Source organism: Neorhizobium descurainiae, from assembly GCF_051400715.1.
Classification (GTDB): Bacteria; Pseudomonadota; Alphaproteobacteria; order Rhizobiales; family Rhizobiaceae; genus Neorhizobium.
This window is the reverse complement of sequence record NZ_JBLFFK010000015.1, coordinates 113,704-166,588: the sequence shown is the minus strand read 5'-3', so window position 1 is coordinate 166,588 and position 52,885 is coordinate 113,704. Positions and strand designations below refer to the sequence as shown.

The window sequence follows — 52,885 nt, the reverse complement described above, 5'->3', positions numbered from 1 at the left end:
CGGAAACTCCAAAATTCCCGCCACCGACACAATCAGCTTGCTACAATCACGATCGGCGGACTTTTGACACGGTCTGCAGAATTTTCGCGACGAAGGAGGCTATTTGAATTTGGCATACGGACTACTTGAAACTTCTAGTGCATGGGTTCCCATCAGAAGTGGGGAGTCCGGCGATTTCGTCTATCGTCGTCACGATGATCTTGCCTACGCAAAGGTTGCCTCGCGCTCACGGGTTGCTGACCTTGCAGGCGAGCGCGACCGCCTCGCTTGGCTGCATGGCCGAGGCGTGGCCTGCCCCGAGATAATCGACTGGCGGGAGACGGAGGAAGGGGCGTGCTTGACGATGACGGCAATCCCCGGAGTGCCGGCGGTCGATCTATCGGGGGCCGACCTGCTCAAAGCCTGGCCTTCAATGGCGCAGCAGCTTGGTGTCCTGCACAGCCTGCCGGTTGCTCAATGTGCATTCGAGCGCAGTTTGTCGCGAATGTTCGCGTGCGCCGTGGATGTCGTATCCCGCAACGCCGTCAATCCCGACTTCCTGCCCGATGAGGACAAGAACGAACCACAGCAGGAACTTTTGGCGCGTGTAGCACAAGAGCTGACGATTCGGCTCGACCAAGAGAGCGCCGATATGGTCGTCTGTCATGGCGACCCTTGTATGCCCAACTTCATAGTGGACCCTCATAGCCTGCGATGTGCTGGGCTGATCGACTTGGGGCGGCTCGGAACTGCAGACCGCTACGCCGATTTGGCGCTTATGGTCGCCAACGCCAGCGAGAGCTGGACAGCACCACATGACGCGGAGCGTGCTTTCTCCATCCTGTTCGACATATTGGGAATCGACGAGCCAGATCGGGAGCGCCTTGCCTTCTATCTGCGCCTCGACCCGCTGACCTGGGGCTGATATCGCTCAAATCGGGGAATTCCGCCCCAAGAGAAGGTCGTAGTAGGGTAGAGAGCCGGTGTAAACGCTCACTCTAATTGGCGACTTTCCGATCACGTATTTGGCGTGCATCCATCTGCAGAATTGGGGTGGGCAGCGGACGGTCAGCTATTGCAAGGCAAGACTGCCAAACCGGACGAGCGTGACCACGTTCTGCTTCTCGGCATGAACAGTGATCCGAAGGCAAGATGCGACGACGGGCAGCGGCGATCTTGCGGCAGACCTGAACTCGGTGGAAGCACGCGGGCTCCATTGGAGGGGGCCGCATACTCCCGGTCAATCAGGCTGCCGCAGCGCGATTGAGTTTCGGAACGACGGCGTCGATGAACGTGTCCATCGTTGCCTCACCCATATCCACGGCCTTGGCACCTTCGCCATGGATAATCCTTACGTCGGTGATGCCGAGGACGTGGAGAATGGCCTTGAGGTATCGCGGGGCAAAATTGAGGTGGTCGATGGGCGAGGCCTCGCCATAGATGCCGCCGGACGCCAGCACCACGGTGGCTTTCTTGCCGATCAGCAGTCCCTTGCCGTCGAAGCCAAGCGTTACGCCCTTGCGCACGATGTGATCGATCCAGGCTTTGAGGCTGGCCGGGATATTGTAGTTGTAGACCGGCGTGGCGACGACAAGCTCGTCAGCTGACAGCAATTCGGCAACCAGCGCGTCCGAGAGACGCAGTTGCTCGGCCATGTCCGCGGTATGGGCATGCGGTGGCGTGAAATAGGCCGATAACCACGGCATGGTCACGTGCGGCAGCGCATCCACGGCCAGGTCGCGCCGCACGACCGCGCCATCCGGGTGCACCTCGAGCCAATTGGCGACAAGGCGTTTGGTCAGTTGACGAGAAATCGAAGCCTCGCCGCGCGCGCTGGTTTCGACAACGAGAAGGTTGGGCATAGTGTCCTCAAGGTTTGGGCTAAACAGCCGGAACAGATGCGGACGATAATAGGACTTTCCATCTAGCGTCGGAAGCGATAATAAAGTGATCATCTTTATCAGCTAATGTGATGGATCATGATCGGCAGTCTCAGCCTCGACCAGTTGCGCATCCTGGTGACCATTGCTGATGCCGGGAGCTTTTCGGCGGCCGGGCGGCAATTGCGCCGTGCGCAATCGGCAATCAGCCAGTCGGTGGCGACATTGGAAGCCGCCCAGGGCGTCCAGCTTTTTGACCGCAGCACTCATCGCCCCCGCCTGACTGAAACGGGCCGGGTTCTGGTCGATCAGGCCCGGCTGGTGCTTTCGAGTGCGGCACGCTTCGAGGCCATCGCGACCGGCGCGCGAGGCGGGGTCGAGCCCGAGCTTGTCCTGGCCATAGATCCGCTGGTGCCCACCGCCCCGCTCATCGAAAGCCTGCGCGCGTTGCACCGGGCCTATCCGCATCTTCCCATCAGCTTCTCGACCGAGGGCCTGGGCGGGGCGCTGCGTCGTTTGCGCAGCGGCGACGTCGCACTGGCCTTCTGCCTGCTGCTGCCGGTGGTGCCCGAGGACGTCGTGGCTTCGCCGCTGCTGCGCGTGGCGCTGACGCCCGTGGTCAGCGCCGAACACCCATTGGCGGCGCTTGGCCGTCCGGCCACCCGCGACGACCTGGAGCGCCATATCCAGCTCGTCCTGTCCGATCCGGTCGATCGGGAAGCGAACAATTACGGCCTGGCCAGCGCCACGCGGTGGCGCTTTGTCGACCTCGGCCGCAGACTGGATTTCCTGCTGGCCGGCTTCGGCTGGTGCCGGATGCCGGAGCATCTGATTGCCGATCATCTCGCAGCCGGCGATCTGGTTCGGCTCGAGCTGGCCGAAGATGCCCGTGACCCGGCAGACGCCCTGACCATCTATGCCGCCCGCATGGCGGACCATGAACCTGGCCCGGCCGGCCGGTGGCTCCTTAACGACCTGCAGGTCCGGCTGTCGCTCTGATCCGGTCAAACAGTTGTCGTCAGTATCGCCTAATCCCTGAGAGATACCGCAAGAGCCGCGATGAACGCGGTCGAAGTCGGCTCTTCGGTTGTTAGTCGCACTGTCGCCAACGTCCGAAATGGGGTCGATAGCGGACGGTCAGCCAAGCGCCATTTCGGTCGTTCAGTCCAACTTGATCGTGTCCCGAAAGCCGCCACTCAGCTTCGGCTGGTGGTACGACAGAAACCGGGTGGGAAGGAGACAATCCGGTCTTGGCTAAGGCGCACTTGAGAGCGGACGTCAGTTGGCGAGCGATGCCCGGACCGGGAGATGGCTGATGCTGTGTCCTGTGGCTGCTTCGGCTGCGCGACGCAGCATGGCCGGGTCTGACACTCCCTGATGGTCGAGCCGCGGCGTATAGGGCGCCTCCAACCTTGCCGCCTCGTCGTCGGTGAGGCTGATCGACAGGGAGGCCACAGCGTCATCAATATGTTCTGCTTTCAGCGCACCGACGATCGGAGCTGCCACCACAGGATTGCGACGCAGCCAGGCCAACGCGATCATCGACCGGCCGACGCCCCGTTCTTCGGCAATGGCCCCCACCGCATCGACAATCTGTTTGTCGCTGTCGGCCGTGGCTGCTCCCAGCTTGTAGGCCGCTTCGGTTTCCGCCCTTGCGGTGGTCACGCCCCACGGCCGGGCCAGCCGGCCACGGTTGAGAGGGCTATAGAGAATGGTCTGCACCCCTTCGTCGATGCAGAGCGGATGCATCTCGCGCTCTTCCGCGGTCGAGAAGATTGTAGGTATCCTGCATCGACACGAAGCGGGCCCAGCCATTGGATTGCTGCAAGTGCAGCGCTTTACCGAATTCCCAAGCCTTCATGGACGATGCGCCGAGATAGCGCACCTTGCCGGCCTTGACGACATCCCCCGCAACCACGCTTTTCCCCGATGGGACTGCTAAAACTACGATCCTCTCCAAGTGGCTGCTGTAAGGAAGGCGCTTGGTCGCGACGGTATGCGGCATTTTCTCCCGGGTGAGGGAATACTCGCACGGCATACCATTAGTTCCTGCTGACCGCGCTATCGTCTGAGGTGCTGCAAAGGTTAGGTCATTTGAAACGCGTAAATTCAAATAGCGGGCCGTTGGTTCGGTTCTCTTCAACTGCAATGCTGGACGTGAATGACCTCGTCTGAGGTTCTGCTCTCATCAAGAGCCGCACAGGATTGCTATCCCATCCCTCAGGGCACCGGTGGCCGCCCGGTGATGACGTTTTTGCGATCTTTGCGGCCAGTATGAGCGGTTGGGGCGCCTTCAGTCAGAATTCTCGGCCGCGGTTCGACGCTTCCCGGGCCAAGCCGTGAGTGCGATGTCTATCAGCCGTTTCAGCAGGGCATTGCAGGCGCCGTCGCATGCCTGAGCGGACATGCCCTGGATAATCGCACCATAGAAGCGCGCGAGCGTGTCGGTGTCGGTTCGCGCCGGCAATTCGCCTTCCTCGACGGCACGGTCGAAGCGGGCCTTGAGGGTCTGAATCGATGTCTCGCGCAGGGCTGCCGTCATCCGCGCGACGGATGCATTCTCTTCCGCGTGTTGCAGGACAGCCGTCGAGACCATGCAGCCCCGCGGCTTATCCGGCTGGGTGTCTCCATCGGCGATATCGTAGAGGTAGAGGCTCAGGGCTTCATAAACCGGAAGACTCGATTGCAGGATTTTCGACCGTCGGCTGTTTCCACGGGCAACGCCGAGGTCGAGCGCCTGACGGTACAATTCTTCCTTTGAGCCGAACATAGAATAAAGCGTGGGCGGATTGATTCCCATCGCCTTTGTAAGGTCGGCGATCGAGGTTCCTTCGTAGCCGCGCTCCCAGAACAGGCGTGCCGCGATGTCGAGCCCGACGTCGCGATCGAGCACACGCGGTCTTCCTCGTTTGCGGACTGGCTTCTCCATTAAAATAGCGATCCCTATTAAATAGTTGACCCCAGGCGTTATTTCGGCTCTTATTGTAGGGATCACTATTTATTTTAGCAACGGAGTGCATCAATGTCCAAACGACTCGCTGACAAAATAGCCCTCATCACTGGAAGTTCGCGCGGTATCGGCCGGGCGGCTGCCCTGGCGTTTGCGAAAGAGGGCGCCGCGCTGATTGGCGTGCACTACGCCGCCAACGCGGATGCGGCCAATGCCACGGTACGAGAAATCGAAGCGCTCGGCGTCAAGGCCGTCGCTTTGAAGGCCGATCTCAGACAGGGCAAGGACGCGGCCGACAGCCTGTGGGGCCAGTTCAGCGAAGCCGCGCGTAGCGAGAGGGGCTCCCCGGCTCTGGACATTCTGGTGAACAATGCCGGCATCGCGCCCGCATTGCCATTGAAGCAGACAAGCGAAGCCGCGTTCGACGAAGTGATGACGATCAACTACAAGGCGCCGTTCTTCCTGATCCAGGCAGTGGCCGACGACATTCGCGACAACGGCCGCATCATCAATGTGTCGACCGGGTTTACGCGGATCGCGGCGCCGACCCATCCGGCCTACGCCGCCTCCAAGGGCGCGCTGGAGACATTGACGCTGGCGCTGGCACCTGAATTTGCGGCTCGCGGGATTACGGTCAATGCCGTGCTGCCGGGTGTGACAGAGACCGATATGAATGCGGAGTGGCTGGCATCGCCGGACGCGCGCGCCGGCGCCGAAGCACTCTCGGTCTTCTCCCGTGTCGGACGGGCGGAGGATGTCGCCGACGTCATCGCCTTCCTTGCATCGAACGATGCGCGTTGGACGACGGGTCAGATGATCGATGCCACGGGTGGCGCCCGGATCTGATGCCCGAGGATTGACCATATTTGCAGATGTGAACTCGGCTATCTACCCGTGATGTCCCACGAGCAAGGACTGGACGAGTTCCGATCAGGTCAGCATTGGTAATCTTCTAGGCGCGGCGCGTCATTTGGCTTGCCGTCCTCGATCCATTTCACCTTGCCACGCAAGAATGACAAGGCGGCATCCAAAGCCGCCTTTCGCTCTTCCAGTCTGGCGATCTGCGACTTCAGAACCTCGAGCGTGCGCTTCGACGAATGTTCTCCGGCGCGATACTCCTCGTTGAGCGAGAGAATCTCGCCGAGCGAGTAACCAAGAGCCTGCTGAAGCCGGATCATCCGAGCGGCGGTCACGTCGTCTCGCGTGAACATCTGATAGGGATTGGAGCCGCCTTTTTTACCGCGCTCCGGCTTCAGAAGACCCTTGGTGATGTAAAAGCGGATAGTGTCGATCGGCAGCCCGGTCGCCTTAGCGAATTCGGAGATCATCATCAAAATAACCTTTGACCATGGAGTATACTCCATACTTATAAAAGATGCTTGTCAAATGTGGAGACCTAAATGACAAGCGAATGCACCTCGATGCCTCTCGTCCAGCTTGGCCAGGACGGCCCGATGATCGGAGCTCAGGGACTGGGCTGCATGGGCATGAGCGAATTCTACGGCGAGACGGATGAGATCGAGTCCCGTGCTACGCTCGAGCGGGCAATGGAGCTCGGCATCAAGATGTTCGATACCGCCGACATGTACGGCGTCGGCGCGAACGAGGAATTTCTGGCACCCTTCGTGGCCGCCAACCGCGACAAGGTCGTGATCGCCACCAAGTTCGGCTACACCCGGACTCCCGAAAACCCCGATGATTGGAGCGTTGATAACCGACCCGAATTCATTCGGGCTGCCGTTGACCGGTCGCTCAGGCGGCTCGGAATCGAGGTGATCGACCTCTATTACATGCATCGCAGGATCGATACAGTGCCACTTGAGGACTCGGTGGGCGCCATGGGCGACCTGGTGAGGGCAGGGAAGGTGAAGTGGCTTGGCCTGTCCGCCGTCAGCGCGGAAGAATTGCGCGTCGCGCATTCCATTCATCCGATCGCAGCACTGCAGTCGGAATGGTCGATCTTCAGCCGGGACATTGAAGCTCAGATTGCGCCGACCGCCGCAGAACTCGAGGTGACCATCGTTCCCTATTCACCCTTGGGACGCGGCATGTTGACCGGCCAAGCATTTGCGGCTTGCCTGGCAGGCAACGACGCCCGTCAAAGTTTTCCCCGCTTTTCCCCTGAGAACCGTGAGGCGAACAGGAAATTGGTTGCCAAGATCGAAGGGATCGCTACAGCGTGCGGCCTCACGCCGGCCCAACTTGCGCTCGCGTGGCTCTATGCGCAAGCCCGCAAGCTCGGTGTCAAGGTGGTGCCGATCTCGGGCACGCGCAAACGGACCCGTCTGGACGAAAACGCGGCCGCGACTTCGATTGTCCTGACGCCGAAAGACCTGGAGGCACTTGAGCCGCTCGCGGCTGCAGTACAGGGAATTGCGCTCTGAAATTGTTGCAGAAGATGTGCCGCCGCCAGAACGAACTGGATGGCGCGTTCATGTGCTTTATCCGGACGTCGAGCATGCTTTCTCTCCGGTATGAAGTCGCAACAGATCTGCAACCTTCCAGCCGTCGATCGCCTCGATGCGGTGGCGGTCGTAGGGCGTCCCGCCGGTGGTTTCTGCGGCGATCATGGCGTTAACGACAGCTTCCTCGACGCTCTGGACGGCGGCCTCGTAGACCGGGTCGAGGATCTCGTCGTTGACCATGGCGATAGTCAGCACGGCGTCCGCCTTGTGGCGCATCGGATGAGGATTGGCGGTCGAGAAGGCCAAGAAGATGTCGCCGGAATTGTTGCCGCCGATCGTACCGTTGCGGCCGATGCCGATTGCGGCGCGGCGGGCAAGCTTCTGCAACTGATGCGGCGCGAGCGGCAGGTCTGTCGCGATCACGACAATGATCGAGCCGCGCTCGGAAAGACCAATATCGCCTTCCTTCAGCAGCTTGCCGACAGGGACGCGACCGATCGTCAGCCAGTCCCGCTGGCCGTGATTGGCCTGTACCACCGCCGCGACCGTGGATTCCTGGCTGCTGATCTCGATCCGCCGCGAGGCGGTGCCGGTGCCACCCTTGAAACCATAGGCGATCATGCCGGTGCCGCCGCCGACATTGCCTTCGGCGACCGGGCCGGCTCTCGCCCCGTTCAGTGCCTCGAAGACATGGTTGACGGTCACGTGTTGGCCGTTGATATCGTTGAGCAGGCCGTCATAGGTTTCCGCCACCACCGGCATGAGCCACAGGTGATCGTCGCCTTCATAGGTGGCGGCGTACCGGTCGATCATCCAGCGTACCGCGCCGTGATGGGTGATGCCGACGCTGTGGGTGTTGGTGATCAGGACAGGCCCGACAAAATAGCCGCCGTCCTTGATCCAGTGCGAGCCAGTCATCTCGCCATTGCCGTTGAAGCGATGGATTCCGGCGAAGACCGGAACGGGCTCACCGGCCGTCGCGTGCGGCAGGATCGCGGTCACGCCGGTGCGGACAGGCAGCTTGCGGCCGGCGCGGGGCGTTTCCTCGCGGATCGTGGAGAACCCGACATGCACGCCGCCGACATCGGTGATCGCATTCAGCGGCCCCGGTGTGCCGTCGAAGGGAATGCCGAAATCACGGGCGCGTTTTCGCGTCTCGGCGGATGTGTCGGTGGCCATGCTTCCTGCCCTGTCTTCACGTTTTCCGGTCAGCAGACCGTGAGTTTCACACCATTGTCGTCCAGGTTGTTCTTCAGATCATCGCCCGGCATCTTATCCGTCACCACGTGATTGATGTCGCGCCAGGACGCATAACGGGCCGGGAACAGCCGGTCTTGCTTGGAATGGTCGGCAACGACGACGGTGCCTGCGGCGCGTGCCACCATGGCGCTATAGACCGCCCCACATTCGAGAAGCGCATCGGAAGGCCCATCGGGGCCGAGGCCGCTCGCGCCGAGAATGGCGAAATCGGCGTAGAAGGAATTGAGGAACGAAACCGTGTGCGCACCGACAGTCGCCCCCTCGGTGGCGTGATAATCGCCTGGCAACATGAGGACCTTGATGGTCGGATTGATCGCGAGCACGGTCGCAACGCCGAAGGAATGGGTGAGCACGGTGATGTTCTTCATCTCCACCGCAATGCGCCTGGCGGTGTGCACCGTCGTCGAGCCGGAGCCGATCATCAGCACCTGAGTACCTTTCAGGATCTGCACCGCCGCCTTGGCGATCCGCTCGCGCTCGGCGACGAAAAGGGTGTGGCGCTCGGTCACCGACGGCTCGGTGGAGAGAGAACGCACGGCTCCGCCGTAGGTGCGGTTCAGCAGGCCCTGTTCGGTCATCTCGTCGAGATCGCGGCGGATGGTCTCGGTCGAGACGTCGAGCCGTCGGGCAAGTTCCGCCACGCGCAGGCTCGGTGCCTGGTTGAGCTCGGTCAGGATGCGTTCTTGACGTACGCTCTTCGGTTTCTTCATCGCCGCTTGCTCCTCAGCATTCCGCCGGCCTTTTCGGCCACCCATTCCGGTCCGCCGGCCAGCGCCGCATCGCAGACCGCACCGCCAATGCGCCTGCCGACATCTGTATGAAGGCCGGCATAGGTCTGGCCTTCATCGGAGACCGGGCAGGCGATCGTATGGATTTCCGGTGCGTTCATCGCGAGAGTTGTGTCAGGAACGACGAGGTCGAACAAGTGTCGTGCCTTTTCTATCCCCGCTCGTCTCAAGCCCCCGCCTGCGGCAGGTACGCGATCAGCTCGTCCGTAGTCATCACATCGGCATAGATCATATGGAGCCGCTCAAGTTCACTCACATGCAGTTTCATCGTGCCGGCGGCGCAGGCGTCGTCGACGACGATGACGGCGAAGCTCTCGTCGGCGAGACTGCGGACCGTCGAGGAGACGCACTGGTCGGTGAAGATGCCGCTGCACACGACGTGGGTGATGCCCATGTTGGCCAGCACAAGCCTGAGATTAGTGCCGGTCAGCGCGCTGTCGGTGGTTTTGGTGACAACGATCTCGCCGTCGTGGGGGGCGATCTGCGGCAGGATCTGCGAAGCTTCCTCCTCCTTGGGCAGGAGAAGATTGTTCCAACCCGGTTTCTTCTGGCTGAGCGAGCGGTCGCGGCCGTCTTTGCGCAGGCATGCGATGCGCGCGAAGAACACGTCGAGATCGAGTGTGCGGAAGCGCTCCAGGAGGCGCTGGTTGTTGGGGATGACGGTGCCGTGCATCCGCTCGTGGAAAGGTGTCCAAGCGTGATAGCGGGCAAGCTCGTCCCCTGTGAGGGTCGCGGGATCCGGGCGGTCGAGATAGGTGTTCTGCATGTCAATGACAAGCAAGGCCACCTTGCCCTTTTCGAGCACCGGATCCTCGGGTTCCGGTGCGCCCTGATAGTAGAAGGAACGCCGTTCGGTTTTCCAGCTCATGTGCCCGCCCTCATGCATCCGCCTGGCGACGGCGCACCAGCGCGATGGCGAGGCCCCCTGCAAGGAGCACGACGGCGGCCGAAAGCGTACTCATCGTCCCGAGCGCCGGCACCATCGGCGAATAGCCGGCGACCATCTTCGAATAGAGCCATTTCGGGATCGTCGAGTCGACGCCGGCGGTATAGAGCGACAGTGGGAAATTGCCCCAGGAAAGCAGGAAGGCGAAGAGCGCGCCTGACCAGATGCCCGGCCAGAGGATCGGCAAGGTCACCTCGCGCAGGATGAACCAGCGGCTCGCGCCAAGGTCGCGGGCAGCCTCTTCGAGCGTCGGGTCGAAGGAATAGACCTGGATCGCGATCACCAGCGTCACGACCGGAACGATCCAGACGAGATGGGCGACGACGGCCGTCTGCCAACTCGGATTGATGCCGAGCGCGTTGAACCACAAGAGAAGGGCAAGCCCCAGCACCGGCTGCGGAAAGAAGACCGGCAAGAGGATCGCCTTCTGGAACAGCTTGCGTCCCCTCCAGTCGTAGCGGGCAAAGGCAAGCGCGCCAAAGAAGGCGAAGACCACCGAGACCAGCGTGACGATGAAGGCGATCAGCAGGGAGTTCTGCACCAGTGACTGGATTTCAAGCGACGCGAAGGTCTTGCCCCACCATTCGGTTGAGAAGATGCGGATCGGAAAGCCGAAATAACGTCCCTTCGACAGGCCGGCCAGCGCACCGCAGATGATCGGCAGGTAGATGGCGAGAATGACAAAGGCGGTCCAGACCTTAACGAAGGCGCGGGCGCGAATTTGCGAACGGGTTTCCATGTCTCACCTTTTGCCGAGAATGCGGTCGAGATCGAGCTTCGACAGGACGTAGAGCGCAAGCCCGCTGACGATGGCGACGAGCAGGAGAGCGAGTGCTGAGCCGAGCGGCCAGTTCTGCGCATAGGTGAAGGCAACCTCGATGTCCTGCGCAATGGTGATGACCGACTGGCCGCCAAGGATCTTGGATTCGGCGATGGCGCCGGCGCCGAGCACGAAGGTGAGCAACATGCCGATCAGGATGCCGGGCATGGCGAGCGGCAACTCGATTTCACGCCAGATCATGAGCCGGCTTGCCCCCAGGTCGCGAGCCGCATCGACCAGATCCTTGGGGATCATCGCAATACCGAGCGACATCGGGAACAGCATGAAGGGAAGATAGACGTAGAGCATCCCGAACAGAATGGCGCCCGGGGTATAGAGCACTTCCGGGCCGCCGGAAAAACCGAGCCATTTGAGCCCGCCGTCGAGTACGCCGTTCTTGATGAAGAACAACACCCAGCCGTAGAGCCGGACGTTTTCCGAGACGAACAGCGGGAAGACGAAGAGCACGCCGACGAGGCCCGACCATTTGCCGAACATCCGGTTGAGGCCGTAGGCGATCGGATAGGCGATCACCGCCAGCAGCGCCACGGTTGCGGACGCATAGGCGAGCGACCAGGCAAACGACATCCACACCGTATTCGACGGATCGAATACGGCGGAGAAGTTGGCAAGTGTGAAAGAACGGAAAACGTCGAAGCTCTTCGGTGTGGCGAACGCATAGGCGGCCACCGTCAGCAGCGGTGCGAGAAATCCGAGGACCAAAAGGACGGTGACGGGCGCGGCGGCGCGAAGTCCGGCAGGGATGACAGGCAGCAAGCTTCGCTCGCCGGCGGTTCCGGTGTGCGTCACGGCCGCCATGTCAACCTCCCACCACGATGGCGTCGCGGGCGTCCCAGCCGATGGTGACGCTGTCGCCTGACGACAGGCCGGGGACCGCTGCCCGTGCGGCTTCGACGAGATAGATCCGGTCGCCGGAATGGACCTGATACTGCATGCGCGAGCCGAGCGAGTATTCGTTGTAGATCTTGCCCGTGATCAGGTTGCCGGCGGTCGATGGGCCGGTGACGAAACGCATGGTCTCCGGTCGAACGATGACGGTTGCCGTGTCGCCGATCATCTCGTCGGTGGGAGCGACGATGATTGATTGTCCATCGCCGAGGATCCAGCCGCCCTGACCGTCGCGCTTTACTTCGAAACTGTTCACTTCGCCGAAGAATTCCGCGACGAAGCGTGTTGCCGGTTTCGTGTAAATTTCCTCCGGCGTGCCGATCTGCACGAGGCGGCCGCGGCTCATCACCCCGACGCGATCGGACATGACCATGGCTTCCTCGAGCGAGTGGGTGATGTAGACGAAGGTCTTTCCGCTCTCGCGGTGCAGGTCCTTCAGTTCCTTTTCCAGCACCTTCTTCAGCTTGTAGTCGAGGGCTGACAGTGGTTCGTCGAAGAACAGCACGTCGGGATCATAGGCAAAGGCGCGGGCGAGCGCGACGCGTTGTTTTTCACCGCCCGAGCAGCGCATCACGTTCTTGGCGTAATAATGTTCGGGCAGGCGCACCATGCGCATGAGTTCGAGCGCGCGCGCTTTGCGTTCGGCGGCGGCGATCTTGCGGACCTTCAGCGGAAACTCGATGTTCTCGCCGACGGTCTTGTGTGGAAACAGGGCCAGCGACTGGAAGACAAGACATGTCGGCCGCTTGTCGGGCGGTACGTCGTTGATCAGTTCGCCGCGGAGCGTGATATAGCCTTCGGACGGCGATTCCATGCCGGCCAGCATGCGCAGAAGGGTCGTCTTGCCGGACCCGGAAGGTCCGACAATGGTGACGAATTCGCCCTCCCTGATGTCGACATTGATGCCGTCGACGGCGGCGAAGTCGCCGAAGATCTTACGGACACCGACCAGTTGCAAAACCGGTGCCGTTGCCGGAAGGACTGCGTCGTCGGTTTTTGTTGTGGTGCCGGGCAGGGTGGGCGAGATCGTCGCAAGGCTCATGTCGTTTGCTCCGTCAGAACAGGTTCGGCTCAGCCGCGCAGGCGCTTGGCCGCCGTCATCAGTTCCAGTGCCTTGTCGTAGTCGGGCACGATGTCGTACTCGGCCGAACGGGCCATGTCCTCCTCGAGACTGTCCCACTGGATGGCTTCCAGTTCTTCCTTGGTGAAGAGTTCGAAGCACTTGGGGTTGCCCATCTGGCTGACCGGATTGAACGTGCCTTCAGCAAAGGCGACGGTATGGGCGACCTGCGGGTTCTGGACATATTTCAGGAATTCCACGGCAAGCGGCGAGAGCTGGGGATTGTTAACGGTCGAGGTGATCTCGATCCACGAGATCCCGCCCTTGCCATCGATTGGCCCTTTGAGCGGCGTGATTGCGCGGAGGTTCGGATAGCCGTCCGCCCGCGCCGGGGAAACCGAATAGGTACCGCCAGTCATGTAGAGATCGATTTCGCCCGAGACGAGCGCCTGGTTGAGCGAAGCCATGTCGCCGACCATCTTGGCGCCCTTGAAGACCTTCTCGGCGGTTTCGGCGAAAGCCTTGAATTCCTCTTCCGTATGCTCCTTGAAAGGGTTGATGCCGGCGACCAGGAAAATGTTGAAGACGTTCCAATCGTCGGATTCTTGGATGCCGTACTTGCCGGCGAGCGAGGCGTCATTGAACAGGTTCCAGCCCTGTTCTTCGGCCGTCACCTTACTGATCTCGTCGGTGTTGACGACGAAGCTGTAGGGCCCGAAGCGCTGGGCCATGCCGAGGAGGTCCTTGCCGTCGTCGCTCATCGCCCAGCGATAGGGCGCCTTGAACTCGGGCAGCATAGTGTCGAAGTAGGACTCGAATTCTGTGCGCGGCAGCGGTTTGATCAGGCCGGCCGGCGCCATGATCTTGCGGGCCCAGGGATTGTTGACGTTGATGAGGTCCCAGATCCTGGTCTCGCCGGCCCTGAGCCGGTTGATCATGGTCGGATCGTTGGTCAGGCTCTCGGCCTTGACGGCGGCCGACTGGCTGGAACGGAAGGGATCCAGCACCTGCGCGGAATTGTAGCCTTCCCAGCAGAGGATGTTGAGCTCCTTCTCGCGGGCCGCGAAGGCGCGGGTCGCGCTCGCGAGCGGCCCGGCGAAGGCGGCCGCGCCCATCATTTGCATCATGTTGCGCCTGGAGATTTTCATCATTGTCGTTCCCCTTGTCTTGGCCGCTTGATCGGCTCATGGATGTTTGATGTTGGAAGTGTGTCGCAAAAATGTGTAGTTTACAACATTTATTTCATCGTTCATTGTGCGTTGCGCAATGACGCTCAGGGAGGATCCGGTGTCGTTTCCAATTTCGGATCACAGAGTGAAATCGCACAATTGCGTGCATTTGCTTTGCATTCCTTTTGTGCGGCCGGCGTGGCGATGTTTTAATCCGATGCATGAAATTAGTGCAGGTGCGATCTCTAGTTTGTGGAAGTCACAACAATAAGGCGAGCAGAACATGTTGAAATCACTACAGGGGAAAACCGTCATCGTGACCGGCGCAAGTCGGGGTATCGGCAAGGGCATCGCCTTGCGCTTCGCGGAGGCGGGACTGAATGTCACGGTCGTGTCGCGCAGCCAGGGTGATGCCGACAAGGTGGCGGCCGAAATCGGTCCGAACGCATCGGGATTCGCCGCGGATGTCAGCACCGAAGAGGGCTGTAAAGCGATGGTCGAGGCGGCTGTCATCCGCTATGGCGCCGTGGACGTGCTGTGCGTCAATGCCGGCATTTTTCCGGCTGCGAAGTTGGGCGAAATGACAGCCGGTGATTTCGACCACGTGATCTCCACCAATCTCAAGAGCACCTTTCTCAGCATCTCCGCCGTGCTGCCGGCGATGACCAAGGCCGGCTCGGGCCGCATCATCATCACCTCGTCGATCACAGGGCCCATCACCGGTTATCCGGGGTGGGCACATTATGGGGCGAGCAAGGCTGGCCAGCTCGGTTTCATGCGCACGGCCGCGATCGAACTGGCGCCGAAGAACATCACGGTCAATGCCGTGATGCCGGGCAACATCATGACGGAGGGCCTCGAGGGCAATGGCCCGGAATACATCGCCGCCATGGAGGCTTCCGTGCCGCTGCGCCGTCTGGGCACGCCGGCGGACATCGCAAACGCGGCGCTGTTCTTTGCGTCGGAGGAGGCCGCTTACATCACCGGCCAGTCAATCGTTGTCGATGGCGGCCAGATCCTGCCGGAATCGCTAGGTGCACTGGAAGCTATGGGCTGAAGACGGAAGAAGCCGGGCGAGAAGGTCGCCCGGCTTCTCTACCGGTCTTCAGGCGCTTCAGCGTATCTTGAGAATGCTGTCCAGCGTGCCGGTGAAGAAGTCGGCATCCTCGTTGGAGAAGCACAGCGGCGGACGGATCTTCAGCGTCGCGCCATACTCGCCGGCAGCCCCGATGAGGATCCCGTTCTGCTTCAGCTGGTTGATAGCAAGGGTCGCGAGCGCGGTATCCGGCGTGCCGTTTTCCGGGTCGACGAAATCGAGGCCGATGAACAGGCCTGCGCCACGGACCTCGCCGATTTCCGGATGGAGCGCTCGCAAGTCGGTGAGCGACCGCTTGAAATAGGCGCCGACCGTGCTCGCCCGCGCGACGAGTTCTTCCTCTTCGATCACTTGCAGGACGGCATGACCGGCTGCCGCCGCCACCGGGTTTCCGCCGAAGGTGTTGAAATAGCCTGTCTCTTCGCAGAACCTCTTGAGGAATTCCGGTCGGGTGACGACGCCGCCCATCGGAAAGCCGTTGCCCATCGGCTTGCCCATGGTGACGACGTCGGGCGTCAAGTCATGCCGCTCGAAGCCCCAGAGACCACCGCCCGTGCGACCGAAGCCCGGCTGGACCTCATCGGCGATCAGCAGGCCGCCAGCGCGGTGCACGACATCGGTGGCAGCCTTCAGGAAGCCGGCGGGATCGGCATAGATGCCGTCGCTCGAGAAGATCGTGTCGATGATCAGTGCGGCAAGGCCGATGCCGCGTGACTTCAGCTCTGCGATCGCTCCTTCGACCGAGGCCGCGAAACTCTCCCCGACGCTCATGCCGTCGCGGGCCGACGGCGCCGGAACGACCGCCACGAAGGGCGCCGGCTTGCGCTTGCGCAACGAAGACGGCGAGATCTCGGTCACCAGCGCCGTGTTGCCGTGATAGGCGGCCTTGGTAACGATGAAACCCTCCGCACCGGTCACGATGCGGGCGATCCGCATGGCCAGATCGTTGCTCTCGCTGCCCGTGCAGGTCATCACGACATTGCTCAGGCTATCTGGAAACCGGGAGAGCAGCTTTTCGCTGTAGGCCTCGACGACGCGATTGAGGTAGCGCGTGTGGATATTGAGCTCACCAACCTGGCGTGCAACGGCCCCGATCACCCGAGGGTGGCAGTGGCCGACCGACGGCACGTTATTGTAAACGTCGAGATACTTGCGGCCGTTGACGTCATACATGTAGGCGCCCTCGGCGCGCACCATCTCGATCGGCTGCTCGTAAAAGAGGACGGAGGAGGCGCCGAAGGTCGCCTGGCGCCGGGCGACGCGCTCGGCGAGATCCGGCGGAAAGCCTTCCGTCCGTGTCGCATCGAAGCGGTTGAGGTCGAGGATTTCTTTGGTGGCGGTGCTCATCGGGGCTTCCTCAACCGTGTTTTGCCAGATAGCGCTCGGCGAGCGCCACGGTGCCGTCGGTATAGGCCGTGCCCATGGATTGCGCCGTCGGCGTCTCCGCATGCGAGGCGATCCAGGCGGTGAGTTGCATGCGCCGCAGCATGATGAACATCGGCAGGGCCGCTTCATGTTCGGGATCGAGCGGTGCGACGCGTCGGTAGCCCTCCAGCCATGCCGCCATCAATTGCGGAATGAACGGCTCATGCTCCATGAAGCTGATCGCGGCGGCGAAGTCATAGGCAAACCAGGAGAGGCCGCAATCGTCGAAATCGATGACGCCCAGCCGGTCGCCCTCGACCAGCAGGTTGGCGGCACGCATGTCGCAATGAACGAGGCCGAACCGGTCGGCGCCATAGCCATAGGCCCGGGTCTGCTTTTCCAGCAGCGCGTGGGTCCGCTCCAGAACCTCCTTGCCGTCCGGCGTCAGGCCGAGGGCGGCGCGCCAGTCGCCCCAATAGGCGCCATCACCGAGGATCCGGTCGAAGTTCCAGGTCTTGCGGATGAATCGGTCAGGGTGAGCCCACTGACGGCTATGCTGGTGCAGGCGGGCATTGATTTCGCCAAGTGCTCCGTACCACTTCGCCAGGTCGAGATCCGTATCTGGTTCCTTGCCGCTCATGAATTCGAAGGCGACTGCATGGCGAACCATTTCGCCATCGGAGAACTTCTGAAGGAGGCTGCCATCTTCGGCTGGGATCGGCCGGGGCGTGGGGACGACCCCATCCCGCCGGAGCGCTTCGATCCAGGCAAGCTCAGACAGGATTTCTACCTCTGAATGATAATCGGGTCGGTGGACTCGAACGATCAGCTTCCGGTCAGGGGTTTCGTCATGAACGAGGAACGTCGCGTTTTCCGAAATGGTCAGAAGCTTGACGTTTGCATGCGCCGATACTGCCCAGACCGGGCAGAGCGCGCTGACGGCAGTGGAAAGCCGGGTTAGAAAATCTGCGTCGTACAACACTTTGACATTCCGATCGGTGGATTGTTTTGCAATTCCAACAATAAAAATGTTGGAATTGCAACATAAATCGTGTGCGCCGGAGTCAAGCTTGCGGTTGTCCACGCGGAAAGCAGGGCGGTGTTGGATACGTTCGTTTTCCCCGGATGTTCAAGCTGTATCGCGGCGCCGTTTGGTCGCCCGTGCTGTCAGGCAGGCACCGGCGCCAATGCGGTTGGTGCGCGCAGAGGACGGCATATCCCTGTTCATGCCCCTCATATGAGGCATTCGCTTTCCAGCCCGCGATCCTGAAGCTCCTTGTTGAAGCTCATGATGCCCTTGCGCAATATCGCCTCGAATTGCAGAACAATGCGCGAAACGGGTCTGTTGCGCGAATAAAGAAGCGCGAAAGTCAGGGGTACATGACGTTCGTAGGGAATGGCGACCACTTTTCCCAGCGGATCGTGGGCCAGTACGAGCGGGTGGGCAAATGCGATACCCAGTCCGCTTTGCGCCATGTGCATCGAGGTCACCGACTGGTTCGTCGTCAGAACCTGAAAACCGGCGACTTCTTCACCCAGACTTTCGCGCAGGATAAAGCCCGGTGTGGTTTCCGCGCCATGAACGATGATCGTTTGTTTCATCAGATCTGCGGCGGTGATGATATCATTGCCGGCAAGAGCATGCCCGGCAGGCACAAGGCACACCATCGACATGCGCAGGAGCGGCTGCACTGAAACGCCGACCTCGTCGAGCGGCATGAACGCAAAACCTATATCGCAATATTCCTGACGGATTTGCCTTACGACATCGCTGGCCGTGTGCACCTCGGTACGGATTTTCACCTGGCTGCGCGCCGCCCTGAACGCTTTGATGGCGTCGGGCAGTATCTGCGCCGTAAATGAGGGGACCGAAGCAATCGACAATGCGCCGGCCCGGTTGTCCTTCAGTTCTTCGGCCTTGCCTCGCAGGGATGCCATCTGGGCGAAAAGACGTTCGATTTCCGGCAATACATTATTGGCCTCGATTGTCAGCCGGGTCCTGCCGTTCGAACGCACGAAAAGAGCAAAACCGAATTGCCCTTCCAGTTCTTTCAGCGTTTGGCTGACAGCCGGCTGCGAAACGCGCATCAGGCGTGCCGTTTCGGTGACGCTCTGCGTACGCGCGAAAAGGCGGAATGTCTCCAACTGGCGGAGGCCAATGTTCATAACCGATCCCTTATGTCGACATAGAAGTTTTGTATTAGTTCTAATGGAAAAACTCTGCAATTGTCCTTACCGGGAACAAAATAAAGAAACCGGACAGGATCAGAACAGGTTGGATACTCTCCTCGATATCGGTGGCCTTGAGGTTGATTTCTCTCTAAAGGAAGGTCTCCTGCATGCTGTAAAGGGCGTTTCCTTTACGGTCGGGCGTAGCGAAACCCTCTGTCTTGTCGGTGAATCCGGATCCGGCAAATCGCTGACCGCGCTTTCCATTCTCGATCTGCTGCCGGCCGGAGCGACCCGCCGCATGGAGCGTGCGATCTTTGCCGGACAGGATATTTCCCGCTACGGGGAGCGGCAGATGCAGGATCTGCGGGGACGTGCGATCGGCATGATCTTCCAGGATCCGAGAATGGCCTTCAATCCGACCATGACGATCGGCAGGCAACTCGAGGAAGTGTATCTGCGCCACGTTTCGCGCGACCGGCGGAAGGCCCGTGCAAGGGCAATCGGCCTGCTGGACCGGGTTGGTGTCACCAGGCCCGAAACACGTATGGATGAATATCCGCATCAGCTTTCGGGCGGGTTGCGCCAGCGGGCGATGATCGCCATGGCGCTGATGTGCGAGCCGCAGCTTCTCATTGCCGACGAGCCGACGACGGCGCTGGACGTTACCATGCAGGCCCAGGTGCTTTCGCTCCTGAAATCCGTTCAGGAAAGTTTCGGAATAGCGATCCTGTTCATTACCCATGATCTCGGTGTCGTTGCGGCGATTGCCGACAGGATCGCGGTGATGAAATCCGGCCTGATCGTCGAGACGGGCGATGTCAGGGAGGTTCTCGGAAACCCGCGCGAAGCCTACACGAAAGCCCTGATCGCCGCAGTGCCGAAGGCACCGGGCCTTGCTCCCCTCCATCTCCTGGAGACTGCGCATGCTGGTTAATACTGCGCGCACGATTGCGCTCGAAGCAGCCATGGCAACCCGGGAATTTGCCGTCAAGGGCCGCAAGGAGCCATTCATCGCGGTCAACGAGGTCAGTCTGAGGCTTTACGAGGGAGAATCTCTTGCGCTGGTCGGTGAGTCGGGTTCGGGCAAGACGACGCTTGCGCGCATGATGCTCGGTCTGCTCGAACCTACCCGGGGCGACTTGCAGGTTTTCGGGCGTGAAATCAGCACCTATTCGCGTCTTCATCTGGCCTCACTTGTCCAGCCGGTCTTTCAAGACCCCTATGCCTCGCTCAATCCGCGCAAGCGTCTGATCGACATCATCTCGATGCCGTTGCGCGCCGCACACAAGGCGAGCAGGGACGAGGTGGAAGCGCGAGTGGAAGATATCCTGCGGAAGGTCGAATTACCGGCATCCTTTGTCCGGCGCTTTCCCCACGAACTTTCCGGCGGCCAGCGTCAGCGCGTGGCCATTGCGAGGGCCCTGATAAACGAGCCCAGAATTCTGGTTTGCGACGAACCGACGTCGGCGCTCGACGTATCCGTGCAGGCGCAGATTCTCGAATTGCTGAAACAGCTCAGGGTCGAACTTGGACTGTCCTATCTCGTTGTCACGCACAATATCGGTGTCGTCTCCGAACTGTGTGACCGGGTTGCGGTCATGTATCACGGAAAGCTCGTAGAGGACGGCCCGGTCGGGAATGTTCTGCGCGCACCGGTGCATGACTATACCCGCCGCCTGCTGTCCGCTGTCCTGCCCGTGGATCCCGATCAGGCGCGCGCTCTTCTTCTTGCTGCTTTCATTCCTCTCGAAAACCGCCCGTCCTGAAATGGAGAATGCCATGACCACGAGCCTCAGAAAAAATGTTCTGTCGCTGCTTGCCGCAACGATTGCCTTCTTGCCGGTGCATGCCTTCGCAGGCAAGGATAACGATACGCTTGTCGCTGCCTTCCAGGCGAAACTCCCGAGCCTCGACCGTTATCATTCCCCGGGACGCGAGGGTTTTCTTCTCGGTCTGCTGGCCTATGACGCGCTGGTCTATCGCGATCCGAACACATTCGAACTGAAGCCCCTGCTCGCGACCGCGTGGCGACAGGTCGATGACAAGACCTGGGAGTTCGATCTTCGTCAGGGCGTGAAATTCCACAACGGCGACCAGATGACGGCGGAGGATGTCGCTTACAGTCTGATGTACGCGGCCGATCCCGAAAACAAGGTTTTCAACCGCATGACAGGCGGCTGGATAGAGCGCGTCGACATTCTCGATCCCCACAAGATTCGCATTGTCGGCCGTGATGTCGCGCCTCTGGCGCTGGAATACATTATCCAGCTTCCCGTTGTGCCGAAAAAATACCGCGAGAGCGTAGGAATTCAGGCATTTTCCGAAAAGCCTGTGGGGACCGGGCCGTTCATGATCGCCGAGCGCAGCGGCAACGATGTCGTGTTCAAACGCAACGAGGATTATTTCGAGGGCGGCGGCAAGAGCAAGCCGGCTATCGGTACGTTCATCTATCGCGCCATCCCCGACGTGAACACCCAGGTGGCAGAACTGATCAGCGGCGGCATCGACTGGGCCTATTACATTCCCTCCGATCAGGCAGAAAAGCTCAAGCGCATGCCGATGGTCGACGTCATCAACGCCGAAACCTTCCGCATCGGCTTCCTGACGCTCGATGCGGCCGGTCTGTCGGACCCGGCGAGCCCGCTGAAAGATGAACGTGTCCGCCAGGCGATCGCCTATTCGATGGATCGTGAGGCCATGGCGAAAACGCTGGTCGGCGGCGCCTCGAAGCCGATCCCGTCGGCATGCACGCCTTCGCAGTTCGGCTGCTTTGCCGATGTGACGCAATATCCTTATGACGTCGAGAAGGCGAAGGCGCTGATGGCTGAGGCCGGTTACGCCAACGGTTTCGATATCGATATCTACGGTTATCGCAGCCGTCCCGTCGCCGAAGCCATCATCGGCTACCTGAATGCCATCGGCATCCGCGCGAACCTTCACTGGTTGCAATACTCGGCAGTGATCCAGGCGCGGCGCGACCACAAGACCCCGATCGTCATCGACGATTTCGGCTCGGCCGGCGTAAACGATGTCGGCGCCATCCTGCCGTTCTTCTTTGCCGAATCTCCCGACGACCAGTCCCGCGATCCTGTCGTGACGCAGGCCGTGAAGGAAGCGGGTACGATCGCCGACCAGGACAAGCGCAAGGCTCTCTACGAGACCGCCCTGAAGCAGATCGCCGACAAGGCCTACTGGGCGCCGTTGTTCAGCATGCCGGTCAACTACGTCATGTCGAAAAGCGTCAACGTGCCGGTTCCGGCTGACGAGAATGTCGAATTCTGGCGTGCAAGCTGGAAATGACGATACGCCGCCCCGCTGCAAAAGCATGCGGGGCGGAATTGTTCAATGCAGGGATAGATGCCGATGGCCTATTACATAGCCCGCAGACTGGGTCTCGCCATACTGGTCATGCTGACGATCTCCTTCATGAGTTTCGTCATGCTGAAAATGTCGGGCGACCTGGCGATCTCGCTGGCCGGCGAGGGAAGCGGCGCGGACTACGTCGAATTCCTGCGCAAGACCTATGGCTGGGACAAGCCGCTGCCGGTGCAATACTGGAACTGGCTCATCAAGGCGCTCCAGGGCGATGTGGGCACGTCTTTCTATTATGGCAGTCCGGTGCTTTCGCTGATTGCCGAACGCCTGCCAGCGACGCTTTCGCTCGGAGCCATGGCCATTACAATAGCGCTTGCCATCGCCATACCGCTCGGAATGGCCGGGGGCCGCGCACCCGGAAGCATCATCGATCGCATTGCCCTGTTCATCGCTCTTCTCGGCGTCTCGACACCGATTTTCTGGTTGAGCTTCCTGCTGATCCTTGTCCTTGGAATACAGTTTGCAGTCCTGCCTATCTCGGGGGGAGGATCTGTCCGGCATTTGGTAATGCCGGCCATGGCGCTGGCCTTCTATTCGATGCCGGCCATCATCCGTATTTCCCGTGCCGGCATGATCGAGGTCATGCGTTCGGAATATATCCGCACCGCGCGGGCCAAGGGGCTGCGTCCCTGGCAGATCTATCTGCAACACGCCCTGCGCAACACGCTCGTGCCGGTCGTGGCCGTCGCCTCGGTCCAGTTCGGCTTTCTGCTCGGCGGTTCCGTGGTGGTGGAAAACATCTTCGCAATTCACGGGATCGGTTATCTCACGTGGGAAGCCATCAACCAGAATGACTATCCGGTGGTGCAGGCCGCACTGCTGGCCGTTTCGGCGGCCTATGTCGTGCTGACGCTGCTTGCCGATATCGTCAATATGATGATCGATCCCCGTATCAGACTGGAATGACCATGAACTCTCGGATTACCGGAAGCGTTCCGGCGGCACGTCTCTGGAAAGGGCCACGTATTCCCGTCGGGCGCTGGGGCCTTACAGCCGGCGTTTTGATTATCGGCTTCATAACGCTGGTCGCCATCCTGGCGCCGTGGATCGCACCTTACTCGCCCTATGAACAGTCGCTCGCCAATCGCCTTGTCCAGCCGGTTTTCATGGAAGGCGGAACGTGGGATCATATTCTCGGCACCGATCATCTCGGCCGCGACTATCTCAGCCGCCTAATATATGGCGCGCGGCTTTCGCTGCTCGTCGGCTTCGGAACGATCGTGCTTTCGGCCGTCATGGGCATAGGACTCGGCCTGCTGGGAGGCTATTTCGGCGGGCGCGTCGATATGGCGGTGATGTTCCTGCTGACCGTGCGGCTCAGTCTTCCCGTGATGCTGGTGGCGATCTCCCTGGTGGGTCTTTTCGGTAATTCCCTGCCGCTGATGATGCTGATCCTCGCCTGTTTCCTCTGGGATCAGTTCCTTGTCGTGACGCGATCCCTGACGATGCGCTTGCGCAATGCCGAATTCGTGCTTGCAGCCAGGGCGGCGGGCCTTTCCAATGTCAGGATCATGATCGGGGAAATCCTTCCCAATCTCGTCAGCCCGTTGATCGTCGTGGGGACGCTGGAAATGGCGCATGCGATCCTGCTCGAGGCTGCGTTGTCCTTCCTCGGGCTGGGCATCCGTCCGCCGGACAGCTCCTGGGGGCTGATGATCGCCGAGGCGAAGGATTTCGTTTTCTTCGAATCCTGGCTGGTGAACATTCCCGGTCTCGCAATGTTGGTTCTGGTTGCCGGGATCACGTTCCTCGGCGAGGGTCTTCGTGCCTGGCTTGCTCCGGATTCCTCACAGTAATCGCATCGACAGGTCATAGATATGAAAGACTCGATATACCGCCTGAACCTGCGTCAGCTCGGTGCCGCATTGCGGGAAGGCTCGCTGTCTGCAATTGCCGTTCTGGAGCACTATCTCGATCGTATCGGGCGTCTGGACGGCGAGCTGAACTGCTTCGTGCATGTCGATGCCGAAGGTGCGCGAGCGGCGGCCAGGCAGGCGGATGAGCGCTTTGCCACCGGAAAACCGCTCGGGCCGCTCGACGGCATCCCGGTCGCCATCAAGGACAATCTTCTGGTAGCGGGCATGCCCTGCGTCTGGGGCACGAAGCTGTATCGCGACTATATTGCTGCGGAAGACGAACTGCCGGTACGGCTTCTGCGCCAGGCGGGCGCGGTTGTCGTCGGCAAGACCAATGTTCCGGAATTCACGCTGCGGGGCTTCACAGGAAACGCGGTTTTCGGCTCGACCGGAAACCCCTGGAACCCGGCGCTGACGCCGGGCGGCTCCAGCGGAGGCTCCGTTGCGGCTGTAGCCGCCGGGCTTGTACCGTATTCTCTGGGAACGGATGGCGGCGGGTCGATCCGCCGTCCTGCTGGTTATGTCGGGATTGTCGGCCTCAAACCATCGATCGGACGCATTCCGCGCCAGGGTGGCCTGCCGCCGCTTCTCGCCGATTGCGAGGTTGTCGGCCCGCTGGCCCGCACGATCGACGACATCCGCCTCATCATGAGCGTCATCGGCTGCGCGAATTCCGAGGACCCGCGCTCTTTCGGCTTTCCGGCTATCGACGCAGCCTCTGCAATGCCGGAACGCAAGCGTATCCTGTTCGTGGAGCGGTTCGGGGATGCGCCGGTCGATCCGGAAATCGTCGCCCTGTGTGCAAGAGCCGCGGACCGGTTCGCAGCGCTCGGGCATGAGGTCGAACGTGGTCCGCTGCCGCTCGATCTCGCATCGGTGAATGCCGGCTGGCCGATTCTTGCCAATACCGGGCTCGCGAAGATGGCCGCGCTCGACGCACGGTTCCACCAACTGGTTTCTGCGCCGTTTTCCGAGCAGGCGAAAGCCGGAGCGAAGCTTTCCGCGACCAACTACCTGACATTCATCGAAACGCTCGACGCATTTCGCGTGGCTGCCGCAAGGCTTTTCGAGGATTTCGACGTGGTTCTCACGCCGGCATCGGCGGCACATCCCTGGCCCCGCGACTCCCAGTTCCCGCCGGTCATCGACGGGAAGGAAGCAGGTCCGCGAGGCCATGCGGTCTTCACCAATTGGGTGAATGCCTGTGGTCATCCCGGCATTTCAATCCCTGCCGGTCCGGGAGCCGGCGGCATGCCGGCCGGCTTGCAGGCCGTCGCAGCATTCGGCGCGGATGACGCACTTCTCGATCTCGCGGCATCGTTCGAACAGGCGCATCCCTGGGCGAATCGCTGGCCGGAACTGGCTGTACGGTAATGGCAGGAAAATTGTCGGGCCTTTACGACCGCAGCTTTTGGATGCGCGTCGCGGAAACCCTTGCCATCGGGGCCGCCGGCGGGGGGCTTCTGGAGCTGGCAGGCATGCCGGCCGGCTGGCTGTGCGGGTCGATGATCGCGGTCATTGTCGCGGTTTTTGCAGGGCGCCCGCTCAAGATTCCCGATCGGCTGCGCAGTGTGGCCTTTATTCTGCTCGGGGCGTCGATGGGGGCGGTGCTTTCTCCTGAAATGCTGGGCAAGCTGGAAAAATGGCCCGTCAGCATTATCCTGCTTGCACTGTCGGTCATCGCGACGATGGTGGTCGGCACGCAATATCTGGCGCGGCGGCATAATTGGGACAGTGCCTCGGCCCGCCTCAGTTCGGTGCCCGGAGCACTCTCGGCAGTTCTGGCCATAGCAAGCGACAGCCGCGGCGACCTGATGCGGATCACGGTCAGCCAGACGCTTCGCCAGATTGTGCTGGTTTCTCTCGTGCCGGTCCTGCTCCTTGTCAGCCCGGCCCCTCCTGAAAAGGTACATGCGACCCTGGCCGGTCCGGGCGGTATTTTCCTGATGCTTGCCGCTGCATGCGCCGGCGGGCTGGTCTGCGCACGGTTGCGCATTCCGGGAGGGTTATTGCTGGGCGCTCTTCTCGGCAGCGGCATTCTCCATGCCACCGGGGTGGTTTCCGGCGTATTGCCCGGAGCCGCATTGATCGCCGCCTATGTGATCGTCGGCTCGGCTATCGGTGCGCGCCTGCGCGGAACGGATCCAATGGCCATCGTTGCCGTGCTGCGGCCTGCGATGGGAAGCATCGCTGCGGCGATTGTCATTGCGGCGATTTTTGCGGCGCTGGCTTCGTTTCTGACAGGTCTGCCGTTCAACGAGGTATGGTTGGCCTTTGCGCCCGGCGGCGTCGAGGCGATGACGGTTCTCGCTTTCGCTCTCAACCTCGATCCCGGTTTCGTCAGCGGGCATCACCTGATCCGGCTTGTCGGGCTTATGCTGCTGAGCCCGCTCTGGACGGCGGGTTTGAGGCGCGGCGACTGAGTTGCCACCGCGCCCGATCCGTCAGATTTGCGGGCGGCGGTCGGCCCACGGATGGTTCTGCTCGTAGAGCGCGGCAACCGACACCAGATCCCAGTCCTTCCCAAAGGGAGCAATCAACTGGAAGCCGATGGGCATGCCGTCTTCGGCAGGATCGCATGGTATGCTGATGCCCGGCAGACCGGCAGAATTCACGAAGCCCGTGAAAGCGCGGTGGTAGGGAGGGCCGAACTCTTCCGCCTTCCACGGCATGGCGCCCGCCGAAGGCGTCATGATGAAATCGTATGTCTCGAAAGCGACGGCAAGCTGGGCGTAGATCGTGCGGAACGCCATGAGCGCATCGACATAATCGATGGCGGAAAGCGATTTTCCCTTCTCAATCATCGGCGGGTACGCCGCCCCGATCCTGCCTTCCCAATTCGTGTCCTTCAGAAGCCAGGCAAGGCCCGATCCACCGATAGATGGCCAGTGTTTCTCGAACAGGGCTACGTCGAACGGCGCTTCGCCCGTATCGAGCTCGAAGCCGAGTGTCGCCAGATTTTCCGCGGCCCGGGCGCAGGAAATGCGGATCGGCTCCTCCACCTTCATATCGGCAAGCTGCGGTACATAGAGCACCTTCAGACCCTTGCGGACCGGTTCGATTTTACCTTTGGTGAAGCCGAATGAAAGCCTGTCATGCGCGTCCGGGCCTTCTGTCGCGGAAAGGGCCATCGCCAGATCGGCCGTCGTACGGGCGATCGGCCCGATGATCTCGAAATCATGCAGGATCGGCGGCAGACCGTTGATACGGGCAACGCGGCCGGTCGAGGGCTTCAGCCCGACAAGGCCGTTATGGGCGGCAGGACGGCGGATCGATCCACCGCCATCGGTGCCGAATGCAATGGGGGCAACACCCGCTGCGGTTGCTGCTGCGCCGCCGCCGGTCGATGCGCCGCTCGTCAGTTCCGGGTTCCAAGGATTGCGTGTGGTTCCGAAGGCCAGCGTGCTGACATTACCGCGACCGAGCGTGAATTCGGAAACATTGGTCTTGCCGAGAATGACGGCGCCCTGGGCGCGAAGGCGCGCGACCGGCAACTCGTCCTCTTCGGAAATCTGATCGAGGTAGAGATTGCTGCCCCAGGCGCAACGCAGCCCCTTGACGTGAATATTGTCCTTGATGGTCACGGGGATACCGTCCAAATCGCCGAGCGGCTCGCCGCGTTCGAAGCGTGCATCGCTTTCGGCCGCCGCCGCGCGCGCGCCTTCCACATCCAGCGTCGCAAACAGGTTGAGGCGCGGGTCAACAACGGCGTTGCGTTCCAGAACCGCTTCCAGAACGTCACCGGGCCGCAGCGTCCCGGCTCTGTAGGCGTCACGCAGACTGGTTGCGGAAAGGGTCCATAAGGGTTCGGTCATCGTATTTCCTCAAGGCATGCAGGATTACATCGTGACAAGGCTGCTCCCCCCGACCGGGTCCTGTCCAATAAGAAAGGCGGATATTTGTATAGGTGATCGCTAATGCCGGCGCTCAGCCGGGTTTGACGAAAACGCCGAGCGCGTCCAGATGTGCGGCAAAGTTGCGGTTTTCCTCCCGCACCTGCGCCAGGAACGCCTTGCCCAGCGTCGAAAGGCCCGGCTTCCTGAGATAGATGGCGACAAGTGAACGGCGGATTTCCGGTCTGAAGGCGGAAACGGCGATGTCCTGCGTCATTCTGGGGGTCAGAACGAAGGGCAATGTAATGGCTATCCCCAGGCCCTGCCGCACAAGATCGGCGGATACGACCGAGAGGTTCGTCGTCAGAAAGCGGCCTGCCTCGTTGCCATTGTCGAAGGCGAGGCGGACATCGAATTCCTGACGCACCTGCTGGCCGAACGTGATGATGGTTTCGTTCTCGAGCGTTTCAGGGGTAAGTTGCACGCTCCCTGCCAGTGCGTGGTTTTTCGGCAGCAGGCAGACCATTTCCGTCGTCATCAGCGGCCGGACGACCATGTCCGGATTCTCGACCGGCAGGAATGTGAAACCGATATCGGCGGTGCGGTCCTGGACGTGCTTTATCACCTCGCGGCTGGAATAGGCCTCGAGGCCGATGCGGGTATGGGGATGGCTGTTCTTGAGCCGTGCAAGCGCCTGGGGCAGCATCCAGCCGGTGAGGGGATGTACCGACGCGATGGCGAGGCTGTTGTCCTGCTCGCCACGCAATCGTGCGGCCCGCTCGCGCAGCGCCTGCATGTTGTCCAGAACATCTTCCATGTTCTTCAGCAGAAGGTCCGCATTGGCCGTCAGCTTCAGCGGCCCCTGGCCGCGAATGATAAGCTCCAGTCCCAGCTGGTTTTCGAGATCGCGCAACGCCTGGCTGACCGAGGGCTGGGTGATGCGCAGAAGACGTGCCGTTTCGGTTACGCTCATGACGCGTGAGAAAAGGCGAAAGACCTCAAGGTGACGAAGGTTCGGATTCATCGCGGATCCACCGGCGGTTGGACGGCGCAGGGGCGCGGTTGTTCGGCCCCTCGCACACCATAGGTATTTTCCTATGAAAATATAGAAGGAAAATATTGGACGGGGCGGGGCTGCCTGCGGTCCAATCGCGCCCGTGAGCAAACGGCGCCGGTCGATTTCCGCATGGCGGTCGCAAGGATAATGCTGGCTCCTCAACGACAATCAGAGGAAAACTCGTCATGAACCTGAGAATGCCCGGCTTCGCCGTTCCTTTCATGCTTTGCGCATTCGCTGTGGCGCCTGCACATGCCGCCGGACCGTCCTATGCCGAAAAGCTGGCCACATCCGGCACCATCACGATCGCCACGACCGGCAACGCTCCGCCGATGACCACCGTCGGCACCGACGGCAAGCTGACGGGCTTCGATGTAGAGCTTTGCCGCAGGATCGCCGAAGGGCTGGAACTGAAAACCGAATTCGTGCGCGTGGATTTTTCGGCGACCATCCCTGGCCTGAAGGCCGGCCGTTTCGACATGATCTGCTCGGCCACCGCGCGCACGCCCCAGCGTCTCGCATCGCCTGATCTCTACATGACCGAACCGACGATCGAGAATTTCTCGACGCTGCTGGTCAAGGCCGGTGAAACGACGATCACGACCGTTGCGGACGCGAAGGGCAAGACGGTGGGTGCGGTTCGCGGCGGTCAGGAGAACAAGCTGCTCGCCGACATTTTCGGATCCGATATCACCATCACGACCTATCCCGGCATTGCCGAGGAGATTCTCGATCTCAAGAATGGCCGCATCGATGCAATCGCGATCAATTATGTGACCGCGAGCCAGCACGCGAAGGAAGACGCAGCGCTGAAGGTGCTCAAGCCCGGTTTCGCGGTCGATGGCGTATCGCCCTATACGCATGCGCTGATCGTCAGCCGCAGCCAGCCGGAACTGCTTGAGGCGGTCAATACGGAACTAAAGCGCCTGAAGGATAGCGGCGAACTTGCCACGCTGGAGAAAGAGTGGATCGGCAGCAACTGATCCGGATTGGCGGCGATGGATTTCGCGTTTCTTATGGAGAACCTGCCCGCATTGTTGCGGGCAGCCTGGACGACGGCCTGGCTGACCCTCGCCACCCTGGTTCTGTCGACCCTGATCGCCATTCCCCTGGCCGTCAGCGGGCTGCGGCGCGAAACGCCGCTATCGCGAGGTCTCGCCGCAGCCAGCACGTTGATGCGCGCAATCCCCACCCTGGTGATCCTGTTCCTGGTCTATTACGGTCTGCCGCAGATCGGGATAGTCCTGCCCGCTCTCGCTACGGCGCTGGTCGGGCTGACGCTTTCGGCGGTCGCCTATACGATGGAAATCCTCCGGGCCGGGCTCAAATCCGTCGATAGCGGGCAATATGAAGCGGCCGGCGCGCTCGGTCTGCCCGCATGGCTGATCTGGGGTCGCGTGATCTATCCGCAGGCCCTGCGCGTCATCGTCCCCACGTGGCTCTCCAATGCCACGCTTGTTCTGAAGGGAACGTCCGTCGCCTCCATCATCACCATTCCGGAACTGACGGCGATCGCCAACGAGATCGTTTCCGAGACCTATCGGCCCTTCGAGATACTGCTGTCAACGGCGGCTATCTACATCCTGCTCGGCAGCGTGCTTGCCCTTGCGGCGCGCGTCTCGGCACGCCGGTGGAGCCATCCATGACGACCGCAAACCGCTCAAAACCACGCGTCGGATTCATCAGCCTCGGGCAGGGGCCAAGGCCCGACCTCGATACGTTTCACAGAGAGCTGCTGGCAAAAGCCGGCAGGGATATCGGGATCGTCTGGCGTCATGCCCTTGAAGGGCTGGGGCCGGACAAACTGGATGCGATGTCGGCGCGCGACGGCGCTCCCGCCATCCGCTCGAATATACGCGAAAACGGCGCCCGGGGACCGCTCGGCGCGGGCTGGACGGCCAAATGGTTCGACCGCGACAGCTTCATCGGGCCGGTTCAGGCATCGATCCGGGAACTCGAAACTAACGAAAATGTCGATCTGACAGTCGTTTGCGCCGCGGAGGAGTTTCCCGACGGCAGTTTCGTTTCGACAAGACCGGTGATCTTTCCGCCGCTGGCCCTGTCGTCCTATGCCCACGCTCTTTCGATGACCAGGCCATCGGCGAAAGTCGCCATGCTGGTCTATGGCGACAGACAGCGCGATCAGCAGAAAGCGGGCTGGGCGGCAAAGCCCTGGGCGCGGAGTCTCGATCTGGTTTTCTGCGGTCACGGAGGCGATATCGATGCCGCGGGCGCGGAACTCACGATGCTCTCTCCGGATATCGTGCTGGTCTGGGCCTATGGCGCCGCCGTCGGTGGGGGAGATGCCCTGTCGGCACGTCTTGGTGTTCCGGTCATAACCGCCGCATCGGCCTCCGTCGGCATGGCGCTCAATCTTCTTCCCGCCACAGACGAGGAGACAAGGTCATGAGTACCTTCATGACAGCCGTCTCCGACGGATTCCCGGTCTTCGGCCAGGCATTGCTCAATGCGTTCATCCTGCTGGCGACGAGCTGTGTCCTGTCCACAATTCTGGGGGCGTTGCTATGCGTCGTCGATATCTGCGCCCACAGGTCAGTCGGCCTTCTGGTGCATATCTATAGCTGGCTGGCGCAGACCACGCCGCCGCTCATCCTGCTGTTTCTGGCCTTTTACGGCTCGACCATGATGGGCCGCGCCATCAGCCCCATGACGGCGGCGATCATTGCTTTCGTATTCTTTGCGACGGCCTATTATTTCGAGATCTTCCGGGCCGGCTACGAAGGCGTTCCGCGCGGCCAGTTCGAGGCGGCGAGGGCGCTGGGCATACCGCCTTTGCCCTTTGCAACAGGCGTGGTCGTGCCGCAGGTCATCCGTATCGCGGCGGGACCATTCGTCGGCCGTACGACCGTGCTTTTCAAGGAAACCTCACTCGCATCGGCGATTTCCGTCAGCGAGATCATGAGCACGGCCAGCGCCTATATCTATTCGGGAGCCAGCCCGTTGCTGATGGTGGCGCTCGCCGGCGGTATCTACGCTGTCATCAATATCGCCCTGATAGCGCTTGAAAAGCAGCTGACGCGCAAGGCAGCCGCAGCATGAGCGCGCCGGAGATCCACACTCGCCCGCGGCCACGCTCCTGGCCGCAGAGGCCCGATCCCGGAATTGCCGTCGAGCTGCGCGACCTGCATCTTTCGTATGGTGCTCACGATATTCTCAAAGGCATCGACCTTGCCGTGCGCGAAGGGACGACGACGGCGCTGGTCGGGCCGAGCGGCTCGGGAAAGACCACCCTGCTGCGCTGCGTCAACTATCTCGCAACGCCCGTGGCCGGGGAGGTTTGGGTGGATGGCGAACTGGTCGGTCGCGAGGAAAGCGGCGGGCGGCTCTATCCGGCCAGCGAACGTATTCTGCGAGACCATCGCCGGCGTACGGGAATGGTTTTCCAGCGGTTCAATCTGTTCGCCAACCTGAGCGCGCTTGCCAATGTCGCCTTTGCTCCGGTTTCCGCCGGGCTTTGCAGCCGCGCCGAAGCGCAGGAAAGGGCGAGTGCGCTTCTCGCCAGGGTCGGGCTTTCGCATCGGGAAAATGCCTTGCCCTCGCAGCTTTCCGGTGGCCAGCAGCAGCGGGTCGCCATCGCGCGTGCCCTCGCCATGCAGCCGAAAGTCATGCTCTTCGACGAGGCGACATCGGCGCTCGATCCCGAACTGTCGCGCGAGGTTCTGGCAGTGATGCAGGAGCTGGCCAAGGCCGGAATGACCATGCTGGTCGTAACCCATGAAACAGGTTTTGCCCGGACGGTGGCCGACGACATCGTTTTCATGGAGGCCGGACGGATCGTGTCCCGGGGTTCGCCGGAGACGATGTTCTCGGACGATGCGCCCGAACGCGTCCAGAGCTTTTTCCGCCATGCCCGGCAGCAGGCTCTTTGACTGAAGGACAGGATAGGATGTTTGATCTTGTGATACGCGGGGGGCCGGCAAGGAGGCGAAGCCGACGCAGCGGGAAAGAAAACTCCCAAATCCTGCCCCTGCAACCAAGCTTTTCCCCGATGGGACCGCTAAAACTACGATCCTCTCCGAGTGACTGCGGTAAGGAAGGCGCTTGGTCGCGACGGTATGCGGCATTTTCTCCCGGGTGGAGGAATACTCGCACGGCTTACCATCAGCTAGCAGCCCCAGCGCAATGCAGCGGTTGAAACGGGCGAATCCCACAGAGAAAACTCCTCGTCGCTGAGGAAAGCGAGCGTGACGGAAAGACCCTGCATGTCGAGCGAGGTGGCATAAGTGCCGACAAGCGAGCGCTGGATCCGCAGGCCGTGCTCGACCATGAAGTCGTGAGCAATATTGTAGGCGAGATAGAGTTCGGCTGGTGGCGTGCCGCCAAGTCCGTTGACGAGTAACAATCCTTTATCCGTGGCCTGCCTGATGTCGTTGACGATTGCTTCGCTTAGATGTCTGACGATCGCGTCGGCTTTGGCGAAGGGCTCTCTTGAATGCCCCGGCTCCCCGTGAATGCCGACGCCCATTTCCATCTCGTTCGATCCGAGCGTGAACGTTGTGCGCTGCGTGTGCGGCACCGCTACACCAGTCAGAGCGACGCCCATCGATCGAATGCGTGGCGAGAGGCTGTCGCCGATGGCCTTCAGTTCGGCGAGCGGCGCACCCTGCTCTGCTGCGGCGCCAAGCAGCCTTTCTGTGATAAGAGTACCGGCAACGCCGCGCCGCCCGCGACCCTCGCCGGCTCTCACCGTTTCGATGTCGTCGCAGGCAAGAACGATTTCAATGCTATGCCGGCCGGCCGCCATCTCTGCCGCCATTTCGAAGTTCATCACGTCGCCGTCATAATTCTTCACGACCAGCAGGCATCCGGCGCCCGTGTCTGTTTCCTCTATCGCGCTGACGATCTGGCTTGGCGTCGGAGATGTAAAAATATGCCCGACACAGGCGGCATCGAGCATGCCGTGACCGACAAAGCCGATGTGCATTGGCTCGTGACCTGCGCCGCCGCCCGAGATGATCGCGACCTTTCCGGGAACCAAGTGGCGACGGCGTATGCATTTGCGGTCGATGCCGAACGCAACGAATTTCTCATGGGCGCGCACAAAGCCTTCCATGCTTTCAGCGACCATGGTCTCCGCCGTGTTCATGAATTTCTTCATCAAGCCCCTCCCAAGGCGATGATCATCTCAGTCCTGTTGCCCCATGTGCAATGCCCATGTTCACTCCGGCGGTCGGGAAAGTGCTGTAATCTTCAGCACAAGATCCGCGATTGCTTCCTCCAGCAGCCGGTTGCGTCGCTCGTCGCCGAAATCGGGGACCATCAGCGAAAGGTGCCGCAGCTTGTCCGAGGTGCCAAGCTCCGGCAGTTTACCGGGATGAGCGGCCTGGTAAGCGTGCAGAAAACGCTCCTGTTCGGCGCCGCTGAAATGGCATACCCGGAAGATCGTCGCGAGGTGCCGGGCAGGAAGCGGCGTCGCATAGGCCGGGCTTGTTATCTGCGTGACGAAGCTGCGGTGCTTGCCCAGTTCCATGGCCAGCCGCTGACGTGTTCCGGACGGCCGGTTGTCGATGATTTGCGCCAGAATGGACTTGTAGGCGATAATGGCGTCTTCGGTGTCTTCGCGCGCCATCTTATTCTCCGGCTGCCTTTGTCCCATCGGCATTCAGACCGATGATTGCCGATCTTATCGCGGGAAGTCGAGCTGCCGCCACGGAAAAATGACGTATGCCTGCGGCAAGAAGATCTGCGGTCCGGGATGGATCGCTGGCCATGTCGCCGCAGATGCTGACCGGCTTGCCGCCGGCAAGCTTCACGGCCTGCGACAGCAGGCGCAGCACGGCCGGCACAGTGCGGCCTTGATGAGGAGCGAAGTCGGCATCCTCGCGTGCCGAAGCGAAAAGATATTGCGTAAGGTCGTTTGTGCCGAACGAAAAGAAGTCTGCGCTTTCGAACCGGTCGAGCATGAGCGCTGCAGCCGGAACCTCTACCATCATTCCGATCGGCGGGATGCTGTGCGGCACGCCGCGGCGCGCAAGCTCACTGGCTTCTTCACGATAGATTTGCCGCAGATCGTCGATCTCGGACGGAAAAGTCACCATCGGCAGCATGACACGGAGATTGCCGAAGGCTCCTGCGCGCAGGAGCGCGCGGGCTTGAACACGCGCAATTTCCGGCCGTGCGAGGAGAAGGCGGACGCCACGCAAGGAAGTCGCTCCGGTGAGGCCGGCGAGCGGCTTGTCACCACCGATGTCCAGCATACGGACCGTTACCGCTCGGCCATCCGCCCAATCCAGGAGCCGGCGGTAGATCGCGAATTGCTTTTCTTCGTTTGCAGCATCACTGAGGGACGTCACCGCGAATTCCGAGCGCATCAGCCCGATGCCGGCGGTTGCTGCGGCAGGGATCGAATCGACTTCATCCGGAGTGTTGACGTTGATGGACAACAGTACCTGCGAACCGTCGGCCGTGCGCAGACTACCGTTATCGGCTATCGGTGCCGTGCTTATCGCCGGATGGCCGAACTGGGCCGGCGTTGCGTTCTCCTTGGCCGTTTGAAGGACGACGACACCTGAATCGCCATCGACCTCTATGTGCTGGCGCCCCTCTGTCGTGAACTGGCCGACGCCGACTACCATCGGAACAGACCGGGATTTGGCAAGCAGGGCGACATGGCCGACGGCGCTGCCGGCATAAAGGGCGATACCGCCACCTGCCGACCAGTCATGAGCGAGGAAGCGACTCGGTTCCATGTCCCTTCCGACATAGATGGACCCGGCCGGAAAGTCGTCGAGCGACGTCCCCGTGAGAACCGATAGGACGCGGTTCTTGATGTCGAGAATGTCGACGGCGCGCGCCCGCAATCGCTCCTCTTCCGAGCATTCCAGTTCACGGATGTAGCCGTCCAGCGTTCCGGCCCATGCGAATGCGACGTTCTCGCCTGTGTCGATCCGCGCGCCAGCCATTTCCGTCAAAATCGGATCCTGCAGGACTTCGATCTGAAACTCGATGATATCCATGCCCTCGAGATCTGGTCCGGCCGCGAGGTTCTGTAGCTCGCGGATGGCTGTTTTGATCGCATTGCCGAGTTCGGCATGTCCGGAAAGGCTTGATGGCTGTGACGCGGCGGCGGCCAGCGGCTCCGCTATATAGGCAGGCCCGGTTGCAACGCCTGGCGATGCGCTTGTGGCTTTCAATCTAAGCGGTGCGGCCATGCTTCTTTTCCTCATCGAAGTTGCGCTCGACGAGGTCCTTCAGCGCACGGATCGCTTCTTCGGCGAGGATTCCATCGGCGCGGATCTTGATGACCGAACCCTTTCGGATTCTCGCACCCATGATCTTGATGATGCTCTTGCCGTTCAGCCAGATGTCGCTGCCGTTGACCGCGACTTCAATAGAGCAAGGAAACGATTTTGCCAGCCGCGTGAACGTGACGGAAGGCCGGGCATGTAGTCCCACGCCGTGCTTGACCTCGACCTCAGTCTGACAACTGGCATGCACCTGCTCGGCCTCCCGGCTTCCTATTCGCAATCCGCCACTCATCGGGGCGACAGTTCCTCTGCCGTTGCAACCACCCTGCTTAGCGGTGCGCCACCAGAGGCCTCGGCCGCTGCGATGACGGCTCCCTCCACGACAGGGGCGTTGCAGATCGATACCTTTTGCGATCGCGGCGGGCCGAGCATCTCGATTGCCATCTCGCTGTTTGTCTCAGCCCCACCCAGGTCGACGAAGACGGCGACGCCCGCTTCCGACCAGGCCTCCTCGATGGCCTTGAGAATGCCGCCGGCATCCGTGCCAAGCTCGCCATGGCGGTTGCCACCGGACCAGGCAAGCGGCACGCTGTCGCCGGCCATCTGCCGCACCATGTCGGCAGTCCCACGCGCGATCAGCGGCGAGTGGGAAACGATTACAATCCCAACGTTTGGCGTTTTCCCATTCATACCGGGCGGTACTCCTCAAGGTAGCGGCAGATCGCGGCTGTCAGGAGCGCACAACTTGAGGCGCCCGGATCAACATGGCCGATTGACCTGTCTCCAAGATAGGCGGCGCGCCCGCGCATGGCCTTCATCGCAGCGGTCAACTCGGCGGAAAGTGCGGCCTGACGTGCAATATCCGTCAAAGGCAAGCGGTGTGCGAGTGCGTCGTGGACCGGATACAGGACATCGAGAAGGGTCTTGTCCCCGGCATGTGAGCGGCCGCGACGCGCGACCGCGTCAATCGCCTGCTTCAGTACCGAGGGGAAATCCTGTTTGCCGTCGAGTGCGCGGAGCTCGCGACCTATCTCCATAAGCAGCGTCCCGTAAAGCGGGCCTGCCGCTCCGCCGATGTTCATCACGAGCGTCAGCCCAATTTTTTCAAGCGCGTCCGGCAAGGGGAGCAGCGAAACGAAGGCTTCCTCCGCACTGACTGCTTCGCAGCCGCGGCGCATGTTCGTTCCGTGATCGCCGTCACCGATCGCGCGATCAAGCCCACAGAGATGGTCGCTGTTTGCCGCGATCGTTGCGCGGCAGGCTTCGATCAATCCCGCGACAAGAACCGGTTCTGCCTGCACCCAAAATCCTCCCGGCGCTCGCTCATACCAGCGATGCCACCATTTCGAATACACCTGCAACGGCTACGGCGCCTGGATCGGGCACTCCTTCCAGATCCCTCTCGCCGACATAGGAGGCGCGCCCTGCCTTTGCCTTCCGCATCGCCTTTGTCGACTCTGCACCTGCTGCTGCTGCCTTTGCCGCGGCCGCGACACCCCCTGATGCCAGAGCGGCAAGTGCCGGAGCGAGCGCATCGACCATTGTGCGGTCGCCGACACCCGCCCCTCCATAGAACGTCATCCGATCAAGCCCGGCAAGCAGGGCAGTAGCGATATCTTTCTTTTCGGCCATTGCCTGGGATGCGGCGGTGAAGAAGATAGAGAGAAGCACGCCGCTGGAGCCGCCCATGCTCGTGCTCAGGATCTCGCCGATCGAGGCCATCGTGGCGGCGGGATCCTCCAGCGGCAGAGTGTCCATGCGCAAAAGAATGCTGCGGGCGCCCGCCGCGACCGTAGAACCGGTATCACCGTCACCGACGCGGCTATCCAAGCGATTCAGCTCTTCTTCGAGAGAAATCAGATGCTCGCAAAGTGTCGTCAGGAGACGACGGTTCTGCCTGTTGTCGCTGGCCAGGACCACCTCTTTCCGTGCAAGCGCTCTTTGAGGGGCGGGAATGATGGCGATCTCATGCCGCTTGATCGCGGGCGGCCAGGCATGTGGTCCAACGGCAGCCGTCAGCGCGGCTTCACGGCTGGCGTCCAGGCGGATCAGCGACAGCGAGAAGCCGTTCATGTTAAGCGCGGTCATCATCGGCGCCGGGCCGATGATAAGCCGCACGCAGCGGCTGAGGGGAGATGATAATACGGCATTCGCTATCACGCTCATCTCAAGTGGCGGTACGGCGCCGAGGTTGTTGATCAGCAACGCATGGTCGTGCGAATTATCCAGCTTGGCGGCCAGCCGCTCGGCCATGGTGGCGACAAGGTCGGCAACCGGCTGCAGTACAATGCGTTCGACCCCTGGCTCGCCGTGGATCCCGAGACCGAGTTCTCCCTCGTTGGCGCCAAGCCGATCCTCATGCGCCAGGCCTGGCACACTGCAGGTCGATAGTGACATGCCAAGCGAGACGATGTCGCCTGCTGCGGCGGCCGCCTGAGCAGCGACTGTCTTGAGATCGGCGCCGGCCTCGGCGTGATAGCCGGCGATCTTGTGCACGAAGAGCGTACCGGCAACGCCGCGCGGCTGGTTGATCCCAGGGATGGCGATGTCGTCGGCGACAATCGCCATTTCGACGTGGAAGCCTTCGGCACGCGCCTTCTCGGCGGCAAGGCCGAAGTTCAGGCGGTCGCCCGTGTAGTTCTTGACGATGAGCAATGCACCCTTGGGCCCTGTTACGGCGCGGATTGCCGTCAGCACCGCATCGACGCTGGGCGAGGCAAAGATTTCGCCGGACACCGCTGCTGTGAGCATGCCCTTGCCGACGAAGCCTGCATGCGAGGGCTCGTGCCCGGCACCGCCGCCGGAGATGATTGCGACCCTGGATTTATCCCAGTCCGCACGGAGGATCACCTTGATCTCGGGAAAGGTATCCAGACGGGCCAGTCGGGAAGGGCCGCTCGTCAGGAGCAGGCCATCCAAGGCTTCGGTGACGATGGTTTCCCGGCGATTGAAGAAGTGTTTCATGAAGTAAGACCCGTCGTTTATGCCACTGTTTCGTTCTCATCCGAGGCGCTGGCCGCCGGCATCGAAATAGAGCGGATCGCGCAGCGTCAGGCTGATTCGATCACCCGGCCGGATCGCAAAGTATGGATCGGCAAGCGTGACGAGCTTGTGGTCGCGCACCCTGATGTGCAGGTGGTTCTGGTCCCCCAGGTGCTCGATCCAGTCTATTTGGGCATTGGCGTTCTGATCGAGCACGATATCGAGATGCTCGGTTCGCGCCCCGATCGTCTTGGTTCCAGGCGGCGGATTGGCGCCGGGAAGAAGATCGGTGGGCAAGAGGTTGATGTGCGGCTGGCCAAGGCGCGCCGCGACATGAAGACTGGCCGGATCGCCATAGATTTCGCGGGGCGTTCCGACTTGCAACAATCGTCCTTCAGCAACGATGCCGATCCGATCCGCCATCGTCATGGCTTCGACCTGGTCATGGGTTACGTAGAGCAGGGTCGAACCGAGCTCCTTCTGGATACGCTTCAGTTCCAGACGAAGCTCCGCACGCAGCTTGGCGTCGAGCGAAGAGAGCGGCTCGTCCATAAGATAGATAGCGGGACGGCGCACCAGCGCCCTGCCGATCGCAACGCGCTGCATTTCGCCACCCGACAGACGTGTCGAACGGTTCTCCAGCTTGTGGTCGATCCTGACCATGCGCGCAATTTCCCTGACGCGGCGGTCGACTTCATCGTTTGCGAGCTTGCGCACCGGCGCTCGCAGCGGAAAGGCGAGATTGTCGTAGACCGTCATGTGCGGATAGAGCGAATATTGCTGGAAGACGAAGGCGACGTCCCTGTCGGCCGGAGCTGTGCCCGCGACATTGCGACCGCCGATTTCGATGCGTCCGCCGTCGGGGCGCTCCAGGCCCGCAATGAGGCGCAGCGTGGTTGTCTTGCCGGCGCCCGTTGGCCCAAGGAGGACGACGAACTCACCGTCTCGGATCGAGAGGTCCAAGTCAGCCAGAGCCTGCGTATCGCCGAAACACTTGCTAAGGTTCTTGAGAACAACATCAGCCATGTTCAACCTCCGAATAGAGTGCCGAAGCAACGGCACGACCCGACTTGCAGTCGAACAGTGAGAGCTTGGCTGGATTGAACTCAAGACCAACCGTCTCGCCGATGCGGAAGTTGCGGTTTGCGGGAACGCGGGCTTTGATAACCCCGCTCGATGTCTCGATTGCCACGACCTGATTGGTTCCGAGATATTCGCTGCCGTAGACCGCTCCTCGCAACGGCGAGGTATCGCTGAAGCGGATATGTTCCGGCCTGACGCCAAGCGCCAATTCGGTTTCGGCCAGGTCCTGGTACACCACCGGAACGCTGACATTGACGCCTTCAAGCGAGACTGATCGCGCCCCGCTCTGGAGGCCGGAGACGAAGCGCATAAAATTCATCGGCGGCGACCCGATGAAATCCGCGACATACATGGTGGCCGGCTTGCTGTAGATTTCCTGCGGCGTGCCGAATTGCTCGATGACACCATGGTTCATGACAGCGATCTTGTCGGCCATTGCCATGGCTTCGTGCTGATCGTGCGTCACGTAGACCGTCGTTGCGTGGATGCGATTATGCAGTTCGCGCAGCTCGTGGACCATCACTTCCCGGAATTCTGCGTCGAGCGTGCCAAGGGGCTCATCCATCAGGAAGCACTTCGGGCGGCGCACGATCGCGCGACCGAGAGCCACGCGTTGGCGATCGCCGCCGGCAAGTCCGGAGACGGATCGGTCCAGGATATGACCGATCTGCAGCAGTCGCGCGGTTTCCTCGACACGCTTTCGGATCTCCGCCTTCGGCATCCCTTGCGAGAGGAGCGGAAAACCGATGTTCTTGCGCACGTTCATATGCGGATAGAGAGCAAAAAGCTGGAAGACGAAGGCAATGTCGCGGGCGCTGGCGCGGTTGAAGGTAACGTCTTCGCCGTCAAGGTAAATCTTGCCGCTGGTCGGCAGCTCAAGTCCGGCGATCATTCGAAGCGTCGTCGTCTTGCCACAACCGGACGGGCCCAGCAGTGCCAGGAACTCGCCATCACGGATGGTGAAGCTCGAATCCTCAACCGCGACGAAGCTACCGAATTGCTTGCGGAGATTTTCTACCCTGATGTCTGCCATGGCTCACTCCGGAAACTTCGAGACGATGATGAACATGGCCGTGCCGGCAAGCAGAGTCACCAGCGAGTAGGTGTAGAGCACCAGCAGGAATGGTTGGAACAGCATGAGGAAGCCGATCGCAATCAGCGTGGTCGCGAGGTTCTCCATCGGGCCGCGGCGCAGGAAGAAGGGGCGCTTCGGGCGGGATGGCCGCGGTGTTTCAATGAGATGCGTCATTTGCGGACCGCTCCGAAGGTGATGCCACGCAAGAGCTGCTTGCGCAGGAGAATGGTGAAGACGAGGATCGGAATCAGGAAGATCGTCGTTCCCGCAGCGACGGCTGGCCAGTCCTGACCGCCTTCGCCGATGATCGTTGGAATGAAGGGGGGCGCCGTCTGGGCTTGACCCGAGGTCAGCAATGCTGCGAAGGCATATTCGTTCCAGGCAAAGATCAGGCAGAAGATCGCGGTGGCCGCGATTCCAGTCGTCGCCTGTGGCAGGACGACTTTCCAGAAGGCCTGCAGCCGGGTGTAGCCATCGATCATTGCCGCCTCCTCGTATTCCCGCGGGATCTCGTCGATGAAACCCTTGAGCAGCCAGACCGCAAGCGAGACATTGACTGCGGTGTAAAGCAGAATCATGCCAAGTGCCGTATCGGAAAGACCAAGCTCGCGGTACATGAGATAAATCGGGATGGCGACCGCGATGGGCGGCATCATGCGCGTCGATAAGATAAAGAACAAAAGATCGTCGGCAAGCGGCACTCTGAAGCGGGAGAAGCCGTAGGCGGCCAGCGTTCCCAGCGAGACGGCCAGGAACGTCGAGCCGAAGGCAATCACCAAGGAATTCGCAAAGCGCGGCAGGAAATTCGAGGGGCCTGCAATCACCATGTTCCGCTTGCGGGTCACCTCGTCACAGGTGCCGGTCGGTGCTGGCAGGGAGGCGATATATTCCGGCGTCTGCCGCGTTCTGGTGGTCAGAAGGTTGCAATAGCCTTCCAGCGTCGGCGTAAAGACGACCTTCGGAGGATAGCTGATGGAATCCGGTGGAGACTTGATGCTGGTCAGGAAGATCCAGGCGAGCGGGATCAGGGTGATCAAAGCGTAAAGGATCACGATAGCGCCAGCGATGCGCTTGCTGGTCTGGCTCGGCTCGACGACCGAGTGGGCTGAGGTGACGGAGCTCATCGTTGCTTCACCTTGTTGAGCGCTTTGACGTAAATGTTCGCGAGGCCGAACACGGCAACGAAGAGGACGATGGCAAAGGCCGACGCCCTTCCGGTAGCCCAGCTCTCAAAGGCGGCACGTTTCAGGGTGATGGAGGCGACCTCGGTGATCGAACCCGGACCGCCTCCCGTCAGCAGCGTGACCATATCGAACATCTTGAAATTTTCGATGCCGCGGAACAGTACGGCGAGCATGATGAACGGCAGCGCCATCGGAACGGTGATCGACCAGAATTGCCGCCATGCGGAGGCGCGGTCGACCTCCGCGGCCTCATAGATGTAGTCGGGGATGGAACGCAAACCCGCCAGGCAGATCAGCATGACGTACGGCGTCCACATCCAGGTATCGACGATGATGATCGCCCAGGGCGCCAGCGAGACGTTGCCGAGCATCTGGATGTCGGCGGTCGGGATGCCGGTGACGAGGGAAACGGCATAGGCGAAGAGACCGATCTGCGGTTCATAAAGGAAGCGCCAGAAGTTGCCGACGACGGCCGGAGACAGCATCATCGGAATCAGGATCAGTGTCGTCCAGAACGCGTGGCCGCGAAACTTCCGGTCGATAAGATAGGCGAGCGTAAAGCCGATCACCGTCTGCAGCAGGATCGTCCAGAACACGAAGTGGGCTGTCGTCTGCATAGCCTGCCAGATATCAGGGTCGGTCAGAACGCGCTCGTAATTGCTCAATCCGACATTCTGGACCGGCGCATTTGGACGGTTGGCGCGATAGTTCGTGAATGAGAGATAAATTGCCCAGATAAGCGGGAAGATGTTGATGGCAAGAAGAAGGATGATGGTCGGGGCGATAAACAGCCAGGCGATCGCTCGATCCGATAGCCCGCGGACACGGTGAGCGACCGATGTGGGCGTCGCCCTTGCCGTTGCGTGCGCTGCCTTTTCGACCATGGAGGAAGAGGAAATGTTCAAGATATCACCTGGTCTTTGCGTGTGTGAGACACGTGGCGGCCCGGTAGTCTTGGCGATCCGGGCCGCCATTCCGGCAAGGATGCTGCGCCTCCAGCCGGGCACTAGATCTTGCCGTCGTCCTTGAAGACCTCGGTCCAATCCTTCACGAGGCCATCGAGCGCCTCCTGCGCCGTGCCGTTGCCGGCCACGACATAGTTATGGACACGCTTCTGCATATCCTGGAGAAGGGTTGCGTAGCTCGGCTCGGCCCAGAAATCCTTCACGATCGCCATCGAGTCCAGGAATGCCGGGGCATAGGGCTGGCTGGATGCGAAATCCGGAGCGTTCACGACCGACTTTAGGCAGGAGTAGCCTCCGAGTTGCCACCATTTGGCCTGGACGTCAGGCTGAGCGAACCACTTGATGTATTGCAGAGCGGCATCCTTTTTGTCGGAATAGGAGACAACAGAGATGCCCTGTCCGCCAAGCTGTGCGAAATGCTTCTTTTCAGCTGGATTGGGGAAGAACCCGATCCTGTCGCCGCCGACCTTCTCGTCCTTGTAGAGGCCCGGCCAGGTGAAGGCGAAGTTCATCTGCATCGCGACCTGGCCGGATTTGAAGGCGTCCGCGGACTCCACCATGTAAACGTTGGAGCTGCCGGGCGGCGTGCAGCAATCATAGAGTGCCTTATAGAATTCCAGACCCTTCACTGCATCGGGTGAATTGACGAAGCCATTCATTTCATAGGGCTTGTCCGGGTTGTCGTACTGGAAGCCCCAGCTGTAGAGGACGTTCGTCACGCCCATCGTGATGCCTTCAGAGCCGCGCTCGGTGTAGATCGAAGCGCCATAGACGGTCTTGCCGTCGATCTGACGCTTTTGGAAGAATTCGGCAATCTGCTTCAGCTCGTCGTAGGTCTTGGGGGCCACGAGTTCCCGACCATACTTCTCCTTGAACTCCTTCTGCAGTTCCGGCCGCTCGAACCAATCCTTACGATAGGTCCAGCCAACCACGTCACCCATGGCAGGCAGCGCCCAGTAGTTCGGCGTGTTCTTCGGCCATTCGGAATAGCCAACGACCGTCGCCGGCACGAAGTCATCCATCTTGATGCCTTCCTTGTCGAAGAAGTCGTTGAGCTTGACGTAGTGGCCGTTTTCCGCCGATCCGCCGATCCACTGGCTGTCGCCGATGATCAGATCGCAGAGCTTACCGCGTGAGTTCAACTCGTTGAGGAAACGATCCGCGTAGCTCGTCCACGGGACAAACTCGAATTTCATGTCCGTTCCGGTCTTGGCGGTGAAATCTTTCGACAGCTCGACGAGTGCGTTTGCAGGATCCCAGGCGGCCCAGCACAGCGTTAATTGATCAGCTTTTGCAATATTGGGCAACGCCAGCGACATGGTAGACGCCGAGGCCAGCCCGAGAAGGGCTTTCAATGTTTTCTGCATGAGTTCCTCCCAGAACCAAAGGCCGGCTCCCCGCCGACACGCAAGTCCACCAATGTCAGAGAATGCCTACATGAACTCCTCAACTTTCATGTTTAGCAATATGTTTAGTGATAGATATTTTTATAAACATTGCAAGCGATAATCGTTGCTGCACTGCACATGATGAAAGGACGTACCGCGCTCCTTCGACGGGCCGCATCACGACGTCCGAAAACCTGCATGAAAGCCCGGCGTGCGCCAGCCGAGAGGCTCGCTCAATGGCTGATCATCCACGGCCGCCCCGAAGGGAAGGTCTTGGCGCCGTCGGCGCGATAGACCGCCTTCGATTTGGCCTTGCCGCCACAGCAGCCGCATCCGGGGGCGTGACCGAGGCTTTTCGAGGTCTTGGGCTCGTGCGCCGCCTTCTCGTTGATCTGATGCGCCACTCGTGCGCCCGTTTCCATCTTGGCGAAGAAGGGCGTGGTGAAGAAGGCGCGCGGTGCCGGCGTGCCGCAGGTCGGGCAGTCGCAAGGTTCGGCCGAGCGCACCATAGGGCGCAATTCGGTGAAAGGGCCGCAGGCGTCGCAGGAATAGTCGTAATAGGGCATGGCTGGCTCCGGGTCGTTGAGATGCACAATCAGGGCGGCGGCATCGCCACCCTGATTGCCTCGTATGATCAAAGGTCGGGGGCGAGCGGCACGTCGGCCTTGCCATCAAGGAATATTTTCGGACCGTCGGCGCCGGGCTTCATGTCGAATTCGAAGATGTCGAGCGGCAGCCACAGCGTCGCGCAGGCGTTTGGGATGTCGACCACGCCGGATATATGGCCCTGGACCGGCGCCGTGCCGAGGATGGCATAGGCCTGGGCGCGGGTGTAGCCGAACTTGGTCATGTATTCGATGGCGTTCAGGCAGGCCTGGCGGTAGGCAATGTGCACGTCGAGATAATGCTGCTTGCCGCCCTCGTCGACCGAGATGCCCTCGAAGATCAGGTAGTCGTCGTATTTCGGCGTGATCGGCGAGGGTCGGAAGATCGGGTTCTTGATCCCGTATTTGGCCATGCCGTCCTTGATCAGCGACACCTTGATATGCAACCAGCCCGCCATCTCGATGGCGCCGCAGAAGGTTATCTCGCCGTCGCCCTGGCTGAAATGCAGGTCGCCCATGGAAAGGCCGGCGCCGTCGACATAAACCGGGAAATAGATCTTCGAGCCGCGCGACAGGTCCTTGATGTCGCAATTGCCGCCGTGCTCGCGCGGCGGGACCGTACGAGCGCCCTCGGCGGCCGCCTTGTCGCGGGCCTCGCCCTTGAGAGCGCCCATATGCGCGGTCGGGCCGCCATCCGGCAGGGTGGCAAGCGCCGGTATGCGGGTGGGATCGGTGTCGAACAGCGCCTTTTCGCGGCTGTTCCACAGGTCCAGCATTTTGCGGTCCGGCAGGCAGCCGATCAGGCCCGGATGGATGAGGCCTGCATATTTGACGCCCGGCACGTGGCGCGAGGAGGTGAACATGCCGTGGAAGTCCCAGATCGACTTCTGTGCTTCCGGGAAATGCTCGGTCAGGAAGCCGCCTCCGTTCTTCCTGGAGAAGAAGCCGTTGAAACCCCATAGGCTGTTGTCGAAGGCGCCGATGTCGAGGATGTCGACCACCAGCAGGTCCCCGGGCTCGGCACCCTTCACGCCGATCGGGCCGGACAGGAAGTGGACCTGCGAGAGGTCGACGTCGCGCACGTCGGAGGCATCGTCGTCGTTCTTGATCTGGCCGCCGGTCCAGTCATAGGTCTCGACCCGGAAGTCGTCGCCGGGTTCGACCCAGCAGGCCATCGGAATGTCGGGATGCCAGCGGTTGTGAATCTTCTCGTTGCCGTAGGCGGGCTCGCTTAAGTCCACCTTGATGAGGGTATCGGGCATGCCGTTGTCCTTCCTTGCTTCGTGAATGTATCGGGTGGCGGAATGTGGTCAGACGGAAAGGAAGGCGGAGACCTTCTCCTCGTCGATGCCGGCGCGCGGGGACTCGTGGACGATCTGGCCCTTTTCGATGACGAGCACCCGATCGGCCATGTCGAGTGCGAAGCTCAGCACCTGTTCGGAAACAAGGATCGAAAGGCCCATCTCGTCGCGGATGCGGCGGAGCGTGCGCGCCATCTCCTTGATGATCGACGGCTGGATGCCTTCCGTCGGTTCGTCGAGGATCAGCACTTTCGGCCGGGATGCGAGCGCCCGGGCGATCGCCAGCTGCTGCTGCTGGCCGCCGGAGAGATTGCCGCCGCGCCGCCCCTTCATTTCCAGCAGCACCGGAAACAGTTCGTAGATTTGGTCCGGCACGGTGGTTTCACCCGTCACGGTGAGACCGGTCTCGATATTCTCCCTGACGGTCATGGCCGAGAAGATCATGCGGCCCTGCGGCACATAGGCGAGGCCCGCGCCGACGCGCTGGTAGCTTTCGAGTGTCTCGATCGACCGGTCGGCGATGCGGATCATGCCTCGGCTGGACGGCACGATGCCGATCAGCGACTTCATCAGCGTGGTCTTGCCCATGCCGTTGCGGCCCATGATGGCGACGATTTCGCCGGGCGCGATGGTGAGGTCGAGGCCATGGATGACCTCGCTCTGGCCATAGGCGACGTGAAGGTTTTCGACTGCGAGCATGGCGTCCTCCTAATGGCCGAGATAGACTTCGACGACCTTCGGGTCGTTCTTGACGCGCTCCATCGACCCCTCGGAGAGCACCCGTCCCTGATGCAGCACCGTGACCCGGTGGGCGATGTCCTCGACGAATTTCATGTCGTGCTCGATGACGATCACGGACTGGTTGCGGATGATGGTGTTCAGGAGTTCCGCGGTCTTCCTGCGCTCGGCGATGCTCATGCCGGCGACCGGCTCGTCCAGCATCAAGAGCTTGGGGCTCTGGATCAGAAGCATGCCAATCTCCAGCCATTGCTTCTGCCCGTGACTGAGGATCGCCGCCTCGGTGTTCAGGTGGTCCTTGAGGAAGATCATCTCGGCGATCTCCTCAACGCGGTCGCGCACCTCGGCGTCGCGCCGGAAGAACAGCGCGCCGAATACGTTGCGGCCCCGCGGGAAGGAGAGTTCGAGGTTCTCGAACACCGTCAGGTCCTCGTAGATCGACGGGTTCTGGAATTTGCGACCGACGCCTGCATGCACAATCTCGTGCTCCCGCATGCCGGTCAGTTCCTGGCCCCTGAAGCGGATCGAGCCCTCGGTCGGCCTGGTGCGGCCGCAGATCAGATCGAGCACGGTGGTCTTGCCAGCGCCGTTCGGACCGATGATCACGCGGATCTCATTCTCATCGACATAGAGGGAAAGGTCATTGACCGCCTTGAAGCCGTCGAAGGAGACGGTGAGGCTTTCGACACTCAGGAGGAAGTCGGCTGGTGCGTTCGGGTCCATCGCCTTGGCCTTTCACTTCGAGGAGGATGGCGCAGCCGCGGCGCCGGGGCGCAGCAGCGCCACGATCCGGGTGAATTTCAACAGCGCCGGCTCGACATGCTCGCGGATGACCCCGGCAAGGCCGAAGGGGAAGGCCATGACCACGGCGATGAACAGCCCGCCCATGGCAAACAGCCAGAGTTCGGGGAAGCTCTCGGAAAACGAGGTCTTGGCGAAGTTGACGAGCAGCGCGCCGTAGACCGCGCCGAACAGCGACAGGCGACCGCCGACCGCGCAGAAGATCACTATTTCGATCGACGGCACGATCCCGACGAAGGAGGGTGACATGAAGCCCACCTGCAGGGTGAACATCGCCCCGCCGATGGCGGAGAAGGCGGCCGCCAGGCAGAAGACGAAGATCTTGAAGTTCGACACGTCATAGCCAGAGAAGCGCACGCGGTCCTCGCGATCGCGCATCGCAACCAGCAACCGACCGAATTTCGACACCCGGACGAACTGGGCGAGAACCAGGCAGCCGATCAACAGCACCGCATTGACGAAATAGAGCACGAATTTGGCTTCGTCAGTTCGGATGTCCCAGCCAAGCAGCGTGCGCAGGTCGGTGATGCCGTTGACGCCGCCGGTATAGCCCTGCTGACCGATGATCAGGATGGTGAGGATGGCGGCCACCGCCTGGGTAATGATGGCGAAATAGACGCCGCCGACCCGCCGCTTGAACATCGCTGCGCCGATGACATAGGCAAACGCGGTCGGCACCGCGACGATTGCGATCAGCGTGAAGCCGAAGGAATGGAATGGCTGCCACCAGAAGGGCAGTTCGGTTACCTGGTTCCAGTCCATGAAATCAGGAATGCCGGGCGTCGACTGGATCTTCGTCGCCTCCGGGGTCGAGGCCTCCAGCTTCAGGAACATCGCCATGCAGTAGCCGCCGAGGCCGAAGAAGATGCCCTGGCCGAGGCTCAGGATACCGCCAAGGCCCCAGCAGAGCACGAGGCCGAGCGCGACGAAGGCATAGGTCAGGTATTTGCCGACCAGGTTGAGCCGGAAGACATCGACGGTGGCGGGCAGGACGAGGAGGATCAGGGCGGCCAGAATGGCGAGCGCCACCCATTCGCGTTGCTTGAACAGAAAAGTCTCGGAGGTCATGGTTCGGTACTCCTCAGCGGCGGATATTGAGTGTGAACAGGCCTTGCGGGCGCAGCATCAGGATGCCGACGACGGTGAGCAGCGTGAGTACCTTGGCCATGGAGCCGCTCATGAAGAATTCCATCGCCGACTGGGCCTGGGAGATGGTGAAGGCGGAGGCGATCGTGCCGATCAGGCTGCCGGCGCCGCCGAAGACGACCACCAGGAAGGTATCGACGATATAGAGCTGGCCGGCGGTCGGCCCGGTCGAGCCGATCATGGTGAAGGCGGAACCGGCGATCCCGGCGATGCCGCAGCCGAGCCCGAAGGTCATTCGGTCGACGCGCTTGGTGTCAATGCCGACGGCGCCGGCCATGACCCGGTTCTGCAGCACGGCGCGCACCTGCTTGCCGAAGGTGGAGCGCGCCATCATCAGATAGACGGCGAAGGCGATCAGGATGGTCAGAGCCATGACGAACAGGCCGTTGATCGGGATCTCGATCATGTCGGTCAGCGCGACCGAGCCCATCATCCAGTCCGGCAGGGTGACGCCCATTTCGCGGGCGCCGAAGACCGAGCGGTAGACCTGCTGCAGGATCAGCGACAGGCCCCAGGTGGCAAGCAAGGTATCGAGCGGCCGACGATAAAGATGCCGGATCAGACCCCACTCGACCAGCACGCCCAGCCCGAAAGAGGCGCAGAAGGCGAGCGTCATGGCCGCGAAGAAATAGGCCGGAAACAACACCGGCACATATTCGGTCACCAGATGGGAGCAGAGATAGGTCACATAGGCGCCGAGGATCATGAATTCGCCATGGGCCATGTTGATGACGCCCATCTGGCCGAAGATGATCGCAAGACCCAGCGCCATCAGCACGAAGACCGAAAAAAGGCTGAGGCCTGCGAAGCCCTGCATGGCCAAAATCGAAGTGAACTCGCCAAAGGTATAGTCGCCAATCATCGCGGCCTCGCCGTTCGCAATTGAGGATGGAAGGAAAGGGGCGCCGCCCGGCCAGGCAGGCGGGGCGGCGCTACAGCATCGGCCCGAAAATCGTAATCGATTTTCGGATAGCCTGATGCGTAGATTCAAAGACCTAGAGCGTCCTTTGTGCGTCCAATAGGACGCACGGCGCTCTAGGCGAGGCTTATTGATAGCCTTCGGGGAAGGGGTTCGGCTCCATCAGGTCGGTCGTCTCGTAGACCACCTTGTACTGGCCATCGAGCTGGGCATGGCCCACGCGTGCTTTCGACCAGAGGTGATGGTTCTCGTGGATCTTGACGTAGCCTTCCGGTGCCGTGGTCAGTTCGATGCCCGGCGACGCGGCCTTGACCTTGTCGATATCGAAGGAACCAGCCTTCTCGACGGCGGCCTTCCACAACCAAGGGCCGAGATAGGCCGCCTGGGTGACGTCGCCAATGACGATATTGTCGCCCCACATCTTCTTGAACTCGGCGACGAACTGCTTGTTGTTGTCGTTCTCCAGGCTCTGGAAGTACTTCATCATCGCGTAGGCGCCGGCCATGTTCTCGCCGCCGATGCCGAGGATTTCGTCCTCGGTCACGGAGATCGTCAGGAGAAGCGGCTTTTCCTTGGACAGGTCGATGCCGGCGGCCTTCAGCTGCTTGTAGAAGGCGACGTTCGAGCCGCCGACCACGATCGCATAGATCACGTCCGGCTTCTTCAGCTTGATCTTGTTGATCACCGAATTGAACTGGGTGTGGCCGAGCGGATAATATTCCTCGCCGACGACCTCGAGGCCAAGCTTCTCGATATGTTTGCGGGCGATCTTGTTGGAGGTGCGCGGCCAGATATAGTCAGAACCGAGCAGGTAGAAGGACTTGGCGCCCTTTTCCTTCACCACCCAGTCGATGCCGGCGAGAATCTGCTGGGTCGCCTCCTGGCCGGTGTAGATCACATTCGGGCTCTCCTCGAGACCTTCGTAGAAGGTCGGGTAGTAGAGCATGCCGTTATACTGTTCGAAGACCGGCAGCACGGCCTTGCGCGAGGCGGACGTCCAGCAACCGAAGACGGCCGCCGTCTTGTCCTGAACAAGCAGTTTCTTGGCCTTCTCGGCGAAGGTCGGCCAATCGGAAGCGCCATCTTCCTGGATGAATTCGATCTTGCGGCCGAGCACGCCGCCCATGGCGTTGATCTGCTCGATTGCCAGCTTCTCCGCCTGGACCGAACCTGTCTCGCTGATCGCCATCGTGCCGGTGACGGAATGCAGGATGCCGACCTTGACGGTGTCGTCGGTGACGGCGAGCCCGGTCGTGTTGACGGCGGCGGTCGGATAGTCGGCGGCCACGACCGGCGCGACGCCCGTGGCGAGGAAAGGCATTGCGGCAATGCCGGCCAGCAGCGTCCTGCGGGTCACGGGCATCAGTCTTTTCGATGGTTCGTCCTTCATGGCAGAGCCTCATTTCGCTTGTGTTCGGAGGGTGCTGGCTCGGTCCGGCCAACTGACGCGAGTGTTGCGGCGGTGCTGCAACGCAACAATGGAGCGTTTGACGTATTTGTCCTTGCCCATTTTCCCCCTAGCATCGGGCCAGATGACGGGTTGAAGCCATCGGAGGATTGAATTTATTGAAAAAAAAGGGCGGTCCGAATCCGGATATGACGGTCGGCGGCAAATGGTTTCGGCGACTTTCACCGCGCGGCGACGCGGCTGGAACGTTTCTTGCTTTGCAGTTGCAGCGAATTCGGGACGCGCCTCATACGGCGGACGGGCCTGCAACCCGGCGGAGTGACCTGTCGTGACCACAGCGGAGAGGATCCCGAGAAATCGCCGGACTTACAATAAATGGGTCGCCAACCAGACCCTGGAAGACTATGCGCTGCGCTTCACCGCCTATCGGGTGCGTCGTTTCTCCAGCGGCCGCATCGCCAACACCGCGATCGGGGCAATTTCCTTCTTGGCGCTGGAGGCGATCGGCGGATCGATTACGCTCAACTACGGCTTCCCCAACGCGGTCGCGGCAATCCTCGTCAGTTGCACGATCATCTTCCTGATGGGGATACCGATTGCCTACAACGCCGCCAAGTTCGGCGTGGACATCGATCTTCTCACCCGCGGCGCAGGCTTCGGCTATATCGGCTCGACAATCACTTCACTGATCTATGCCACCTTTACCTTCATCTTCTTCGCCATCGAGGCGGCGATCGTGGCGACCGCGCTGGAACTCTGCACCGGCCTGCCGCTGTCGATCGGTTATATCGCCAGCGCACTGATGATCATTCCGCTGGTGACGCACGGAGTGACCTTCATCAGCCGCTTTCAGGCGTGGACCCAGCCCTTCTGGATCGTGCTCCAGCTCGCACCCTTCATCTTCATCGCCGCGCAGAGCCACGTCTCGGTGCGCCAGTGGACTGGCTATACCGGCCTGTGGGGCCAGCCGGACGGCTCCGCCGATCTCGCCCATTTCGGCGCGGCCTCTGCGGTCCTGTTCTCGCTGGTGGCGCAGATCGGGGAGCAGGTCGATTTCCTGCGTTTCCTGCCGCGCCAGGACCGAAAGAACCGGCTGCGTTGGTGGGCGGCGCTGATGTTCGCCGGCCCCGGCTGGATCCTGATCGGCGGTCTGAAAATTCTC

General features: G+C 61.1%; 55 protein-coding genes (1 of these 55 cut by a window edge). 18 read left to right on the top strand and 37 right to left on the bottom strand.

Going from position 1 to position 52,885, the window contains the following annotated elements; all coding sequences use genetic code 11:
* Positions 1-103: 103 nt before the first annotated feature.
* A complete protein-coding gene (locus tag ACMGE0_RS23080) occupies positions 104-904 on the top strand; it encodes an APH(3'') family aminoglycoside O-phosphotransferase (RefSeq protein ID WP_436818233.1) in 801 nt (266 codons plus the stop codon).
* A gap of 319 nt (positions 905-1,223) precedes the next feature.
* Here the strand turns inward: ACMGE0_RS23080 and ACMGE0_RS23075 are convergent, their stop codons facing one another.
* Positions 1,224-1,841, bottom strand: coding sequence for an FMN-dependent NADH-azoreductase (locus ACMGE0_RS23075; protein ID WP_436818232.1), 618 nt, complete (start codon positions 1,839-1,841; stop codon positions 1,224-1,226).
* A gap of 117 nt (positions 1,842-1,958) precedes the next feature.
* Here ACMGE0_RS23075 and ACMGE0_RS23070 point away from each other — a divergent pair, with 117 nt between their 5' ends.
* A complete protein-coding gene (locus ACMGE0_RS23070) occupies positions 1,959-2,858 on the top strand; it encodes a LysR family transcriptional regulator (RefSeq protein ID WP_436818231.1) in 900 nt (299 codons plus the stop codon).
* Positions 2,859-3,137: 279 nt separating this feature from the next.
* On the opposite strand, the gene ACMGE0_RS23065 is transcribed toward ACMGE0_RS23070, so the two are convergent.
* Positions 3,138-3,674, bottom strand: a complete 537-nt coding sequence (locus ACMGE0_RS23065; protein WP_436818230.1) for an aldo/keto reductase — start codon at positions 3,672-3,674, stop codon at positions 3,138-3,140.
* A gap of 478 nt (positions 3,675-4,152) precedes the next feature.
* Positions 4,153-4,788: a TetR/AcrR family transcriptional regulator gene (locus ACMGE0_RS23060; protein WP_436818240.1), complete on the bottom strand. Its 636-nt coding sequence runs from the start codon at positions 4,786-4,788 to the stop codon at positions 4,153-4,155.
* Positions 4,789-4,881: 93 nt separating this feature from the next.
* Between ACMGE0_RS23060 and ACMGE0_RS23055 the strand changes: the two genes are divergently transcribed.
* Positions 4,882-5,655 carry an SDR family oxidoreductase gene (locus tag ACMGE0_RS23055; protein ID WP_436818229.1) on the top strand — a complete coding sequence of 258 codons (774 nt, stop codon included), beginning with the start codon at positions 4,882-4,884 and terminating at the stop codon, positions 5,653-5,655.
* 89 nt (positions 5,656-5,744) lie between these two features.
* Here the strand turns inward: ACMGE0_RS23055 and ACMGE0_RS23050 are convergent, their stop codons facing one another.
* Positions 5,745-6,140: a MerR family transcriptional regulator gene (locus ACMGE0_RS23050; RefSeq protein ID WP_436818228.1), complete on the bottom strand. Its 396-nt coding sequence runs from the start codon at positions 6,138-6,140 to the stop codon at positions 5,745-5,747.
* A gap of 123 nt (positions 6,141-6,263) precedes the next feature.
* On the opposite strand from ACMGE0_RS23050, the gene ACMGE0_RS23045 reads away from it, so the two are divergent.
* The gene (locus tag ACMGE0_RS23045) at positions 6,264-7,193 is read left to right on the top strand and encodes an aldo/keto reductase (protein WP_436818227.1); all 930 of its coding nucleotides are present in this window, start codon (positions 6,264-6,266) and stop codon (positions 7,191-7,193) included.
* Between the two features lie 57 nt (positions 7,194-7,250).
* Here the strand turns inward: ACMGE0_RS23045 and ACMGE0_RS23040 are convergent, their stop codons facing one another.
* The 8 genes from ACMGE0_RS23040 to ACMGE0_RS23005 all read right to left on the bottom strand — a co-directional run bounded on the left by ACMGE0_RS23040 (position 7,251) and on the right by ACMGE0_RS23005 (position 14,148).
* The gene (locus tag ACMGE0_RS23040; protein WP_436818226.1) at positions 7,251-8,393 is read right to left on the bottom strand and encodes a DmpA family aminopeptidase; all 1,143 of its coding nucleotides are present in this window, start codon (positions 8,391-8,393) and stop codon (positions 7,251-7,253) included.
* A gap of 29 nt (positions 8,394-8,422) precedes the next feature.
* On the bottom strand, positions 8,423-9,184 hold the full coding sequence (locus ACMGE0_RS23035) for a DeoR/GlpR family DNA-binding transcription regulator (RefSeq protein WP_436818225.1): 762 nt from the start codon (positions 9,182-9,184) through the stop codon (positions 8,423-8,425).
* The gene (locus ACMGE0_RS23030) at positions 9,181-9,363 is read right to left on the bottom strand and encodes a hypothetical protein (protein WP_436818224.1); all 183 of its coding nucleotides are present in this window, start codon (positions 9,361-9,363) and stop codon (positions 9,181-9,183) included. The genes ACMGE0_RS23035 and ACMGE0_RS23030 overlap by 4 nt, the downstream gene beginning before the upstream one ends.
* A gap of 65 nt (positions 9,364-9,428) precedes the next feature.
* Positions 9,429-10,130 carry a cysteine hydrolase family protein gene (locus ACMGE0_RS23025; protein ID WP_436818223.1) on the bottom strand — a complete coding sequence of 234 codons (702 nt, stop codon included), beginning with the start codon at positions 10,128-10,130 and terminating at the stop codon, positions 9,429-9,431.
* Between the two features lie 10 nt (positions 10,131-10,140).
* Positions 10,141-10,947, bottom strand: coding sequence for an ABC transporter permease (locus ACMGE0_RS23020; RefSeq protein ID WP_436818222.1), 807 nt, complete (start codon positions 10,945-10,947; stop codon positions 10,141-10,143).
* 3 nt (positions 10,948-10,950) lie between these two features.
* Positions 10,951-11,847 (bottom strand): ABC transporter permease, encoded by an 897-nt coding sequence (locus ACMGE0_RS23015; protein WP_436818221.1) that lies wholly within the window; start codon positions 11,845-11,847, stop codon positions 10,951-10,953.
* A gap of 1 nt (position 11,848) precedes the next feature.
* A complete protein-coding gene (locus tag ACMGE0_RS23010; RefSeq protein ID WP_436818220.1) occupies positions 11,849-12,979 on the bottom strand; it encodes an ABC transporter ATP-binding protein in 1,131 nt (376 codons plus the stop codon).
* Between the two features lie 29 nt (positions 12,980-13,008).
* Entirely contained in the window at positions 13,009-14,148 is a 1,140-nt protein-coding gene (locus ACMGE0_RS23005) for an ABC transporter substrate-binding protein (protein ID WP_436818219.1), read from the bottom strand.
* 301 nt (positions 14,149-14,449) lie between these two features.
* On the opposite strand from ACMGE0_RS23005, the gene fabG reads away from it, so the two are divergent.
* Positions 14,450-15,223 (top strand): 3-oxoacyl-ACP reductase FabG, encoded by a 774-nt coding sequence (gene fabG, locus ACMGE0_RS23000; RefSeq protein WP_436818218.1) that lies wholly within the window; start codon positions 14,450-14,452, stop codon positions 15,221-15,223.
* 57 nt (positions 15,224-15,280) lie between these two features.
* On the opposite strand, the gene ACMGE0_RS22995 is transcribed toward fabG, so the two are convergent.
* From ACMGE0_RS22995 to ACMGE0_RS22985, 3 genes are all read right to left on the bottom strand, one after another.
* Positions 15,281-16,609, bottom strand: a complete 1,329-nt coding sequence (locus ACMGE0_RS22995) for an aspartate aminotransferase family protein (RefSeq protein ID WP_436818217.1) — start codon at positions 16,607-16,609, stop codon at positions 15,281-15,283.
* Positions 16,610-16,619: 10 nt separating this feature from the next.
* Entirely contained in the window at positions 16,620-17,609 is a 990-nt protein-coding gene (locus ACMGE0_RS22990; protein ID WP_436818216.1) for a phosphotransferase enzyme family protein, read from the bottom strand.
* 251 nt (positions 17,610-17,860) lie between these two features.
* The gene (locus tag ACMGE0_RS22985) at positions 17,861-18,793 is read right to left on the bottom strand and encodes a LysR family transcriptional regulator (RefSeq protein ID WP_436818239.1); all 933 of its coding nucleotides are present in this window, start codon (positions 18,791-18,793) and stop codon (positions 17,861-17,863) included.
* 109 nt (positions 18,794-18,902) lie between these two features.
* On the opposite strand from ACMGE0_RS22985, the gene ACMGE0_RS22980 reads away from it, so the two are divergent.
* From ACMGE0_RS22980 to ACMGE0_RS22950, 7 genes are all read left to right on the top strand, one after another.
* Positions 18,903-19,733, top strand: coding sequence for an ABC transporter ATP-binding protein (locus tag ACMGE0_RS22980; protein WP_436818215.1), 831 nt, complete (start codon positions 18,903-18,905; stop codon positions 19,731-19,733).
* Positions 19,723-20,565: an ABC transporter ATP-binding protein gene (locus tag ACMGE0_RS22975; RefSeq protein ID WP_436818214.1), complete on the top strand. Its 843-nt coding sequence runs from the start codon at positions 19,723-19,725 to the stop codon at positions 20,563-20,565. Before ACMGE0_RS22980 ends, ACMGE0_RS22975 begins: the two co-directional genes overlap by 11 nt.
* Positions 20,566-20,578: 13 nt before the next feature.
* A complete protein-coding gene (locus ACMGE0_RS22970) occupies positions 20,579-22,099 on the top strand; it encodes an ABC transporter substrate-binding protein (RefSeq protein WP_436818213.1) in 1,521 nt (506 codons plus the stop codon).
* 63 nt (positions 22,100-22,162) lie between these two features.
* A complete protein-coding gene (locus ACMGE0_RS22965; RefSeq protein ID WP_436818212.1) occupies positions 22,163-23,080 on the top strand; it encodes an ABC transporter permease in 918 nt (305 codons plus the stop codon).
* 2 nt (positions 23,081-23,082) lie between these two features.
* Positions 23,083-23,970 carry an ABC transporter permease gene (locus tag ACMGE0_RS22960; protein ID WP_436818211.1) on the top strand — a complete coding sequence of 296 codons (888 nt, stop codon included), beginning with the start codon at positions 23,083-23,085 and terminating at the stop codon, positions 23,968-23,970.
* A 21-nt stretch (positions 23,971-23,991) separates the two neighbouring features.
* Positions 23,992-25,404: an amidase gene (locus ACMGE0_RS22955; protein WP_436818210.1), complete on the top strand. Its 1,413-nt coding sequence runs from the start codon at positions 23,992-23,994 to the stop codon at positions 25,402-25,404.
* A gap of 41 nt (positions 25,405-25,445) precedes the next feature.
* Complete coding sequence (locus ACMGE0_RS22950) at positions 25,446-26,453, top strand: AbrB family transcriptional regulator (protein WP_436818209.1); 1,008 nt, start codon at positions 25,446-25,448, stop codon at positions 26,451-26,453.
* A 21-nt stretch (positions 26,454-26,474) separates the two neighbouring features.
* Here the strand turns inward: ACMGE0_RS22950 and ACMGE0_RS22945 are convergent, their stop codons facing one another.
* Both ACMGE0_RS22945 and ACMGE0_RS22940 read right to left on the bottom strand, forming a co-directional pair.
* Complete coding sequence (locus tag ACMGE0_RS22945; protein WP_436818208.1) at positions 26,475-27,845, bottom strand: amidase; 1,371 nt, start codon at positions 27,843-27,845, stop codon at positions 26,475-26,477.
* 112 nt (positions 27,846-27,957) lie between these two features.
* Complete coding sequence (locus tag ACMGE0_RS22940; protein WP_436818207.1) at positions 27,958-28,887, bottom strand: LysR family transcriptional regulator; 930 nt, start codon at positions 28,885-28,887, stop codon at positions 27,958-27,960.
* Positions 28,888-29,105: 218 nt separating this feature from the next.
* Between ACMGE0_RS22940 and ACMGE0_RS22935 the strand changes: the two genes are divergently transcribed.
* From ACMGE0_RS22935 to ACMGE0_RS22915, 5 genes are read left to right on the top strand one after another with little or no spacing between them, the layout of a single operon-like run.
* Complete coding sequence (locus ACMGE0_RS22935; protein WP_436818206.1) at positions 29,106-29,903, top strand: substrate-binding periplasmic protein; 798 nt, start codon at positions 29,106-29,108, stop codon at positions 29,901-29,903.
* 15 nt (positions 29,904-29,918) lie between these two features.
* Positions 29,919-30,566: an amino acid ABC transporter permease gene (locus ACMGE0_RS22930; RefSeq protein ID WP_436818205.1), complete on the top strand. Its 648-nt coding sequence runs from the start codon at positions 29,919-29,921 to the stop codon at positions 30,564-30,566.
* Positions 30,563-31,330, top strand: coding sequence for an AroM family protein (locus tag ACMGE0_RS22925; protein WP_436818204.1), 768 nt, complete (start codon positions 30,563-30,565; stop codon positions 31,328-31,330). The genes ACMGE0_RS22930 and ACMGE0_RS22925 overlap by 4 nt, the downstream gene beginning before the upstream one ends.
* The gene (locus ACMGE0_RS22920; RefSeq protein ID WP_436818203.1) at positions 31,327-31,980 is read left to right on the top strand and encodes an amino acid ABC transporter permease; all 654 of its coding nucleotides are present in this window, start codon (positions 31,327-31,329) and stop codon (positions 31,978-31,980) included. The genes ACMGE0_RS22925 and ACMGE0_RS22920 overlap by 4 nt, the downstream gene beginning before the upstream one ends.
* Positions 31,977-32,810: an amino acid ABC transporter ATP-binding protein gene (locus tag ACMGE0_RS22915; RefSeq protein WP_436818202.1), complete on the top strand. Its 834-nt coding sequence runs from the start codon at positions 31,977-31,979 to the stop codon at positions 32,808-32,810. Before ACMGE0_RS22920 ends, ACMGE0_RS22915 begins: the two co-directional genes overlap by 4 nt.
* Positions 32,811-33,046: 236 nt before the next feature.
* Here ACMGE0_RS22915 and ACMGE0_RS22910 read toward each other — a convergent pair whose 3' ends face one another.
* From ACMGE0_RS22910 to urtA, 20 genes are all read right to left on the bottom strand, one after another.
* Complete coding sequence (locus ACMGE0_RS22910; RefSeq protein ID WP_436818201.1) at positions 33,047-34,039, bottom strand: dihydroxyacetone kinase subunit DhaK; 993 nt, start codon at positions 34,037-34,039, stop codon at positions 33,047-33,049.
* Positions 34,040-34,099: 60 nt separating this feature from the next.
* Positions 34,100-34,510: a hypothetical protein gene (locus tag ACMGE0_RS22905; protein ID WP_436818200.1), complete on the bottom strand. Its 411-nt coding sequence runs from the start codon at positions 34,508-34,510 to the stop codon at positions 34,100-34,102.
* A 1-nt stretch (position 34,511) separates the two neighbouring features.
* A complete protein-coding gene (locus ACMGE0_RS22900) occupies positions 34,512-36,092 on the bottom strand; it encodes a putative PEP-binding protein (protein ID WP_436818199.1) in 1,581 nt (526 codons plus the stop codon).
* Entirely contained in the window at positions 36,076-36,420 is a 345-nt protein-coding gene (locus ACMGE0_RS22895) for an HPr family phosphocarrier protein (protein WP_289672494.1), read from the bottom strand. Before ACMGE0_RS22895 ends, ACMGE0_RS22900 begins: the two co-directional genes overlap by 17 nt.
* Positions 36,417-36,818: a dihydroxyacetone kinase phosphoryl donor subunit DhaM gene (gene dhaM, locus ACMGE0_RS22890; protein WP_436818198.1), complete on the bottom strand. Its 402-nt coding sequence runs from the start codon at positions 36,816-36,818 to the stop codon at positions 36,417-36,419. Before dhaM ends, ACMGE0_RS22895 begins: the two co-directional genes overlap by 4 nt.
* Positions 36,815-37,429, bottom strand: a complete 615-nt coding sequence (gene dhaL / locus ACMGE0_RS22885) for a dihydroxyacetone kinase subunit DhaL (protein ID WP_436818197.1) — start codon at positions 37,427-37,429, stop codon at positions 36,815-36,817. Before dhaL ends, dhaM begins: the two co-directional genes overlap by 4 nt.
* Before the next feature lie 22 nt (positions 37,430-37,451).
* Entirely contained in the window at positions 37,452-39,092 is a 1,641-nt protein-coding gene (locus ACMGE0_RS22880; RefSeq protein ID WP_436818196.1) for a dihydroxyacetone kinase subunit DhaK, read from the bottom strand.
* 36 nt (positions 39,093-39,128) lie between these two features.
* Positions 39,129-40,136 (bottom strand): ABC transporter ATP-binding protein, encoded by a 1,008-nt coding sequence (locus tag ACMGE0_RS22875; protein WP_436818195.1) that lies wholly within the window; start codon positions 40,134-40,136, stop codon positions 39,129-39,131.
* A complete protein-coding gene (locus ACMGE0_RS22870; protein WP_436818194.1) occupies positions 40,129-41,226 on the bottom strand; it encodes an ABC transporter ATP-binding protein in 1,098 nt (365 codons plus the stop codon). The genes ACMGE0_RS22875 and ACMGE0_RS22870 overlap by 8 nt, the downstream gene beginning before the upstream one ends.
* 3 nt (positions 41,227-41,229) lie before the next feature.
* The gene (locus ACMGE0_RS22865) at positions 41,230-41,442 is read right to left on the bottom strand and encodes a hypothetical protein (RefSeq protein WP_436818193.1); all 213 of its coding nucleotides are present in this window, start codon (positions 41,440-41,442) and stop codon (positions 41,230-41,232) included.
* A complete protein-coding gene (locus ACMGE0_RS22860; protein ID WP_436818192.1) occupies positions 41,439-42,392 on the bottom strand; it encodes a carbohydrate ABC transporter permease in 954 nt (317 codons plus the stop codon). Before ACMGE0_RS22860 ends, ACMGE0_RS22865 begins: the two co-directional genes overlap by 4 nt.
* Complete coding sequence (locus ACMGE0_RS22855; RefSeq protein ID WP_436818191.1) at positions 42,389-43,357, bottom strand: carbohydrate ABC transporter permease; 969 nt, start codon at positions 43,355-43,357, stop codon at positions 42,389-42,391. The genes ACMGE0_RS22860 and ACMGE0_RS22855 overlap by 4 nt, the downstream gene beginning before the upstream one ends.
* Before the next feature lie 101 nt (positions 43,358-43,458).
* A complete protein-coding gene (locus ACMGE0_RS22850) occupies positions 43,459-44,784 on the bottom strand; it encodes an ABC transporter substrate-binding protein (RefSeq protein ID WP_436818190.1) in 1,326 nt (441 codons plus the stop codon).
* A 254-nt stretch (positions 44,785-45,038) separates the two neighbouring features.
* Complete coding sequence (locus ACMGE0_RS22845) at positions 45,039-45,371, bottom strand: FmdB family zinc ribbon protein (RefSeq protein WP_436818189.1); 333 nt, start codon at positions 45,369-45,371, stop codon at positions 45,039-45,041.
* A 68-nt stretch (positions 45,372-45,439) separates the two neighbouring features.
* Positions 45,440-46,672 carry a formamidase gene (gene fmdA / locus ACMGE0_RS22840; protein ID WP_436818188.1) on the bottom strand — a complete coding sequence of 411 codons (1,233 nt, stop codon included), beginning with the start codon at positions 46,670-46,672 and terminating at the stop codon, positions 45,440-45,442.
* Between the two features lie 48 nt (positions 46,673-46,720).
* A complete protein-coding gene (gene urtE, locus ACMGE0_RS22835; RefSeq protein WP_436818187.1) occupies positions 46,721-47,410 on the bottom strand; it encodes an urea ABC transporter ATP-binding subunit UrtE in 690 nt (229 codons plus the stop codon).
* A 9-nt stretch (positions 47,411-47,419) separates the two neighbouring features.
* On the bottom strand, positions 47,420-48,172 hold the full coding sequence (gene urtD, locus ACMGE0_RS22830) for an urea ABC transporter ATP-binding protein UrtD (protein ID WP_436818186.1): 753 nt from the start codon (positions 48,170-48,172) through the stop codon (positions 47,420-47,422).
* A 12-nt stretch (positions 48,173-48,184) separates the two neighbouring features.
* On the bottom strand, positions 48,185-49,318 hold the full coding sequence (gene urtC, locus ACMGE0_RS22825) for an urea ABC transporter permease subunit UrtC (protein ID WP_436818185.1): 1,134 nt from the start codon (positions 49,316-49,318) through the stop codon (positions 48,185-48,187).
* Between the two features lie 13 nt (positions 49,319-49,331).
* On the bottom strand, positions 49,332-50,258 hold the full coding sequence (gene urtB, locus ACMGE0_RS22820) for an urea ABC transporter permease subunit UrtB (protein WP_436818184.1): 927 nt from the start codon (positions 50,256-50,258) through the stop codon (positions 49,332-49,334).
* Between the two features lie 184 nt (positions 50,259-50,442).
* Positions 50,443-51,705: an urea ABC transporter substrate-binding protein gene (urtA, locus tag ACMGE0_RS22815; protein WP_436818183.1), complete on the bottom strand. Its 1,263-nt coding sequence runs from the start codon at positions 51,703-51,705 to the stop codon at positions 50,443-50,445.
* A 346-nt stretch (positions 51,706-52,051) separates the two neighbouring features.
* On the opposite strand from urtA, the gene ACMGE0_RS22810 reads away from it, so the two are divergent.
* Positions 52,052-52,885, top strand: the 5' portion of a protein-coding gene (locus tag ACMGE0_RS22810; RefSeq protein WP_436818182.1) for an ATP-binding protein. 2,544 nt of this gene lie beyond the right edge of the window; only the first 834 of its 3,378 coding nucleotides appear in the window; its start codon is at positions 52,052-52,054; the stop codon falls past the right edge of the window.

Excerpts from the sequence above, each read along its gene's own strand:
- ACMGE0_RS23075 (WP_436818232.1), bottom strand. The coding sequence starts at position 1,841 with ATGCCCAACCTTCTCGTTGTCGAAACCAGCGCGCGCGGCGAGGCTTCG.
- ACMGE0_RS23070 (WP_436818231.1), top strand. The coding sequence starts at position 1,959 with ATGATCGGCAGTCTCAGCCTCGACCAGTTGCGCATCCTGGTGACCATT.
- ACMGE0_RS23065 (WP_436818230.1), bottom strand. The coding sequence starts at position 3,674 with ATGGCTGGGCCCGCTTCGTGTCGATGCAGGATACCTACAATCTTCTCG.
- ACMGE0_RS23060 (WP_436818240.1), bottom strand. The coding sequence starts at position 4,788 with ATGGAGAAGCCAGTCCGCAAACGAGGAAGACCGCGTGTGCTCGATCGC.
- ACMGE0_RS23055 (WP_436818229.1), top strand. The coding sequence starts at position 4,882 with ATGTCCAAACGACTCGCTGACAAAATAGCCCTCATCACTGGAAGTTCG.
- ACMGE0_RS23050 (WP_436818228.1), bottom strand. The coding sequence starts at position 6,140 with ATGATGATCTCCGAATTCGCTAAGGCGACCGGGCTGCCGATCGACACT.
- ACMGE0_RS23045 (WP_436818227.1), top strand. The coding sequence starts at position 6,264 with ATGATCGGAGCTCAGGGACTGGGCTGCATGGGCATGAGCGAATTCTAC.
- ACMGE0_RS23040 (WP_436818226.1), bottom strand. The coding sequence starts at position 8,393 with ATGGCCACCGACACATCCGCCGAGACGCGAAAACGCGCCCGTGATTTC.
- ACMGE0_RS23035 (WP_436818225.1), bottom strand. The coding sequence starts at position 9,184 with ATGAAGAAACCGAAGAGCGTACGTCAAGAACGCATCCTGACCGAGCTC.
- ACMGE0_RS23030 (WP_436818224.1), bottom strand. The coding sequence starts at position 9,363 with ATGAACGCACCGGAAATCCATACGATCGCCTGCCCGGTCTCCGATGAA.
- ACMGE0_RS23025 (WP_436818223.1), bottom strand. The coding sequence starts at position 10,130 with ATGAGCTGGAAAACCGAACGGCGTTCCTTCTACTATCAGGGCGCACCG.
- ACMGE0_RS23020 (WP_436818222.1), bottom strand. The coding sequence starts at position 10,947 with ATGGAAACCCGTTCGCAAATTCGCGCCCGCGCCTTCGTTAAGGTCTGG.
- ACMGE0_RS23015 (WP_436818221.1), bottom strand. The coding sequence starts at position 11,847 with ATGGCGGCCGTGACGCACACCGGAACCGCCGGCGAGCGAAGCTTGCTG.
- ACMGE0_RS23010 (WP_436818220.1), bottom strand. The coding sequence starts at position 12,979 with ATGAGCCTTGCGACGATCTCGCCCACCCTGCCCGGCACCACAACAAAA.
- ACMGE0_RS23005 (WP_436818219.1), bottom strand. The coding sequence starts at position 14,148 with ATGATGAAAATCTCCAGGCGCAACATGATGCAAATGATGGGCGCGGCC.
- fabG (WP_436818218.1), top strand. The coding sequence starts at position 14,450 with ATGTTGAAATCACTACAGGGGAAAACCGTCATCGTGACCGGCGCAAGT.
- ACMGE0_RS22995 (WP_436818217.1), bottom strand. The coding sequence starts at position 16,609 with ATGAGCACCGCCACCAAAGAAATCCTCGACCTCAACCGCTTCGATGCG.
- ACMGE0_RS22985 (WP_436818239.1), bottom strand. The coding sequence starts at position 18,793 with ATGAACATTGGCCTCCGCCAGTTGGAGACATTCCGCCTTTTCGCGCGT.
- ACMGE0_RS22975 (WP_436818214.1), top strand. The coding sequence starts at position 19,723 with ATGCTGGTTAATACTGCGCGCACGATTGCGCTCGAAGCAGCCATGGCA.
- ACMGE0_RS22970 (WP_436818213.1), top strand. The coding sequence starts at position 20,579 with ATGACCACGAGCCTCAGAAAAAATGTTCTGTCGCTGCTTGCCGCAACG.
- ACMGE0_RS22965 (WP_436818212.1), top strand. The coding sequence starts at position 22,163 with ATGGCCTATTACATAGCCCGCAGACTGGGTCTCGCCATACTGGTCATG.
- ACMGE0_RS22960 (WP_436818211.1), top strand. The coding sequence starts at position 23,083 with ATGAACTCTCGGATTACCGGAAGCGTTCCGGCGGCACGTCTCTGGAAA.
- ACMGE0_RS22955 (WP_436818210.1), top strand. The coding sequence starts at position 23,992 with ATGAAAGACTCGATATACCGCCTGAACCTGCGTCAGCTCGGTGCCGCA.
- ACMGE0_RS22950 (WP_436818209.1), top strand. The coding sequence starts at position 25,446 with ATGCGCGTCGCGGAAACCCTTGCCATCGGGGCCGCCGGCGGGGGGCTT.
- ACMGE0_RS22945 (WP_436818208.1), bottom strand. The coding sequence starts at position 27,845 with ATGACCGAACCCTTATGGACCCTTTCCGCAACCAGTCTGCGTGACGCC.
- ACMGE0_RS22940 (WP_436818207.1), bottom strand. The coding sequence starts at position 28,887 with ATGAATCCGAACCTTCGTCACCTTGAGGTCTTTCGCCTTTTCTCACGC.
- ACMGE0_RS22935 (WP_436818206.1), top strand. The coding sequence starts at position 29,106 with ATGAACCTGAGAATGCCCGGCTTCGCCGTTCCTTTCATGCTTTGCGCA.
- ACMGE0_RS22930 (WP_436818205.1), top strand. The coding sequence starts at position 29,919 with ATGGATTTCGCGTTTCTTATGGAGAACCTGCCCGCATTGTTGCGGGCA.
- ACMGE0_RS22925 (WP_436818204.1), top strand. The coding sequence starts at position 30,563 with ATGACGACCGCAAACCGCTCAAAACCACGCGTCGGATTCATCAGCCTC.
- ACMGE0_RS22920 (WP_436818203.1), top strand. The coding sequence starts at position 31,327 with ATGAGTACCTTCATGACAGCCGTCTCCGACGGATTCCCGGTCTTCGGC.
- ACMGE0_RS22915 (WP_436818202.1), top strand. The coding sequence starts at position 31,977 with ATGAGCGCGCCGGAGATCCACACTCGCCCGCGGCCACGCTCCTGGCCG.
- ACMGE0_RS22910 (WP_436818201.1), bottom strand. The coding sequence starts at position 34,039 with ATGAAGAAATTCATGAACACGGCGGAGACCATGGTCGCTGAAAGCATG.
- ACMGE0_RS22905 (WP_436818200.1), bottom strand. The coding sequence starts at position 34,510 with ATGGCGCGCGAAGACACCGAAGACGCCATTATCGCCTACAAGTCCATT.
- ACMGE0_RS22900 (WP_436818199.1), bottom strand. The coding sequence starts at position 36,092 with ATGGCCGCACCGCTTAGATTGAAAGCCACAAGCGCATCGCCAGGCGTT.
- ACMGE0_RS22895 (WP_289672494.1), bottom strand. The coding sequence starts at position 36,420 with ATGAGTGGCGGATTGCGAATAGGAAGCCGGGAGGCCGAGCAGGTGCAT.
- dhaM (WP_436818198.1), bottom strand. The coding sequence starts at position 36,818 with ATGAATGGGAAAACGCCAAACGTTGGGATTGTAATCGTTTCCCACTCG.
- ACMGE0_RS22880 (WP_436818196.1), bottom strand. The coding sequence starts at position 39,092 with ATGAAACACTTCTTCAATCGCCGGGAAACCATCGTCACCGAAGCCTTG.
- ACMGE0_RS22875 (WP_436818195.1), bottom strand. The coding sequence starts at position 40,136 with ATGGCTGATGTTGTTCTCAAGAACCTTAGCAAGTGTTTCGGCGATACG.
- ACMGE0_RS22870 (WP_436818194.1), bottom strand. The coding sequence starts at position 41,226 with ATGGCAGACATCAGGGTAGAAAATCTCCGCAAGCAATTCGGTAGCTTC.
- ACMGE0_RS22865 (WP_436818193.1), bottom strand. The coding sequence starts at position 41,442 with ATGACGCATCTCATTGAAACACCGCGGCCATCCCGCCCGAAGCGCCCC.
- ACMGE0_RS22860 (WP_436818192.1), bottom strand. The coding sequence starts at position 42,392 with ATGAGCTCCGTCACCTCAGCCCACTCGGTCGTCGAGCCGAGCCAGACC.
- ACMGE0_RS22850 (WP_436818190.1), bottom strand. The coding sequence starts at position 44,784 with ATGCAGAAAACATTGAAAGCCCTTCTCGGGCTGGCCTCGGCGTCTACC.
- ACMGE0_RS22845 (WP_436818189.1), bottom strand. The coding sequence starts at position 45,371 with ATGCCCTATTACGACTATTCCTGCGACGCCTGCGGCCCTTTCACCGAA.
- fmdA (WP_436818188.1), bottom strand. The coding sequence starts at position 46,672 with ATGCCCGATACCCTCATCAAGGTGGACTTAAGCGAGCCCGCCTACGGC.
- urtE (WP_436818187.1), bottom strand. The coding sequence starts at position 47,410 with ATGCTCGCAGTCGAAAACCTTCACGTCGCCTATGGCCAGAGCGAGGTC.
- urtD (WP_436818186.1), bottom strand. The coding sequence starts at position 48,172 with ATGGACCCGAACGCACCAGCCGACTTCCTCCTGAGTGTCGAAAGCCTC.
- urtC (WP_436818185.1), bottom strand. The coding sequence starts at position 49,318 with ATGACCTCCGAGACTTTTCTGTTCAAGCAACGCGAATGGGTGGCGCTC.
- urtB (WP_436818184.1), bottom strand. The coding sequence starts at position 50,258 with ATGATTGGCGACTATACCTTTGGCGAGTTCACTTCGATTTTGGCCATG.
- urtA (WP_436818183.1), bottom strand. The coding sequence starts at position 51,705 with ATGAAGGACGAACCATCGAAAAGACTGATGCCCGTGACCCGCAGGACG.